This is a genomic window from Burkholderia sp. BCC1972 (assembly GCF_905339605.1).
Taxonomy (GTDB): domain Bacteria; phylum Pseudomonadota; class Gammaproteobacteria; order Burkholderiales; family Burkholderiaceae; genus Burkholderia.
Genome location: NZ_CAJPGH010000040.1, coordinates 1 through 49,273, shown reverse-complemented (window position 1 = coordinate 49,273; position 49,273 = coordinate 1). Strand labels below are relative to the sequence as shown.

The 49,273-nt window shown below is 67.3% G+C and carries 44 protein-coding genes and 1 pseudogene; 29 read left to right on the top strand and 16 right to left on the bottom strand.

Annotated elements, in window-relative coordinates:
• Nucleotides 1–265: 265 nt before the first annotated feature.
• From U5798_RS34650 to U5798_RS34635, 4 genes are all read right to left on the bottom strand, one after another.
• Nucleotides 266–2,137, bottom strand: a complete 1,872-nt coding sequence (locus tag U5798_RS34650; RefSeq protein ID WP_124455290.1) for a sigma-70 family RNA polymerase sigma factor — start codon at nucleotides 2,135–2,137, stop codon at nucleotides 266–268.
• Nucleotides 2,121–2,435: a high-potential iron-sulfur protein gene (locus U5798_RS34645; protein ID WP_124455289.1), complete on the bottom strand. Its 315-nt coding sequence runs from the start codon at nucleotides 2,433–2,435 to the stop codon at nucleotides 2,121–2,123. Before U5798_RS34645 ends, U5798_RS34650 begins: the two co-directional genes overlap by 17 nt.
• 103 nt (nucleotides 2,436–2,538) lie before the next feature.
• Complete coding sequence (locus U5798_RS34640) at nucleotides 2,539–3,744, bottom strand: c-type cytochrome (RefSeq protein ID WP_124455288.1); 1,206 nt, start codon at nucleotides 3,742–3,744, stop codon at nucleotides 2,539–2,541.
• Nucleotides 3,745–3,823: 79 nt separating this feature from the next.
• Nucleotides 3,824–5,545: a methanol/ethanol family PQQ-dependent dehydrogenase gene (locus U5798_RS34635; RefSeq protein ID WP_124455287.1), complete on the bottom strand. Its 1,722-nt coding sequence runs from the start codon at nucleotides 5,543–5,545 to the stop codon at nucleotides 3,824–3,826.
• Between the two features lie 429 nt (nucleotides 5,546–5,974).
• On the opposite strand from U5798_RS34635, the gene U5798_RS34630 reads away from it, so the two are divergent.
• Nucleotides 5,975–8,305: a TonB-dependent receptor gene (locus tag U5798_RS34630; protein WP_322084661.1), complete on the top strand. Its 2,331-nt coding sequence runs from the start codon at nucleotides 5,975–5,977 to the stop codon at nucleotides 8,303–8,305.
• A gap of 42 nt (nucleotides 8,306–8,347) precedes the next feature.
• Here U5798_RS34630 and U5798_RS34625 read toward each other — a convergent pair whose 3' ends face one another.
• The gene (locus U5798_RS34625; protein ID WP_322084660.1) at nucleotides 8,348–9,364 is read right to left on the bottom strand and encodes an alpha/beta fold hydrolase; all 1,017 of its coding nucleotides are present in this window, start codon (nucleotides 9,362–9,364) and stop codon (nucleotides 8,348–8,350) included.
• A gap of 299 nt (nucleotides 9,365–9,663) precedes the next feature.
• On the opposite strand from U5798_RS34625, the gene U5798_RS34620 reads away from it, so the two are divergent.
• The 7 genes and pseudogenes from U5798_RS34620 to U5798_RS37170 all read left to right on the top strand — a co-directional run.
• A complete protein-coding gene (locus U5798_RS34620; RefSeq protein WP_322084659.1) occupies nucleotides 9,664–11,694 on the top strand; it encodes a sigma-54-dependent Fis family transcriptional regulator in 2,031 nt (676 codons plus the stop codon).
• Between the two features lie 312 nt (nucleotides 11,695–12,006).
• Nucleotides 12,007–12,081: a pyrroloquinoline quinone precursor peptide PqqA gene (gene pqqA, locus U5798_RS34615; protein ID WP_006485436.1), complete on the top strand. Its 75-nt coding sequence runs from the start codon at nucleotides 12,007–12,009 to the stop codon at nucleotides 12,079–12,081.
• A gap of 61 nt (nucleotides 12,082–12,142) precedes the next feature.
• Entirely contained in the window at nucleotides 12,143–13,066 is a 924-nt protein-coding gene (gene pqqB / locus U5798_RS34610; protein WP_322084658.1) for a pyrroloquinoline quinone biosynthesis protein PqqB, read from the top strand.
• 2 nt (nucleotides 13,067–13,068) lie between these two features.
• Nucleotides 13,069–13,788, top strand: a complete 720-nt coding sequence (gene pqqC, locus U5798_RS34605) for a pyrroloquinoline-quinone synthase PqqC (protein WP_124455281.1) — start codon at nucleotides 13,069–13,071, stop codon at nucleotides 13,786–13,788.
• Nucleotides 13,785–14,066 carry a pyrroloquinoline quinone biosynthesis peptide chaperone PqqD gene (pqqD, locus tag U5798_RS34600; RefSeq protein ID WP_124455280.1) on the top strand — a complete coding sequence of 94 codons (282 nt, stop codon included), beginning with the start codon at nucleotides 13,785–13,787 and terminating at the stop codon, nucleotides 14,064–14,066. The genes pqqC and pqqD overlap by 4 nt, the downstream gene beginning before the upstream one ends.
• A 1-nt stretch (nucleotide 14,067) precedes the next feature.
• The gene (gene pqqE / locus U5798_RS34595) at nucleotides 14,068–15,207 is read left to right on the top strand and encodes a pyrroloquinoline quinone biosynthesis protein PqqE (protein WP_322084657.1); all 1,140 of its coding nucleotides are present in this window, start codon (nucleotides 14,068–14,070) and stop codon (nucleotides 15,205–15,207) included.
• A gap of 70 nt (nucleotides 15,208–15,277) precedes the next feature.
• Nucleotides 15,278–15,379: pseudogene (locus tag U5798_RS37170) on the top strand (energy transducer TonB); the annotation flags it as partial.
• A gap of 87 nt (nucleotides 15,380–15,466) precedes the next feature.
• Here the strand turns inward: U5798_RS37170 and U5798_RS34590 are convergent.
• Nucleotides 15,467–15,805 carry a helix-turn-helix domain-containing protein gene (locus U5798_RS34590; RefSeq protein ID WP_059239146.1) on the bottom strand — a complete coding sequence of 113 codons (339 nt, stop codon included), beginning with the start codon at nucleotides 15,803–15,805 and terminating at the stop codon, nucleotides 15,467–15,469.
• Nucleotides 15,806–15,883: 78 nt separating this feature from the next.
• Between U5798_RS34590 and U5798_RS34585 the strand changes: the two genes are divergently transcribed.
• Entirely contained in the window at nucleotides 15,884–16,783 is a 900-nt protein-coding gene (locus tag U5798_RS34585) for a hypothetical protein (RefSeq protein WP_124455278.1), read from the top strand.
• A 207-nt stretch (nucleotides 16,784–16,990) separates the two neighbouring features.
• Nucleotides 16,991–17,221, top strand: a complete 231-nt coding sequence (locus tag U5798_RS34580; protein WP_124455277.1) for a hypothetical protein — start codon at nucleotides 16,991–16,993, stop codon at nucleotides 17,219–17,221.
• A gap of 158 nt (nucleotides 17,222–17,379) precedes the next feature.
• Here the strand turns inward: U5798_RS34580 and U5798_RS34575 are convergent, their stop codons facing one another.
• The 4 genes from U5798_RS34575 to U5798_RS34560 form a co-directional block, all read right to left on the bottom strand.
• The gene (locus U5798_RS34575; RefSeq protein WP_322084656.1) at nucleotides 17,380–18,258 is read right to left on the bottom strand and encodes an alpha/beta hydrolase family protein; all 879 of its coding nucleotides are present in this window, start codon (nucleotides 18,256–18,258) and stop codon (nucleotides 17,380–17,382) included.
• Nucleotides 18,259–18,368: 110 nt separating this feature from the next.
• Entirely contained in the window at nucleotides 18,369–19,109 is a 741-nt protein-coding gene (locus U5798_RS34570; RefSeq protein ID WP_322084655.1) for an alpha/beta hydrolase, read from the bottom strand.
• Nucleotides 19,106–19,912, bottom strand: coding sequence for a DinB family protein (locus U5798_RS34565; protein WP_322084654.1), 807 nt, complete (start codon nucleotides 19,910–19,912; stop codon nucleotides 19,106–19,108). The genes U5798_RS34570 and U5798_RS34565 overlap by 4 nt, the downstream gene beginning before the upstream one ends.
• 103 nt (nucleotides 19,913–20,015) lie before the next feature.
• On the bottom strand, nucleotides 20,016–20,447 hold the full coding sequence (locus U5798_RS34560) for a YciI family protein (RefSeq protein WP_322084662.1): 432 nt from the start codon (nucleotides 20,445–20,447) through the stop codon (nucleotides 20,016–20,018).
• A gap of 208 nt (nucleotides 20,448–20,655) precedes the next feature.
• Between U5798_RS34560 and U5798_RS34555 the strand changes: the two genes are divergently transcribed.
• A complete protein-coding gene (locus U5798_RS34555; RefSeq protein WP_012339508.1) occupies nucleotides 20,656–20,886 on the top strand; it encodes a hypothetical protein in 231 nt (76 codons plus the stop codon).
• Between the two features lie 190 nt (nucleotides 20,887–21,076).
• On the opposite strand, the gene U5798_RS34550 is transcribed toward U5798_RS34555, so the two are convergent.
• The 3 genes from U5798_RS34550 to U5798_RS34540 all read right to left on the bottom strand — a co-directional run bounded on the left by U5798_RS34550 (nucleotide 21,077) and on the right by U5798_RS34540 (nucleotide 24,362).
• Nucleotides 21,077–22,501, bottom strand: a complete 1,425-nt coding sequence (locus tag U5798_RS34550) for an MFS transporter (RefSeq protein WP_322084653.1) — start codon at nucleotides 22,499–22,501, stop codon at nucleotides 21,077–21,079.
• Between the two features lie 151 nt (nucleotides 22,502–22,652).
• A complete protein-coding gene (locus tag U5798_RS34545; RefSeq protein WP_059239178.1) occupies nucleotides 22,653–23,414 on the bottom strand; it encodes an ABC transporter permease in 762 nt (253 codons plus the stop codon).
• 3 nt (nucleotides 23,415–23,417) lie between these two features.
• Nucleotides 23,418–24,362 carry an ABC transporter ATP-binding protein gene (locus tag U5798_RS34540; protein WP_124455271.1) on the bottom strand — a complete coding sequence of 315 codons (945 nt, stop codon included), beginning with the start codon at nucleotides 24,360–24,362 and terminating at the stop codon, nucleotides 23,418–23,420.
• Nucleotides 24,363–24,785: 423 nt separating this feature from the next.
• On the opposite strand from U5798_RS34540, the gene U5798_RS34535 reads away from it, so the two are divergent.
• The 10 genes from U5798_RS34535 (at nucleotide 24,786) to U5798_RS34490 (ending at nucleotide 34,717) form a co-directional block, all read left to right on the top strand.
• A complete protein-coding gene (locus U5798_RS34535; protein ID WP_322084652.1) occupies nucleotides 24,786–25,082 on the top strand; it encodes a cupin domain-containing protein in 297 nt (98 codons plus the stop codon).
• Between the two features lie 618 nt (nucleotides 25,083–25,700).
• Complete coding sequence (locus U5798_RS34530; RefSeq protein WP_322084651.1) at nucleotides 25,701–27,314, top strand: DUF2957 domain-containing protein; 1,614 nt, start codon at nucleotides 25,701–25,703, stop codon at nucleotides 27,312–27,314.
• A gap of 71 nt (nucleotides 27,315–27,385) precedes the next feature.
• Nucleotides 27,386–28,639, top strand: coding sequence for a DUF2957 domain-containing protein (locus U5798_RS34525; RefSeq protein WP_322084650.1), 1,254 nt, complete (start codon nucleotides 27,386–27,388; stop codon nucleotides 28,637–28,639).
• Nucleotides 28,640–28,712: 73 nt separating this feature from the next.
• Nucleotides 28,713–29,537 carry an OmpW/AlkL family protein gene (locus U5798_RS34520; protein WP_124455267.1) on the top strand — a complete coding sequence of 275 codons (825 nt, stop codon included), beginning with the start codon at nucleotides 28,713–28,715 and terminating at the stop codon, nucleotides 29,535–29,537.
• 121 nt (nucleotides 29,538–29,658) lie between these two features.
• Entirely contained in the window at nucleotides 29,659–30,162 is a 504-nt protein-coding gene (locus U5798_RS34515; RefSeq protein ID WP_124455266.1) for an activator protein, read from the top strand.
• Nucleotides 30,163–30,343: 181 nt separating this feature from the next.
• Nucleotides 30,344–30,847 carry an activator protein gene (locus U5798_RS34510; RefSeq protein ID WP_124455265.1) on the top strand — a complete coding sequence of 168 codons (504 nt, stop codon included), beginning with the start codon at nucleotides 30,344–30,346 and terminating at the stop codon, nucleotides 30,845–30,847.
• A 235-nt stretch (nucleotides 30,848–31,082) separates the two neighbouring features.
• Nucleotides 31,083–32,174: a hypothetical protein gene (locus U5798_RS34505; RefSeq protein WP_124455264.1), complete on the top strand. Its 1,092-nt coding sequence runs from the start codon at nucleotides 31,083–31,085 to the stop codon at nucleotides 32,172–32,174.
• Nucleotides 32,175–32,485: 311 nt separating this feature from the next.
• Nucleotides 32,486–33,628 (top strand): MGDG synthase family glycosyltransferase, encoded by a 1,143-nt coding sequence (locus U5798_RS34500; RefSeq protein ID WP_322084649.1) that lies wholly within the window; start codon nucleotides 32,486–32,488, stop codon nucleotides 33,626–33,628.
• A complete protein-coding gene (locus U5798_RS34495) occupies nucleotides 33,625–34,119 on the top strand; it encodes a hypothetical protein (protein ID WP_322084648.1) in 495 nt (164 codons plus the stop codon). Before U5798_RS34500 ends, U5798_RS34495 begins: the two co-directional genes overlap by 4 nt.
• Nucleotides 34,120–34,132: 13 nt before the next feature.
• Nucleotides 34,133–34,717: a dual specificity protein phosphatase family protein gene (locus U5798_RS34490; protein WP_322084647.1), complete on the top strand. Its 585-nt coding sequence runs from the start codon at nucleotides 34,133–34,135 to the stop codon at nucleotides 34,715–34,717.
• Between the two features lie 87 nt (nucleotides 34,718–34,804).
• Here the strand turns inward: U5798_RS34490 and betA are convergent, their stop codons facing one another.
• The 3 genes from betA to betI are packed head-to-tail and all read right to left on the bottom strand — an operon-like array spanning nucleotide 34,805 to nucleotide 38,617.
• Nucleotides 34,805–36,505, bottom strand: coding sequence for a choline dehydrogenase (betA, locus tag U5798_RS34485; protein ID WP_322084646.1), 1,701 nt, complete (start codon nucleotides 36,503–36,505; stop codon nucleotides 34,805–34,807).
• Between the two features lie 25 nt (nucleotides 36,506–36,530).
• On the bottom strand, nucleotides 36,531–38,000 hold the full coding sequence (betB, locus tag U5798_RS34480) for a betaine-aldehyde dehydrogenase (RefSeq protein WP_176048389.1): 1,470 nt from the start codon (nucleotides 37,998–38,000) through the stop codon (nucleotides 36,531–36,533).
• A gap of 32 nt (nucleotides 38,001–38,032) precedes the next feature.
• Entirely contained in the window at nucleotides 38,033–38,617 is a 585-nt protein-coding gene (gene betI, locus U5798_RS34475; RefSeq protein WP_322084645.1) for a transcriptional regulator BetI, read from the bottom strand.
• Nucleotides 38,618–39,337: 720 nt separating this feature from the next.
• On the opposite strand from betI, the gene U5798_RS34470 reads away from it, so the two are divergent.
• The 8 genes from U5798_RS34470 (at nucleotide 39,338) to fdhA (ending at nucleotide 49,229) form a co-directional block, all read left to right on the top strand.
• Complete coding sequence (locus tag U5798_RS34470) at nucleotides 39,338–40,234, top strand: alpha/beta hydrolase (RefSeq protein WP_322084644.1); 897 nt, start codon at nucleotides 39,338–39,340, stop codon at nucleotides 40,232–40,234.
• A 67-nt stretch (nucleotides 40,235–40,301) separates the two neighbouring features.
• Nucleotides 40,302–40,871, top strand: coding sequence for a methyltransferase family protein (locus U5798_RS34465; RefSeq protein WP_011547084.1), 570 nt, complete (start codon nucleotides 40,302–40,304; stop codon nucleotides 40,869–40,871).
• 17 nt (nucleotides 40,872–40,888) lie between these two features.
• Complete coding sequence (locus tag U5798_RS34460) at nucleotides 40,889–42,172, top strand: glycosyltransferase (protein WP_322084643.1); 1,284 nt, start codon at nucleotides 40,889–40,891, stop codon at nucleotides 42,170–42,172.
• On the top strand, nucleotides 42,169–43,764 hold the full coding sequence (locus U5798_RS34455) for a DHA2 family efflux MFS transporter permease subunit (protein ID WP_322084642.1): 1,596 nt from the start codon (nucleotides 42,169–42,171) through the stop codon (nucleotides 43,762–43,764). Before U5798_RS34460 ends, U5798_RS34455 begins: the two co-directional genes overlap by 4 nt.
• A gap of 10 nt (nucleotides 43,765–43,774) precedes the next feature.
• Nucleotides 43,775–44,713, top strand: a complete 939-nt coding sequence (locus U5798_RS34450; RefSeq protein WP_322084641.1) for a glycosyltransferase family 2 protein — start codon at nucleotides 43,775–43,777, stop codon at nucleotides 44,711–44,713.
• A gap of 2 nt (nucleotides 44,714–44,715) precedes the next feature.
• Nucleotides 44,716–46,593 carry an efflux transporter outer membrane subunit gene (locus U5798_RS34445; RefSeq protein WP_322084640.1) on the top strand — a complete coding sequence of 626 codons (1,878 nt, stop codon included), beginning with the start codon at nucleotides 44,716–44,718 and terminating at the stop codon, nucleotides 46,591–46,593.
• A complete protein-coding gene (locus U5798_RS34440; RefSeq protein WP_322084639.1) occupies nucleotides 46,593–47,783 on the top strand; it encodes an efflux RND transporter periplasmic adaptor subunit in 1,191 nt (396 codons plus the stop codon). The genes U5798_RS34445 and U5798_RS34440 overlap by 1 nt, the downstream gene beginning before the upstream one ends.
• Nucleotides 47,784–48,032: 249 nt before the next feature.
• Entirely contained in the window at nucleotides 48,033–49,229 is a 1,197-nt protein-coding gene (gene fdhA, locus U5798_RS34435) for a formaldehyde dehydrogenase, glutathione-independent (RefSeq protein ID WP_059239222.1), read from the top strand.
• Nucleotides 49,230–49,273 lie beyond the last annotated feature (44 nt).

Sequence of the window (49,273 nt, the reverse complement as noted above, 5' to 3'; positions counted from 1 at the left end):
ATCGATCTTGGACAAGCGTGTCTCCATGCGTTCATGTGATTCCTGCCGGCGCTCGGGAAAACGCAACATGCATGCCAGTTGTACGACCGGTGCGTGCCTGCGGCGAAAGCCGCGACGGCCGGGCATGTGGCGCCTGATCCGAGCGGCCCCGTGGCATCGAGAACGGCAGCGCGGTGCGACGCTGCGTTCAGAAATGCAGCAGGTCGTGTTGCAGTCCTGAGCAATGGGTGTGCGAGCCGCAAGGCGGTCGCCCGGTACGGCCGCGTCAGGCGAGCAGCGAGCGCAGCGCCGGTGCGTGCCTGAATTGCCGGATGCGTTCGAGCGCCGATACCTCGAGCTGACGGACGCGCTCTGCCGACAGGTTCAGTTGCCGGCCGATCTCGCGCAGCGAATACTCGTTTTCGACATCGATGCCGTATCGCAGGCGAAGAATCCAGGCTTCGCGGGCGGGAAGGCAATCGATGAGCGCCGCGACCGCCGCGCGCAACTGACCGGCGCTCGCCGCTTCTTCCGGCGTCGGCGCGTCGGGGTCGATCGTGACGTCGCACAGCGTGAGGTCGTGATCGGGCGAAACCGGCAGGTCGGCGGAGATCGGTTCGCGCACGATGCTCATCAGCTCGCGCACCTTGTCGACCGGCAGCCGCATCTGCGCGGAAAGCGCCCGCGCGTCGGCGACGTCGCCGGTTCGTTGCCGGTGGATTCGCGCGAGCCGCGACAGCTTGTTGAGCGCATCGACCGTGTGCGCGGGCACGCGTATCGTGCGCCCCAGGTCGGCGAGCGCATGCGTGATCGCCTGCCGGATCCACCACGTCGCATAGGTCGAGAATTTGAAGCCGCGCCGGTGATCGTAGCGATCGACGGCCTTCATCAGGCCGATGTTGCCTTCCTGGATCAGGTCGGAGAACGGCAGGCCGCGATCGGCATAGCGTTTGGCGACCGACACGACGAGCCGCAGGTTGCTCTGGAACAGCTTCGTTCTCGCGGGTTGCATCGCACGCTCGATACGCAAGAGCCGCGCATCGAGCGCTATTGCGATGTCGAGCGGCAACGGCGACTGGCCGGCGAGGCAAGCGAGCGCGCTGCGCGTTTCGATCAGCGTGGGCGCATGGCGGGCGAGTGCGGCGGCACATGCTGGATGCGCGGCGCTGCATGCGTGCAGCCATGCGCGTATGTCGTCGCACCGCGTGAAGAGATCGTGGCGCGCGGATTCCGTACGGATGCCCGAGGCGGCCAGCGTGTCGACGAGCCGCTTTTCGAACGTGCGCGCTTGGGTCGCGCGCTCGCGGTTTGCATGACCGATACGCTCGATCGCACGCAAGGTGAAGCGGACCCTGCCGGTCGCTGCGGCCGCCTCGCGCAACAGCGACCGGTAACCGACCGACGTGAAACCGTCGGTGTGCAATGCCTGCTGCATCGCTGGCGCCAGCGCACCGATACGCTCGAGCGCTTCGACGACCGTATCGCGCCACGCCGGGCTGTCGAGAGAAAGACCGGTGTCGTCCTGCGCAGGCGATTCCGTGGCCGGATCGTCGGGCAGAATCGTCGGCGCACTCGCGGGCGGCTCGGCGTCACAGGCGAGCCCCGTCACGTAAGCCGACGCGGCCGCCTTGCCGGCGCCGATGTCGTCCGCGATCGCCGCGACGACGGCGAGTGCCGCCGGATCGCGGCTCAATGCGTCGATGCATGCGGCGCGGCCGCTTTCCAGACGAAGCGCGAGCGCGATCTCTTCGTCGCGTTCGAGCAGCGGCGTCGCGCTCATTTCCCGCAGATAGAGCCGGATCGGGTCGTTGGTCTGGCCTGCAAGCAGGTCGTCGGCCGCGAGCGGCGTCGATGCGTCGGCGAGCGGCGGCGCGATTTCCGACGCTTGCTCAAAATGGCCGTCGAGCGTCCACGCGGTGCGTGCGCCGGCATGCTCGCGTACGTCGACGCCGAACTCGCGCAGCATCGACGCGGCGGCATCGACATCCGCACCGTCGGCCGCGTCATCGGGCAACGCATCGGCAATTTCGCCGTGCGTCACGTATCCGCGGTCGATGCCCAGCGCGACCAACGCATGCAGATGCGCCGCGCTTTCTGCGTCCGCGCCGCGCCGCGACGCGCCGTCGCGAGCGGGCCCGACGTCAGGCGAGCTTCGCATAGACGTTGCACCAGCCTTCGGCGGCAACCGTCTTGCCCGCGAACATCGGGCACGTACCGGAGGATTCGCCGGCGGCAGCCTTGTAGAAGCGGCAGTTCGAACACGTCTGGCCGGCCTGGTACTTCGGAAACTTGCCGGCGTCGACGGTCGTCGCCTTTGCGCGGTAGCCGAGCGTCTTTGCTGCCGCGTCGTTCTCGTCGACGGGCGGTGTGGCCGCGAATGCACGGGTGCCGGTTGCGAGTGCGGCACACAGGCCGGCCGCCTGCACGAAGAAGGTTCTGCGATGACGGGAGATCATGATGCGGTCCTGAATGAAATGAAATGAATGGAAAAAGTCCGGCCCGCGCGCCGGGCAAGCTTCCCGGCGCGGCGGTCGATCGGTGCGAAAGCGGGTGGAGAGGCTACTTGCGCGGTCCGGCGATGAGCGGTGCCTTCGACGCGTTGGCGATATCGGCGGTCAGCTTGCTCTGTGACGCGTCGTAGCCGTTCGAGTAGAGCAGGAACGCCATCAGGTCCTCGTATTCCTGCGCGGTCATCTTGCCGGGGCGATCGGCCGGCATGTTGCTCGACATGTACAGGAAGATGCCGCCGACCGTGATGTGCGACTTGCCTTCAGGCGCGAACGATTCGCCGCTCAACGCGGGCGCGGTATTGCCTTCGAGCTGGTCGCCATGGCATTTCGCGCACGCATCGCCGTAGAGCTTCTTGCCGTGCTGCACCTGCGCCTGGTCGAACGACGGGACGCCGCTGCCTTCGCCCGTCGACACCTTGATGAAGCCGCTCCTTGCCGGCCGCTGCGCGGACGCGACCGCGCCGTCGAGAAACCGGCCGGGCACGCGCGTGGTGGCGGCTTGCGCGATGTCGTCGGGAAGCGTCCAGCCGCGCGTGAGCGACGCGAGACGGCCGTTGCCGCTCATCTGCGACAGCGTCGCGTCGATGCGCTTTTGCAGTGCGTCCTTGCCGGGCCCGAATGCGAACGACAGTTGCCAGTCGGAGTACGGCGATGCCGTCGCCGCTACCTTGAACTGCTGTTTCGGGTGCGCACGCTCGTACGCGACGACGCTCGGATACCAGACGATCGCGCGCTGTGCGCGGCCGGCGGCGAGCGCGCCGATCGTTTTCTCACTGGTGTTTTCGAGGTCGAAGCGGGCATTCGCCTGCTGCGCCGCGATCAGTTGCGACGGGCTGCCGTACGTGGCCGCGATCGTTTCCTTGGCGCCGGACGACGCTTGCGCGTCGCGCAGCGACACGCTGACGTAGCCGGAGCGCAGATAGCCCTGCGAGAACGTCATTTTCGATCCCGACGCATCGGCGATCGCCGAGCGCGGGAAGCCGGCGATCACATCGCAGTCGCGTTCGAGCGATTTCGTCAGCTCGCTGGCGGAGATGCCGTCGTCGTCGCCGTTGTCGTCGACGCCGCGCTTGTTGAAGGTCGCGGCGATGCCCGCGGCGCGGAACACTTCGCGCGCAACGGAGCGGTCGAGCGTGGTGGTCGGGCTGCCGGGCAGCGTGCAGACGCGCACGCCGGCCGACGCGGCTGCCGGTGTCAGCGCCACGCCCACGGCGAGCAGACTGGCGACGGTAACGGAAGTGAGACGAGTATTCATGATCGTGTGTCCGGTTGAAGCGGGTGGGGCGTCGCGCCCGCATCGGGCGCATGCGGGCGCGACCAGGCGTGGCGCCGGTTCAGTCGAGCGCGAACACGTAGAGCGTGCCGCCGCGCGGAACGTCCTTCGCGATGTCGGCCATCGGGCCGCCCCAGATCGGGTTCGCGCCGCCGTAGCCGGCGAGCACGGCGACATACTCCTTGCCGTCGACCTCGTACACCGACGGCTGCGAAATGATGCCGCTCGCCAGTTGCGGGCTTTCCCAGAGCACCTTGCCGGTCGTCGTGTCGAACGCGTACAGGTGGCCGTCGAGCGAGCCGCTGAACGCGAGACCGCTCGCCGTGGTCGCGACGCCGCCGTTCCACGGCTTCTTCGACCAGTGGCTCCACAGCTTCTTGCCGGTGTTCACGTCGATGGCCGTCAGTTCGCCGTAGCCTTCGCTGCCCGGTTCGGGCTTGATCTCGAAACCTTCACCGAGATACGGCAGGCCTTCCATGTAGCTGACCGACTTGCCGGTCAGGCTCATGCACGCATGCAGCGCGGGCACGACCGCGATGTTGCGTTCCTGGTCGTACGAGATCGACCACCAGTTCTTGCCGCCGAGGAAGCTCGGGCACGTCTCGATCGTCGTGCCGGCCTTCGGGAACTTCGATGCGTCCTGGATCGGCTTGCCGTCGGCCGTGTAGCCGGTGACCGACAACGCCTTCACGAACGGCGTCGCGTAGATCAGCTTGCCGGTCGTGCGGTCGATCGCGTGGAAGAAGCCGTTGCGGTCGGCGTGGATGATCGCGTCGTAGTCCTTGCCCTTGTACTTGATGTCCGCGAGGACGGCCGCGTTCACGCCGTCGTAGTCCCACGTGTCGTTGTTCGTGTACTGGTAGTGCCACTTCAGGTTGCCGCTCTTTGCATCGAGTGCGAGCAGCGAGTCGGAATACAGGTTGTCGCCGGGACGAAGCGCCGCGAGCCATGGGCCGGGGTTGCCGACCCCCCAGTACAGCGTGCGGGACGCGGCGTCGTACGTGCCGGTGAGCCATGCGGCGCCGCCGCCATGGCTCTGCATGCCGTCGGGCCAGGTTTCCGCGCCTTTTTCGCCGGCGTCGGGGATTGTGTAGCGTTTCCAGACCTGCGAGCCGTCCTCCGGATTCAGCGCGGCGATGTAGCCGCGAATGCCGTATTCGCCACCGGACGTGCCGACGACGATCGCGCCGTCGATCGCGAGCGGCGCGAGCGAGAACGCGTAGCCGAGGCCCGGCTCGAACATCTGCTTCTTCCACACGAGATTGCCGGTCTGCGCGTCGAGCGCCGCGATTTCGCCGTTCAGCATCGCGATGTAGACGTTCTTGCCGTACAGCGCGACGCCGCGGTTGACGACGTCGCAGCACGCGGTCTTGAACGAGGCCGCGCCGAGCTTCGGCTCGTATTTCCACAGCTGCTTGCCGGTCTTCGCATCGAATGCGTAGACGTTGTCCTTCGGCGTCGTCACGAACAGGTAGTTGCCGTTGACGATCGGCGTGGCCTCGAAACCCTGCTTCAGGTCGGCGGGGAACTTGTACGCCCACACCTGCTTGAGATCCTTCGCGTTCGACGTGTCGATCTGCTTGAGCGGCGAATGCGAGCGGCCGTCGTAGGTGCGGTAGTAGGTCAGCCAGCCCGGATCGCCGTGTGCATCGGTCAGGCGCTGGTAGGTCACGGCCGGGTAGTCCGCGGCCGCTTCGACGAGGCCGGGGTTCAGCGCGACGGCGGCCGCCACCGCGATTCCGAACGCCGCCAGCCGGCTCGCTGAAGCCGAGGGTTTCTTCATGGTTGTCTCCTGGGTCATTGTGGTCGCACCGCCGCGAACGATTCGTCGCGCCGGCACGGTGGGGTTCCGGGCCGAGTGCACTGCCCGTTATGCAAGTCGCATGCCATCACGGCCGGAAGCCGGGGTGGTGCGGCACACCGGCGCATCGCCGGTGATGCGTCGAGCGACGACACGCGCCATGGCGTCGACGCAGGTGTTGCATTCAGGTACACCGTCGCGCGCGAAGTGTTGCCAAACATGACAGGTGGTGCAGTCCGCGGAACGGCGGGCCGCCGGTTTCACGCATGCCTGTCCAAAGCGATGTGCGGCGCAGCGCACACTGCTCGTCGTTGCGGCGTTGGCACGGTTCTCGCGAGCGGGCTTCGCGACAACTCGGCGCCGCGCGGTGCATCGCACGGGGCGGCGGAATACAAGTGCGGAGACAACGGAATGATCAGGAGACCAAAGGCAGCCGCGCGTGACGGCGCGACGCGGCGTGGCCGGCGTGCGCGATGCATCGGCACGACCGTCGGCGTGCTCGCGCTGTTCGGCCTGCCGCCCGGCAGCGTGCGCGCGCAGCAGCAGGCGGATGGCGCCGCGATCGCGTCGCCCGAGCCGGCCGTCGTGCTGCCCGCGGTGGTCGTCGTCGGTACGGCGCCGCTGCTCGGGATCGGCACGCCGCTGTCGAAGGTGCCGGCGAACGTGCAGACGGTGCGCGCGGCGGAACTCGACGTGCAACACCGCGCGACGCTCGCCGATTTCTTCGCCGCGAACCTGCAGAGCGTGACGATCTCGGATGCGCAGGGCAACCCGTATCAGACGGACGTCAACTATCGCGGCTTCACCGCATCGCCGCTGCTCGGCACGCCGCAGGGGTTGTCGGTGTTCGTCGACGGCGTGCGCGTGAACGAGCCGTTCGGCGACGTCGTAAACTGGGACATCCTGCCCACCCAGGCGATCGACCGCGTGCAGTTGATTCCGGGCTCCAACCCGGTGTATGGGCTCAATACGCTCGGCGGTGCGCTCGCGATCACGACGAAGAACGGCAGGTCGGACCAGGGTGGCGAAGCGGAGGTGTCGGGCGGCGCGTGGGGCCGCAAGACCGCCAGCGTCGAGCAGGGCGGGACGATCGGCTCGAACCTCGACTACTACGCGACCGCGAACGTCGCGAACGACGGCGGCTGGGCCGACCATAACGCGAGCCGCGTGCGGCAGGCGTTCGGCAAGCTGCGTTATACCGATGCGGATACGACGCTGTCGATTGCCGCAGGCGGCGCGGACAACACGCTGTCCGGCACGCAGACGATCCCGCGCTCGTTCCTCGACAACCCGAAGCAGGCGTATACGTATCCGGACCGGAACCGCAACAGCGCCGGCTACCTGACGCTGTCGGGCGACCGTTTTTTCGGCGAAAACGTCGAGCTGAGCGGCAACGCGTACTACCGGCACCTGCGCAACGCGAACACGAGCAGCAACAACAATACGGACTACGGATCGGTGAACGAGGACGGCACGGTCGACACGGTGCAGGGCAGCAACGCGCAATCGACGATCGTCACCGACGGCTATGGCGGCAGCGTGCAGCTCACGCTGCTCGGCAAGCTCGGCGGGATGGCGAACCGGCTGGTCGCGGGCGTTTCGGCCGATGTCGCGAACTCGAGCTACGTCGCGTCGTCGCAGGACGCGTCTTTCACCGATGCGCGCGCGGCGATCGGCATCGGCGATTTCGTCCGGCAGACCAGTGCGAAGACGCGCAACGCGAATTTCGGTGCATACCTGAGCGATGCGCTGTCGCTGACGCCGCACTGGACGCTGACGCTGTCGGGCCGCTACGACTGGTCGAAAGCGCAGATCGGCGACGAGAGCGGCGTGCAACCGCTGCTCGACGGCAACCATGTGTTCTCGCGCTTCAACCCGGCCGTCGGGCTCAACTGGAATCCGGTTGCGGGCTTCACCGCGTATGCGGCCTACAACGAAGGCATGCGTTCGCCGACCGCGATCGAACTCGCATGTGCGGACCCGGCCGCGCCGTGTTCGCTGCCGAACGACTTCATCGCCGACCCGGCGCTCAAACCCGTGATCTCGAAGACGTTCGAAGCCGGCGTGCGCGGCCGCTTCGGCGCCGCGACGACCTGGAGTGCCGCGGCCTACCGCACGACGTTGACCGACGACATCCAGTTCATCAGCAGCCCGGCCAGCGCGCAGGGCTACTTCCGCAATGTCGGCGATACGCGCCGGCAGGGCATCGAGCTCGCAGGCCGTACGCGCTTCGGCCCGCTCGGTGCCGGGCTGTCGTACAGCTACGTCGATGCGACCTACCGATCGTCGTGGACCGAGCACAGCCCGGCGAATTCGGCGGCCGACGCGAACGGCAACGTGGCGGTCAAGCCGGGCGACCGCATGCCCGGCATTCCCGCGCATACGGTGAAGCTGCGGCTCGACTACGCGGCGACGCCCGCGTGGGACATCGGCACGAACGTCACGTGGCGCAGCGGCGTATATGCGCGCGGCGACGAGAACAACGCGGACGTGAACGGCCGGATCGCGGGCTACGTGCTGGTCGATCTCGACATGCGTTACCGGGTCACGAAGCGGTTCGAGGTATTCGCGAGCGTGACGAACCTGTTCGACAAGCGCTACGCGAGCTTCGGCGCACTCGGCCGGAATTTCTTCATCGGACCGAATCACACGTTCGACGGCGCCAATCCGGTGAACGAACAGTTCGTCGGGCCGGGCGCGCCGCGCGGCGCTTGGGTCGGCATGCGCTATGCGTGGGACTGAGCGGTGTGCGGTCGCGTCGCGACACGAACGAGCGCGCGGCCGTCACGTGAACGGCACCGTCGCGAACATTGCGTTCACGGCGCGCGCGACGCTGCGCGCCAATGCCGGGTCGCTTGCCAGATGTCCGGCCTGCACGCGTTCGATTTCCGCTTCGGGGACGGCTCGCGCGAGGCGCTCGACATTGCCGGCCGGGCAAACGGGATCGTGCATTCCGTGCGCGGCGAACAGCGGCACGCGGGCTTGCGCGGCCCGTCGCGCGAGCGCGAGCACGCGGCGCTCGCCGAGCCAGCAATCGTGTTGCAGGTAGTGCGCCTGAATCCGGTATTTGTCGATCAGCCGGCCGACGGTCTTGTTCGAGCGGATCGCGCGCACGGGCGAGCGGCGCGTGCGCGCCGACGCGAGGATCGCGTTTTCGTACGCGTGCCACGCGAGCGCCACCGCGCGCTGCCCGGCCGCGCTCCCGCCGTGGCGCAGCCGCTGCGCGCAGCGCGGCAGCAGGCGATCCGGGCGGCCGCCGCCGGCCGCTGCATGCAGGCGCCGCCACTCGCGCGGCGCACGCGTGCGGGAAGTCGTGAAGAGCCCGCGGACTTCGCGTGGCGACGTCAGGAACAGGCCGCGCAACACGACGCCCGTCACCCGCTGCGGATGCGTGCCCGCATACGCAAGTGCGAGCGCGGCGCCCCACGAGCCGCCGACGACGCCCCAGCGTGCGATGCCGAGCTGCTCGCGCACTGCCTCCAGATCCGCGATCAGCCGTGCGGTGTCGTTGTGACGCGTGCCGCCGCGCGGTGCCGACGCACCCGCGCCGCGCTGGTCGACAAGCACGACGCGCACGCGGGTGAGGTCGAACAACCGCAGGATGCCGGCCTGGCTGCCGCTGCCTGGCCCGCCGTGCAGCACGACGACCGGATGGCCCTGCGCGGCGCCGGCCACGGCGAATGCGATCGATTGCGCGTCGCGGTGCAGGCGCCGGTGAACGGGCGTGACCGGCGACGCCGGCGCGTCGGGCAAGGCCCGCGGCGGGGGCGACGGCGTGGATCGAGTCGGGCGACGCGTCATGTCGATAGGGTTCAGGCGGAATAGGAGGGGAATCGTCGGTCGCCGGGGCTGCCTTGCGACGAAGCGAGCGAAAAGCGTGCCGGCTGCGCGGATCCGGATTCGCACGGGTAGTCATGCGGCGGGAAATCGCGGTATCAGGAAGGCCTGGCCGTCGCGCGACGCGGTACGCTCCGCCGCGCCCAGGCTATTCATTACATTGTGCTTTCAATGCATGCCGTGGCGCCGGCATGGCCCGATGCTTGCTTGTAATGACGGCAAAGAGTCCGGCAGTTGACCGGAAGGATCCCCCGGAGGAGACAATGCGCGATGACGTAGAGCAGGCGGCCGGGTCACGGGCCGCGCATCCCGCAGGCTGGCCCGCGCCGTCGATCCAGAAGGCTCACGAGCGCTCGGAGACGTTCGGCCTGCAGGTCTCGGCACGACCCGACTACGACGTGCTGTCGAACTCGGCGCTGGTGCTGAAGCGCGAGCAGAGCCGGGTGCTGTGCGTGCACGCGATGCCGGTGATGGAGACGCTGCACGAGCAGATCGTCAATACGCAGAGCATGATCGTGCTGACCGATGCGGAAGGGCTGATCCTGCATTCGATCGGTGACGACGATTTCCTGCGCCGCGCGGAGAAGGTCGCGCTGCGCCCGGGCGCGAACTGGGCGGAGAATCGGCAGGGCACCAACGCGATCGGCACGGCGCTGGCCGAGCTGTGCCCGATGGTCGTCCACGGCGACCAGCACTTCCTGGCCGCGAACCGCTTCCTGACCTGTTCGAGCGTACCGATCCTCGATCCGTACGGCGACGCGATCGGCGTGCTCGACGTGACGGGCGACCACCGCAGCTATCACCAGCACACGATGGCGCTCGCGAAGATGTCGGTGCAGATGATCGAGAATCATCTGTTTACGACGACCTTCCAGGAAACGCTGCAGGTGTCGTTCCACGGACGCCCCGAGTTCCTCGGCACGCTGATGGAGGGGATCGTCGCGTTCACCGCCGACGGGCGCTTCCTGTCGGCCAACCGCAGTGCGCAGTTCCAGCTCGGCATGCCGCTCGCCGCGCTGCGCGCGCACACGCTGTCGTCGCTGTTCGACATCACCAGTGCGCAGCTGATCGACCGCATGCGCGCGAGCACCGACCGGCACCTGATGCTGAATCTCGTCAACGGTGCGGTGGTCTGCGCGCGCGTGCACTTTCGCCGCTCGACGCTCGCCGAAGGCAGCCGGCCGACGGACGTCCACGCTGCGGCGGCGCCGGCCGCACGCGCGAACGCGGTGCCCGCACCGGCTGCAGGCACGTCGGCCGGCCTGTCGCGGCTCAACTATCTCGACACCGGCGATGCGCAGGTCGCGTGCGTGATCGCGAAGGTACGCAAGGTGATCGGCAAGGACATCCCGATCCTGATCACCGGCGAGACCGGCACCGGCAAGGAGCTGCTCGCGCAGGCGATCCACAACGACTCGCCGCGGCGCGACGCCCCGTTCGTCGCGGTCAACTGCGCGTCGATTCCGGAGACGCTGATCGAATCCGAGCTGTTCGGCTACGAGGAGGGCGCCTTCACCGGTGCGCGCCGCAAGGGGGCGATCGGCAAGCTGCTCCAGGCGAACGGCGGCACGCTGTTTCTCGACGAGATCGGCGACATGCCGTATCCGCTGCAGGTGCGACTGCTGCGCGTGCTGCAGGAGCGCCTCGTCAACCCGCTCGGGTCGACGAAGACGATCGCTGTGGACATCGCGATCATCTGCGCGACGCACCGCGATTTGCGCGACATGATCGCGCAGAACCGTTTTCGCGAGGATCTCTACTACCGGCTGAACGGCCTCGTGGTGCGCCTGCCGCCGTTGCGCGACCGCACGGATCTCGCGGTCGTCGTGCAGAAGATGCTGCAACGGGAAGCGTTCGCGGACCCGGGCCGGCCGCCGCTGTCCGTCGCACCTGACGTGATGGCGCTGTTCGTGCGCTGCACGTGGCCGGGCAATTTCCGCCAGCTCGGCAACCTGCTGCGCACGGCGGCGGCCATGGTCGACGACGATGGCGAAATCCGGCGCGAGCACCTGCCCGACGACTTCTTCGACGACCTGCGGCGCGGCGATGCGCCGGCTGCACAGGTCATGCCCGATTCGCCCGCCGCGGCGAGCGCCGGGCCCTGCGTCGCGGACGCGCTGCCGCTCGCCGACGCGCGCCTGCAGGACGTCGCCGCGTCCGCGATCGCCGCCGCGCTCGCGCGTCATGGCGGCAACGTGTCCGCCGCGGCGCGCGCGCTCGGCGTCTCGCGCAACACGATCTACCGGAAGATGCCGGCCGCCGACGCGGGGCGCCATCCGTCGGACGAGAGCTGACGCGCTCGTCGCGCCGTGCGCGACCTGTCACAGCCGGTGTGTCAAGTTGCAACACCGGTGTTCAACGATTCAACACCTGTCACCACTCGCGGACATCCTGCCGCCGGGGTGGCGAACCGCATTCGCGCGAATCTCGTAGGCTGTTCGTAAGGAATGCGTCCCGATGCCCGGATGAGGGCCGTCTACCGCCGCGGCGCGGCGAATGTACGGCTTCGGCACGCTCCTTGCTGAAGAGGAACCGACCGCTCGATTGCCGCGGTTGTTCGATTCATCCAGCAACGCATCAATCATCAACTCGACAGGAGACACACCATGCAGTGGACGACACCGTCTTACACCGACCTGCGCTTCGGCTTCGAAATCACGATGTACATCGCCAACCGCTGATCGCCGTGCGTGCCGCCCGTTTCGCCGTGGGCGGCGCGGGCGGCCTCGGGAGCTGACGCCCATGAAGATCAAGATACTCGGCTCGGGAGCCGGCGGCGGGCTGCCGCAATGGAACTGCAATTGCGCGAACTGCCGCCGTGCGCGCAGCGGAAGCGGCCACGTGCTGCCTCGCACGCAGTCGTCGATCGCGGTCAGCGACGACGGCATCGACTGGGTCCTCGTCAACGCGTCGCCCGACATTCTTTCCCAGTTGCGCGCGGATCCGGACCTGCAGCCGGCGCGCGCGATCCGCGACAGCGGCATCGCCGCCGTCGTGCTGTGCGACGCGCAGATCGATCACGTGACGGGCCTGCTCATGCTGCGCGAGCGCTCGACGCCGCTGCCGCTCTACGCGAGCGCGCCGGTGCTCGACGACCTGTCGACCGGCTTGCCGCTCGTGCCGCTGCTCGGCCATTACTGCGGCGTCGCCGCGCACGCGATCGTGCCCGGCGAGCCGTTTGCGGTGCCGGCGGCGAACGGGATCCGTTTCACCGCGATCGCCGTCGACAGCAAGCCGCCGCCGTATTCGCCGCGGCGCGCGTCGGCCGCGCCCGGCGACAACATCGCGCTGTCGATCGAAGACGTCGCGAGCGGACGGCGCGCGTTCTATGCGCCGGGGCTCGCGTCGGTTACCGACGACGTACGCGCGGCCATGGACGGCGCCGATCTCGTGCTGGTGGACGGCACGTTCTGGACCGGAACCGAGATGATCGATCTCGGCCTGTCGGGCAAGCACGCGGCCGACATGGGGCATCTCGCGCAATGCGCGGAACACGGGCGGCCCGGCATGATCGACTGGCTCGACAGGCTGCCCGCGCGGACGCGCAAGGTCCTCACGCACATCAACAACACGAACCCGATTCTCGATCCGCATTCCGTCGAGCACGCGCACCTGCGCGCGCACGGCATCGACGTCGCACACGACGGCATGCAATTCCAGGTCTGACGATGAACGCACCGATCCCCGCTACGGCGTTGCACGCGACGCCCTGGACCGCGACCGAATTCGAGGCGCGCCTGCGTGCGCTCGAATCGCGCTATCACATCCATCATCCGTTCAACCGGCGGCTCAACAGCGGCGCCTGTTCGCCCACGCAGATCCGCGGCTGGGTCGCGAACCGCTTCTACTATCAGATCTGCATCCCGCTCAAGGATGCGGCGATCCTGTCGAACTGTCCCGATCGCGATACGCGGCGCCGCTGGATCCAACGGCTGATCGACCACGACGGGCAGGGCGACAACGAAGGCGGCATCGAGGCGTGGGTGCGGCTCGGCGAGGCCTGCGGCCTCGCGCGTGCCGAACTGTGGTCGCTCGAACACGTGCTGCCCGGCGTGCGTTTCGCGGTGGATGCGTACGTGAACTTCGCGCGGCGCGCACCCTGGCAGGAAGCCGTGTGCTCGTCGCTGACCGAGATGTTCGCGCCGCAGATCCATCTCGACCGGCTCGCGGGCTGGCCGTCGCATTACCCGTGGATCGAGCCGGCCGGGCTGCATTACTTCCGCAGCCGCGTGCCGCTCGCGCAGCGCGACGTCGAGCATGGGCTCGCGGTCACGCTGGAGCATTTCACGACACCGGAGGCGCAGCAGCGCGCGCTCGGCATTCTGCAATTCAAGCTCGACATCCTGTGGTCGATGCTCGACGCCGTCGAAAAGGCCTACCCGTTATGAACGCGATCGAAGCCGCCAGCGGCGTGCCGCTGCGTCCCTGCCTCAGGGGCATGTACCGCCTGCAATGGGAGGTGGCCCAGGATGCGTACGTGCTCCTCTATCCGGAGGGCATGGTCAAGCTCAACCCGAGTGCGGGCGAGATTCTCGCGCGCTGCGACGGCACGCGCGAACTGGACGACATCATCGGCGAACTCGAGCGCCTGTTCATGCAATCCGATCTCGCGACCGACGTCTACCGTTTTCTCGATCATGCGCGACTGCGCGGCTGGCTGGACTGACATGGCGCCCGACACTTCCCGTCCGTCCGCGCCGCTGTGGCTGCTCGCGGAACTCACGTACCGCTGCCCGCTGCACTGCGCGTTCTGCTACAACCCGGTCGACTTCGCGACGCACGGTGCGGAACTCGACACCGACGCATGGCGCACGGTCATTAGCGATGCGCGCGCGCTCGGCGCCGCGCAAATCGGCTTCTCGGGCGGCGAGCCGCTGCAGCGCGGCGATCTCGAGGCGCTCGTCGCGCATGCGCGCGGGCTCGGCTTCTATACGAACCTGATCACGTCGGGCATCGGGCTGAACGTCGCGCGCATCGAGCGGCTCAAGGCCGCCGGGCTCGACCACATCCAGTTGTCGCTGCAGGATTCGACGCGCGAGCTGAACGATTTCCTGACCAGCACGCGCACGTTCGAACTGAAGCGCGACGTGGCGCGGCTGATCAAGGCACACGGCTACCCGATGGTGCTCAACTGCGTGCTGCATCGCTACAACCTGCCGCACGTCGGGCAAATCATCGAGATGGCGCTCGATCTCGGCGCCGATTATCTGGAACTCGCGAACACGCAGTACTACGGCTGGGCGATGCTCAATCGCGACCAGTTGATGCCGACCGTCGAGCAGGTGCGCGAGGCCGAGGACACGGTCAACCGCTATCGCAAGCTGATCGGCGAGCGCTGCAAGATCCTGTTCGTCGTGCCCGACTATTTCGAGCGCCGCCCGAAGGCGTGCATGAACGGCTGGGGCTCGGTGTTTCTCGGCGTCGCGCCGGACGGCACCGCGCTGCCGTGTCATGCCGCGCGGTCGCTGCCGGGGCTCGCGTTGCCGAACGTGCGTGACCGGTCGCTGCGGGACATCTGGTACGACAGCGACGCGTTCAACGCGTTTCGCGGCGACGACTGGATGCGCGAGCCGTGTCGCACATGCGACGAGCGGCATGCGGATCACGGCGGTTGCCGGTGCCAGGCATACCTGCTGGCCGGCGACCCGAACGAGGCCGATCCGGTGTGCACGAAGTCCGCCCATCACGACCAGGTTGAACAGGCCGTGCAATTCGCGCGACTTCGCGCGCCGCGCGACGAACAGCCGCTGGTCTTTCGCAGCAAGGAGAATTCGCTCGCGCAATGCGGCGCAGCGTGCGACGGCTGACGGGGTGCGGTGAACACCGCGACGGGGAAGAGCGAGGCGATCGATACGCAATCCTCTTCATGCCGTTCTCGTGGTGGGCCGGATTGTCGCCGCGCGCGTCGTGACCGGCAGCGGCTATCCGCGTCTCGATGCGGCGGCGCGCGACGCGGTGCTGGCGAGCCGCTGCGCTGCGCATGTAGAGCACGGCGCGCCGTCGCCGATGCGGGCGCGCGTGCCGATCGCGTTCAATCTCGATGAAGGACCGGGCACGTCGCCGCCATCACCCGTCGTCCGCCTTCGCCTGCAAATCCTTCAACCCCTGAATCACGACCAGCAGCGCGCGCCCGTGCTCGTCCGACCCGTCCCACGCGTCGACGATCGCGTCGCGCAGCAGGTCGTTATAGCGGCGGCGCGACGGCTCCGTATCGACACCATAAAAACTGCATAGCTTAGTGAATGGCGCGCTGCGGCGCAGCCGCCGCCCGTTCGACAGTCTCAGGCGCGATACGGTCGGCTGGCTGACCCCGGAAAGTCGCGCTATTTCACTGGACGAGCGTGTATCTGCCATCAAGCGGCGCAACAGGTCTTGAACGGGAAAATCTTGGTCCGGGGCTTCCATGCGATGCATTATACCTATACAGTTACGGCTGTTGAATGGGCTTGCTGTCACCGGCGAGGCTGTATCCCGAGAAAGTTGATGACACTGAAACACCTCCCACCCACGTTCTGCTGGACCAAGATCGGTACCGAGTCCGGCGAGGAACTGCCGACCGTCGTGCTCCGCAAGGAATGGGAACGCAGGCTCGGGGGCGGGCGTTTTCTGTGGGGCATCAACCAGCCGCTCGGCAGCAGCGCGCAAGTCGCCGCGCATCGCACGGGCTCGCTGCTCGCGTTGTTTTCGCCGGTCGCATCGCGCCCGCGCGCAGGCGAGCGCAAGGACGCGCTGTTGTGGAACGCGTGGGTCGACGCGAGCGGGCAGGTGCGGCCGTTGCCGCCGCATACGTTCATCGCCAGCCGTGCGACGTTGCCGTCGGGCCGGCGTCGCGAACAGCACTACGCACTCGTGTGTGCGTCATCCACCGCGCTGACGGTCGGCACGCAGTTGCGCGTGTTTCCCGATCATCTGCGCAGCGTGAGCACCGGCAAGCCGCTCGGCGCCGCACAAGGTGCGGCCGTGGTCGATTGCGTCGGGCGCGCGAAGGAGCAGACGGGCAAGAGCTATCCGCTCGCGCTGTCGGTCGAGCTCGAAGCACCGTATTTCGTGCGGCTCGCGCAGCCGTGTGTACTGAAGGCGCGCGATCTCGCGGAAGTGAACAAGGCCACGCGTGCAGGCGATTTCGATCGCTTCGTCGAACTCGTCGCGCGCCTGCGCGGCCGGTCGCCGACCGACGCCGTGCGCGGCGTCACGCGCGATCTGTTCGACATGCCGCCGATCGAAACGGCGGCCGCGTATGTTGCGCCCACGCATGTCGCGCGCTTGCGCAACCGGCCGGCGGCCGAGCATCCGCGCGATCGCACCGGCGACCTGTTCGACCTGTCGCCGGGCGAGGCGGCTGCATTCGCGGGGCTTGCGCATCCACGCATCGGGCGCGCGTGATGAACCGCGCGACGCAGGTCGCGCAAGAATTTGTTGCAATCTCGCCGTAGCGGATCGGCGAGCGCGGAGGGACAATCGGCACGAAGCGCGCCGCGCGGCGGCCGATGCGTCGACACTCGATGGGTCGTGGTTCACGCCGCCGACATGCGCGCCACGCACACTGAGCGTCGGCGTGCTTCACACTGCAATCCTGAGGGAGGAGTGTCGATGTCGACCCACATCTGTTCGCGGGAAGCGCAGGCCGCACAGCGCTTCGTCGAAGCCACGCGCAACGTCGATCAGGCGTTTCGCGCGGTCCGCGGCGAAAGCGACGACGACGGTTCGTCGGCCGAATACGCACGCGCGATGTCGCGGCTCGATCGCGCACTCGACGAGCTGGCGCGTGCGCAGGAATTCTTCGATCGCGTCGTCGGCGCAGGCGCTACGCACGGCAACTGACCGATTCGTCGTTCCGCTTTTTCGCGCGCCTGGCGGCGCGCGTTCATCTTCTTGCCGGGTACGCATGCCCGGCATGCCGGTTCATTATCCTGTTTCGATTTTCGACGTCAGACTTTGCCGCCTTCGGCCCGATGCCCGATAGCCGCCTTGGGCGCGCATCAGCCTGCGCGCGTCATGTCCGGTGCGGAAGGTGCGGCACGGTATGCGTAGCCGCGATGCTGGAACGACGTCGCGAAGAACTGCATCTGGTAGCGGATCGCGTTCGCCCAGTAATCCCACGTATGCCCGCCGGGGCGTTCCGTGTAGTCGTGCGGCACGCCGAGCGCGAGAAGCCGTTCGTGAAGCGTGCGGTTCGAGCCGACGAACGAATCGTCGCGGCCGCAATCGATCGTCAGGTCGAGATGCGCACGCACGAACGCGCGCGCGCTTTCGACGATCACGTTGCGGTTCCAGAACGACGGATGACGGTCGGGATCGCCGAACACGTGGGCGATGCCCGGCTCGTCCGTGCAGCAGCGCGGATCGACCGCGCCGCTGATGCTGCCGACCGCGCCGAACGTGTCGGGCCGGTCGAGCGCGATGCGCAGTGCGCCGAAGCCGCCCATGCTGAGCCCGGTGATCGCGCGCGCGTGCTGCGTCGCGATCGTGCGGAAGTGCAGATCGACGTAGGACACGACTTCATCGCCGATGAAGGTTTCGTAGCGGCTGCCCGAATCGAACGGGCTGTCGATGTACCAGCTTTCGTGCCCGCCGTCAGGCATCACGAGGATCACGTGATAGCGGTCGGCGAGCGCGGCGATGCGCGTGTTCGACGTCCAGTCGGTATGGTCGCCGCCCGAGCCGTGCAGCAGATAGACGACCGGATAGCGTTCGTCGCCGCGGTTGCCGCGCGCGTAATCGTCGGGCAGCACGACCGTCGCCTTCAGCGTCTCGCTCATTGCGGCGCTCGGGATCGCGACGACCCGCGCATGAAACGCGAAGGCAGGGCTCGCGACGGCCAGCAGCAGAAGCAGCCAGAAAGTACGTGCCAGGTGCATCGATCCGTGCATGTGTCGACCCAGTCCGGCGCCGGACGCCGGGAAAACCCTGTTCCGACGACTCTAGCAACCGCGCCTTTCAACCATATTTCGGCGAATCCTACGGGTTGTCAGGCAGGCGGCTTGCATACGATGCGCTCGATGGCGGCGCGAAACGCATCGGGCCGTTCGGTCGCGATCAGGTGCCCGCAGCCTGCGATCGTCTCGAAGCCGGCGCAGCGCGCGAGTGCCCGGTCGGGCACGTGCCAGCCGGCACGCGAGCGTTCGCCGGCGATCAGCCAGACAGGGTGGCGCTCGAAGACTTGCGCGAGTGCCTGCAGGTAGCCCGGTTCGCCGGTCGTCGCGACGACCGAGCGGCCCATCGCGCGCAGCGTCGATGCCGGCTGATGCGCGAGCCAGCGGCGTGCGTCGTCGAGCTGGCCCGGCGACGGCGCGTCGATCGAGCCGCGCAGCCAGTCGAGCGGGGCGGCGCGCAGGCCGTCGAGCATCGCGTCGGCTTCGCCGGGTGTCATGCGGCCGACCGAGGCCGACCAGAACGCATCGTCGAGCGTGAAGTTGCCTTCGACGTTGACGACGTGCCGCACGCGCTCAGGGTGGGCATGCGCGAACAGCATCGCGACCGCGCCGCCGACCGAGTGGCCGACGATATCGACCGGCTGTGCGCCGAAGTGCGCGTCGACGGTTTGCCGCACATGTTCGACCTGCGCGGCGAGCGTGATCGTGTCGAACGGCGCCGCGCGATGCGCGCCGTAGCCGAGCAGGTCGGGCGCGAGATGCGGGCCGCTCCATCCGCGCACGTCGAACGTGCCGATGAAACCGTGGATGAAGATGACGGGCGTGGGCTGGGTCATTCGGCGTGGGCTGAAGGAAGCGGCGGCAATTCGAGTTCGGCGAGCAGTTCGTCGAGTTCGAGCACGTGCGTGCGGTCGTGGTCGAGCAGTTCGCGTACGAGTTCGTCGAGCGACATGCGGCGGATGCCGTCGCGCAGCCCGCAACGTGCGAGCTGCGACGGGTCCAGTGCGGCGGCGGTGGCGCATAGCGCGGCGCGGCACGCGCGGAATGCGTCGACGGCAGGCGCGAGCGGCTGCGCAAGGTAGTCGCGCTGCGCGGCGAGCGCGGTGCCGTCGATCGAGTCGATCACGGGCAGCTCGGCCGTGCGCACGGTGTCGATGCGTTCGGCGAATACCGCATCGAGGTCGCGCAAATGGCACGCATGCTCGACGAGCGAGAAGCCGGTGCCGGCCGGGCGGCGCGTGGCCAGCGCGGCCGGTACGTGCGCGGCGTAGGCGGCGAGCCTCTCGGGCATGCGCGCCAGCGCGGCGACGACATCGGTGAACGGCAGCCGATGCGGAAATGCACTGAACACCGCGCCATAGCTGAACAGCGCACCGCCGAGCCGCCCGCGCGCCTGCACGACCTCGTGGCCGCGGCTGCGCATGACTTCCGCGACCATCGCGCCGCAGAACTGGCGGGCCGTCGTGTCGGCTTCGATTTCGGGGAACGTGCGCGCGATCTCGTCCTGGATCGCGCCGATCGCAGCGACGCCGACGCGCGACAGCGCCGCGAACTCGAGATAGCGCTCGGGCTGTTCGATCAGTGCTTCGAGCTGGACGCCGAGCGCGGTCGTGCGGAAACGGTCGAAACGGGAGTGCATGACGAATGGGTGTTGTTTAGTAACGTATCAAAACGATACGTTACTAAACTGGCGCTCGTCAACCGGTTCGTCCGGGCGCGCGCGGCTTGCTCTTGCCCGCCGCTCAAGGCTTCTGCCGCGTGTCGGCTTGCGCGCTCAGCCGCGCTTTCTGCGCCTGCAGTTCGGCCGTGAATGCCGGGCTGAAATCCTCGGCCTCGAACAGCGGGCGGATTTCGATGTCGGAGTCGCCCGGCATCGGGTTCGGGCAGCGCTTCACCCATTCGACGGCTTCTTCCATCGATTTCACCTGCCACAGCCAGTAGCCGGCGATGAGTTCCTTCGTTTCGGCGAACGGACCGTCGATGACGGAGCGGTTCTTGCCGGAAAAATGGACGCGCTTGCCGCGCATGCTCGGGTGCAAGCCATCAGCCGCGAGCAGGATGCCGGCTTCCGCCAGCGCTTCGTTGAAACGGCCCATTTCGGCCATGCATTGGGTGTCCGGCATCCGGCCGGATTCGGACTCGGCGGTGGCTTTGACGATGACCATGACGCGCATTGTCGTATCTCCTGAATAATGAATCGGGGGAACCGCCGCCCGTAGCGACGGCAAAACGATCGGTTACGACAACACGACGCGCGGGAATGGCGCGAATCGACAGCACGCGCGAAGAATTTTCGGTGACGGGCGAGCCGGCGGGCGCCGCCGCGGAGCGCGCCGCCAAAACTGGTATGCTGGTCCTCACCACGTTGACGCGGAGGGTGCCATGGCTGCTAAGGAAGTCTCGAAGAAGAAGTACCTGAAAATCCTGAACAAACGCCTGCGTGCGGAACCGGCAGCGCCGGCCGGCGCGTCGTTTGTGTTTTTCCCGCTGGGCGCGAAGGCGAAGCATGCGACGGGTGTCGTGTCCGGCGACGCGCGCAGCAAGCGCGAACTGGCCGTGATGGCCGCGGTCCAGCGCAAGGCGGCCGAAGAGTTCGTCGTCGCCGGCGCCTGACCGGCACCGGCTGAGCCACCATTGGATAGCCGCCGCCGCGGCTTGCGCGACGGCGGCTTCGCGGCGTGCGATCGCACCGTCGAGCACGCGCGGGATGTCGTGCATGATCGGCCGGCCGCGCATCGGCAGGATGCGCAGCGGCCTGGAACGGCGCTGAACGCCGTCCCAGCCTGCAAGTGACTTCCGCCGGTCAGGACAGCTTGTCCGCTGCCGCCGCCGGATACCGGCCGTTGCCGCCCGTCTCGTCGCCTGCCGCCAATTCTTCCAGCGCGAGCCCCTTCGTCTCGATCCCGAGCGTCCACACGGCGATCGCCGCCGCGATGAACGACAGCGCGCCGAGCGTGAACACGCCGCCCTGGCCGAACACCGGCAGCACGACACCGACCACGTAAGGCCCGATCAGCGAGCCGATGCGCCCGATCGCCGACGCGAAGCCCGACCCCGTCGCGCGCGCGCCGGTGCCGTACAGCTCGGGCGTGTACGTGTACAGCGCGGCCCACATCCCGAACAGGAAGAACTGCATCGCGAGGCCCGTGACGATCAGCAGCGTCGTGCTGCCGCCGTACAGCGCGCTCTGGCCGTACGCATACGCCATCGCGCCGCCGCCGATCAGCGACGCGATGCAGGTCGGCTTGCGCCCCCAGCGTTCGACGAGCCACGCGGCGCACAGGAAGCCCGGCACGCCGCCGAGCGAGATCAGCACCGTGTAGAACACCGATTTCGTGACCTCGAAGCCCGCTTGCTGCAGCAGCGCGCCGAGCCACGACGTGAGGCCGTAGAAGCCGAGCAGTGCGAAGAACCACAGCAGCCAAACCATCACCGTGCGGCGGCGGTACACGCCGCTCCAGATCTCGCGCAGCGCGCCGTGGCCGCGTGCCGCGACCGGTTCCGCGAGCCGCGACGGCGGCGGCAGCGTCGTGACGCCGGCCGAGCGCATCACCTTCGCCTCGATCGTGTGCATCACCGTATCGGCTTCCGCGTGCCGGCCCGCATGTTCCAGCCAGCGCGGCGATTCGGGCACGATGCGGCGCACGACGAGCACGAACACTGCGGGAATCGCGAGCAGCGCGAATACGGTGCGCCAGCCGAACTGCGGCAGCACGAAGTAGGCGACGATGCCGGCCGTGATGAAGCCGAGCGGCCAGAAACCGTCCATCAGCGCGATCAGGCGGCCACGCTTCTCGGTCGGCACGAACTCGGACAGCAGCGTCTGCGCGACCGGGAACTCCATCCCCATCCCGATGCCGAGCAGCACGCGGTAGACGATCAGCGCGTCGACGCTCTGCGCGGTCGAGCACAGGTACGACGCGGCGCCCCACAGCACCATGCTCCACTGGAACACGGGCCGGCGGCCGAAGCGGTCGGCGAGCAGGCCGGCCACGGCCGCGCCGAGCACCATCCCGAAGAAACTCGCGCTCGCGACGAGGCCGGCGGCCGCGGTCGACAGTCCGAACTCCTTGCGGATCGAGCCGAGCACGAACGTCATCGTGCCGAGGTCGACCGAGTCGAAGAAGAACGCGATCGCGATGATGAAGAAGATGCGCTTGTGATAGCCGGAGAACGGCAGGCGTTCGAGCCGGGCAGCGGCGGAGGCGGGAGCGGTGGCGGCGGGCATGGCGTCCTCTGAAATGAAAAAGGGGCCGCGCAGCGCATGCTCCAGGGCCCCGATGCTTCACATTCAGTAGACGCGACCACAAACTGCCGCATCAGAGGAAAAACGCCGCCTGCTTGCCCAAATGCGTCATCGGCGGGCGGCGCGTGCCACGTCAGTTCTTCAGCTTGTAGCCGGTGCGGAACATCCACGCGACGATCGCGAGCAGGATCACGAGGAACAGCCCGGTTGCGGCGAGGCTGATCCACACGTGCACGTCGGCGAGCCCGTAGAACGACCAGCGGAAGCCGCTGATCAGGTAGACGATCGGGTTGAACAGCGTGATGACGCGCCACGCGGGCGGCAGCATGTCGACCGAATAGAAGCTGCCGCCGAGGAATGTGAGCGGCGTGATGATCAGGAGCGGCACGAGCTGCAGCTTCTCGAAGCTGTCGGCCCAGATGCCGATCACGAAGCCGAACAGGCTGAACGTGATCGCCGTCAACACCAGGAACAGCACCATCCAGAACGGATGCAGGATGTGCAGCGGCACGAACAGGCCGGCCGTGGCGAGGATGATCACGCCGAGCAGCATCGACTTCGACGCGGCCGCGCCGACGTAGGCGATCACGATCTCCCAGTACGACACGGGCGCGGACAGGATCTCGTAGATCGTGCCCGTGAAGCGCGGGAAGTAGATGCCGAACGACGCGTTCGAGATGCTCTGCGACAGCAGCGACAGCATCACGAGGCCCGGCACGATGAACGATCCGTAGCCGATGCCGTTCACGTCGCTGATGCGCGAGCCGATCGCGGAGCCGAACACGACGAAATACAGCGACGTCGAAATCACCGGCGCAATGATGCTCTGCATCAGCGTGCGGCGCGTGCGGGCCATTTCTGCGCGGTAGATCGCGCGGATTCCATGCCAGTTCATGGGTCAGGCTCCTTGCACGCCGTTGCGGCGGTTGTCGATCAGGCTGACGAAGATGTCTTCGAGCGAGCTCTGCGTCGTGTGCAGGTCGCGGAAGCCGATGCCGGCCGAGCCGAGCGCGTTGATCAGCTTCGCGATGCTCGCGTCGTCGCGCTGCGAGTCGTACGTGTAGACGAGCGCGGCGCCGTCGTCCGCGCGTTCGAGCCCGAACGGCACGAGCGCGGGCGGCACGTCCGCGAGCGGGTGCTCGAGCTGCACGGTCAGCTGCTTCTTGCCGAGCTTGCGCATCAGCTCGCGCTTCTCCTCGACGAGCACGAGCTCGCCGCCGAGGATGATGCCGATCCGGTCGGCCATCTCCTCGGCTTCCTCGATGTAGTGCGTGGTCAGCAGGATCGTCACGCCGCTTTCGCGCAGCGAATCGACGAGCTTCCACATGTCGCGGCGCAACTCGACGTCGACGCCGGCCGTCGGCTCGTCGAGGAACAGGATGCGCGGCTCGTGCGACAGCGCCTTCGCGATCATCACGCGGCGCTTCATGCCGCCCGACAGCGTCATCAGCTTGTTGTCGCGCTTGTCCCACAGCGACAGCGCCTTCAGCGTCTTCTCGATGTACGCGGGATCGGGCGCCTTGCCGAACAGCCCGCGGCTGAACGACACGGTCGCCCAGACGGTCTCGAACGCGTCGGTGGTCAGCTCCTGCGGCACGAGGCCGATCATTTCGCGGGCCGCGCGGTATTGATCGCGGATGTCGTGGCCGCCGACCGTCACGCGGCCTTCGGTCGGCGTGACGATGCCGCAGATCGAGCCGATCAGCGTGGTCTTGCCGGCGCCGTTCGGCCCGAGCAGCGCGAAGATCTCGCCGGGGCGGATGTCGAGGGTCACGTGCTTCAGCGCCTGGAAGCCGGACGCGTAAGTCTTGGAGAGATCGGAGACGGAAAGGATCGGTTGCATGCTCACGGATGGCACGGCCGGCCGGCGCGACGCGGTGCGCTGCGCGTGCCCGGTGCCGCCGCCGCTGGGAAGCGGCCGGGACCGGGGACGGCATGGCGAACGGGCGTCGTATCGAACGGCGTGGTGGTGCGGGATCGCGGGACCGCCATATTAGCAATCGGCAGATCGAAATGCATTCTGATGGAAAAGCCGGATGTTGCCGGTGCCGGATTTGCGTGAGTCAAGCGCAAATTTGGCAATAAAAGATGATTTTATTTGAATCAAACGAACAATTCGGGGTATTTCCCGCGAATCGGGCCGTGACAGCGTTTCCGCGCGTGCGGCGTGCCGACTGTGCTGCCCGAACGCCGTTGCGCCGTACCGGGACGGCGCGCATCGCGCTCGCGATAATGCGTTCCTTTCATCGTTCACGGAGCGGGGCGCATGTCTTTGATCGATTTCAAGTCCGTGGCGGACGCGCAGGCCGCCGCCTGGAAATCCACGATCGTCGGCGAGGTCGGGCCGGCCCGGATCAAGGTGCTGCGCATGGATGCGCAGCCGTACGAAGCGGAAGTGCACGACTACAACGAGGGGCTGCTGGTGCTCGACGGCGTGCTGATGCTCGAAGTCGAAGCGGAAACGGTCGTGGTCGGCGCCGGGCAGATGTATCTCGCGCATGCCGGCACGCGCCACGCGGTGCTGCCCGGCAGCCACGGCACGCTCGCGATCATCGACGTTTGAGGTTGCGCCGCAACATGCGCGCGGGCCGCTGAAGGCCGGCAGGCCTGACTCGGCGCGGATTGGCCTGCGCTGTTCAAACGCGTGTTCCACGGGTCCGGTATTTGTCTGAGCAAATAAAATGAAGGCTGTTTGAAAATCTGTTAAATACCGTACAAACGCTAGGATCGCGCGGTTTCATTCGTTTGGAACTCTGCATCCATTTACTTGTTTGAATGGTCCGATCATAGTCTCGACAAACGACGCATCACGATAACGAATCAAGCGTACGGATGGAGACCACACCATGAGACGCGTATCCGCGGGGCCAGCCGGACTGCCGTTTCCCGATTTTTCGCTGAATGCAGGCGCGACGCAGGTCGCATGCCTGCCTCGTCACTTCGCCGTGTAGCGGCGAACCACTTTCCGTTTCGATCGTTCCGACGGCGCCGTGCCGCATGACGGCGCTGCGGGAGCACGCTTGCCTGCCGCAGCGGCATGTGCCGCATCTGCCTGACCGGCATCGCGGCCGTCTTGCGTGCACCGTCATGCGCTGCGCATTCGTGCGGCGGCGCGATACCAACCGGCGGGCCATGCAGCCCGGCCGGACGAGACTTTGTCGTACCTGAAAAGGAGGGGTTGATGATTTGCATTCCTGAATGGCGGAAAGCGATCCTGTCGTGCGCGGTACTGGCGCTGCCGTTCGTCGCCGGTTGCGGCGGCGGGGATGATCCGGGGCCGATCAATGTGCCGCAGTGCTCGGGCAGCGCATGCGGGCCGAGCGGCGCCGAAACGACGCCGCCCGTCGTGACGAAGCTGTGTCCTGACGTGCTCGATTACACGACGACGTATACGGGCGGCGCCGGCAGCGGCGAGTACGTGAAGGTGAAATTCGACACGACGAAGCTCACCTATCAGATGCAGTTCCTCGAATCGTCGGTGCCGACGTCGGCGGGGCAAGTCAACAATACCCGCGCGGGCCTGACGATCAGCGGCGCATTCCATCATCCGACCACGCTCCCGACCGCCGAGCAGAACCGCTGCGCGTTCGTGCTCGACAGCGGCGCAACGAGCGATGGTACGTATGCGGTGACGATCAATCGTGCGGATCCGCCGATGCTGTTCGTCGGCAATGGCGTGGTGGGCGGCGGGATTCCTGGGGCGACGATCGCGTTCGCCGGGATCGAACCGTTCCCGGGCTTCGTGCTTGGCGTCGTGCCGTCGCGCACATTCGATTTCTACCCGTTCATCGGCTTCACGCAAACGGAAACCGATTTCACGCAGGTCGCGGGCAACTACAACGAAGTGGGGATTCACCTGTCGCCTGTCGGCGGCAGCGCCCAGAGCAGTGCCGGGGCGGCGGGCTGGGAGCCCGACGTCGTCAACTGGAACCAGACCTTCAATGCGGACGGTTCGTGCACGATCACGCCGAATAGCGATTACTCGTGCCAGACTACCGGATCGCCGTGGACATTGCGCAAGAACGCGGACGGTTCGGCCGACAACGTGTTCGTGAGCAACGCGGTGCCGAACCAGTTCGGTACGGTCGTGTATCCGGTGGCCGGGCAGGCGCCGGGCATCGTGATCGCGACGCCGAGCCAGGCGAAGGGGATCATGATCGTCGGCAAGCTGAACGGTGTGCGGGTGCCGATCGTGATTCGGGTCGGTTACACGCATGTCGATTCGAGCAATGCGCTCGCATCGGTCGCCGATGCCGAAGTCGGGATCTCGATGCTCTCGTCGACGACCGCCATCGCGGCCAACTCGTTGAAGGGCGGCTTCATCGGCGCAACGAGCGCATCCGCCTGCGGTATCGTGGCGCCCAGCACCGCGACTTTCGCGATCGCCAACTCGGGCCCGAGCTTCAACAACAACGTGCCGCACCCGGATCTGCCCGGTAGCTTCAACGGCACGTTCTTCCTGGCGCAGGCGGGTAGTTGCAACGACGGCACCGCGGTATCGACGATGTCCGCGAACTACACGTCCACGCTGTTCCAGGGCAGCACCGCGGCCTTCATCGATCCGCAGACGTCGTCGGTGACCTCGCAGTTCGGGCTCGACTACACCCAGGCGACGCCCGGCAAGATCAAGGTCACGGCCACGCAGGACTTCAACGCGAAGGGCTCGAACGGCAATGTGGCGATCTTCAAGAAGGGCGATACGGGCTGGGTCGTGACGGCCGGCAATGTCTACGCGATGGTCGTCAACAACAGCCAGGTCAACCCGTTCTTCACGGTCGGCGCGTTCGTCCAGTAACCCTGCATTGAACACGTAACACCGGCGGCGCATGCGTCGCTGCCGGCGAATCGAATTTCAAGAGGATTCCTATGAATTTGAAGAAATGGATGGTCGCGGCGTCGCTCGCGCCCTTGCTGGCAGCATGCGGCGGAGATGGCGACCCGCCGCCCGCGCCGGTGGTCCGGCTGTGCCCGCAGACGATCGACTACAACACGGTGTTCGTCGGCGGGTCGGGGTCGGGCGAGCTCGTGAAGGTGCAGCTCGACACGACGAAGATGACGTACCGGATGACCTACCTCGCTTCGCCGGTACCGACCACCACGGGCACCGTGCAGCCGACGCGCGATACGGCGCCCGCGAATGTGGTCGACGGCACGCTGGCCGACGAAACGGGGCTGCCGACGGTCAAGCTGAACCAGTGCACGTTCCGGATGCAGAACGCGAGTCTCGACCCGACCCGGCCCGCGCGGCTGTTTCTCGGCGAAGGCGTGCTGGGCGGCGCGATTCCGGGCGCGACGATCCAGTTCAACGGTGTGATCGGCGTCGGCAAGATTCCGCAGACGACGTTCCCGTACTACCCGTTCATCAGCTTCTCGTCGCTCGAAACCGACCTGACGAAGATCGCCGGCACGTACAACCAGCTCGGCTATCACCAGGTGCCGTCGCAGAGCTTCCAGCCGGTGGCGCTCGACCAGCAGGTAACGATCAACGCGGACGGCAGCTATGTCGAGACCGACAACTTCGGCAAGAAGAACGGCGGGCAGCCGCTTGCATCGAGCGCGACCGTGAACCAGCCGTTCACGCTGCGTCCCGACGCGCCGGCATTCCAGTCGCTCAACTACCAGCCGCAGATTCCGCCGACGCTCGCGGCGCTCGATCCGGCGAAGGCCGGCAAGGGGATCCTGATCGTCGGCAAGCTGCGCAACCAGCTCGTGCCGATCTTCATCCGCACCGGCGCTGCGAACGCGGACCTCACGCAAGGCCCGCCGAGCGCGGACGACGAATCGGGCATCTCGTTCCTGAGCCCGCAGACGGCGATCACGCAAGGCTCGCAGGACGGCGAGTACACGGGCGTCGACAGCGCGTTCAACTACCGCGCGACCGCGCTCGTCGGCGCACAGGCCACGCTGCTCGATCCATTCAACGCGTCGCAGGCCGCGCTCACGCGCGCGCTGAACCTCGACTACACGCAGAAGGTGCCGGGCATCGTGACGACCGTGCATGCGGATGCGGCGTCGGGGCCGGCAACCGGCAAGTTCGCGTTCACCGGCGGCGTATTCGGGTTCCTCGACATGAACGATACGAGCAACCCGTACTTCACGGTCGGCGCATTCGTGCAGTGACGCACGCCTGGATGGAGACACGGCGGCGCCGCGCGCAGATGCACGGCGCCCCGACAGAATGAGGGGAGACTTCATGAAGAAGCTGATTGTCGCGGGTATCGTCACAGGCGTGTCGACGCTCGCATCGGCCCAGCAGGCGGGCGACAACGTCGCGACGCTGGGCTGGCTGCACATCATGCCGCAGGATTCGACCAACGGGCTGACGACGAATCTCGCGGGCATGCCGATCAACGGGCCGCTGCGCCTGCCCGGTTCGTTCACGTCGCCGGGCACGAGCCTGACGGTCAACAACGCCGACACGGTCGGCCTCACGCTCACGCACTTCTTCACCGACCACATCGCGGTGACGTCGGTGCTCGGCGTGCCGCCCGAATTCACGCTGACCGGCCATGGCGTGATCAAGCCGCCTGGCCCGGCCGGCTCCCTGGGCAACGTCGACATGGACAAGTCGGCGAACCAGCCGGCCGTGAAGAACGCGCGGCAGTGGAGCCCGACGATCATCCTGCAGTACTACTTCAATGCCCCGACGGCGAAGTTCCGCCCGTTCGTCGGGATCGGCGTGGCCTACAGCTGGTTCAGCAACATCGAACTGAACGGCAACTTCGCGAAGGACATCAACGAGAACCTCGGCAGCGTGCTCGCGGCCGGCGCCGGCAAGCCGGGCGCGACGTCGGTGGAAGGCAAGGCGTCGTCGTCGTTCACGCCGGTCTACAACGTCGGTGCGAGTTACGCGATCGACAAGCACTGGGGGCTGACGGCGACGCTGACGTACATGCCGCTGAAGACCTACTCGTCGCTCGTGATCAAGGCGGCCGACGGCTCAACGCTCGCGACCACGCGCACGAAGCTGAAGGCCGACCCGCTGATCACGTTCGTCGGGATTTCCTACAAGTTCTGAGCCGACCGGCGCGCATGACGCGTGCCGGCGGCTTCCTGCGACCGGTTGGCCGGATCGTTCCGACCGGACGGTCGCGTTCCTGGCGGCGTGCCGCCATTTGTGAAGAGAGGGGGCAGTTCAAATGAGCATTCGCAAAATCGTATCGCTTGTTGCTGCAGTGGCTTTCACCGCGGTTTCGGCCGCGCCTGCTTTCGCTGTCACCGTTTCACGTGCCGACGGCCAGCCGATGAACCCGAACGGCGAGCCGTTCTCCGTATCGGGGCTGACCAACCTCAGCAAGGGAGCGATCAGTGCAACCTGTAACGCGACGTTCAACGGCACGATCACGTCGACCGGCATCGTCAACATCACCTCGACGCAGTTTGCCGGCGGTACCACGTGCGGTCTGATCAGCGGCACGGCAAGCAGCACGTCGCCGTGGACGGGCCAGGCCGACAGCACGACGCAGTTGTCGATCAACAACGTGCAGGTGAACGTCACGCTGCTCGGCGCATGCGGCCCGAGCAAGGTGGTGACGGCATGGAACGATGCGAACTCGTCGCTGACGTTCAATAACTCGGTCCTGACGCCTAACTGCACGGTGTCAGGCACGGTCACGACGTCGCCGAAGTTCCACGTGCAGTAAGCATCGTGGATCGAAGCGGGTGCCCGTCGCGCGCGAGGGCAGTGTGGTATGCGCGGCGGGCATTCGCGGTTTCGATGGGTTCGTGCCGTCGCGTGTATCGGCGCGGCGGCCGGATTCATTCCGCGGAGCGGTCGCGTTTCTCGGGTAAGGCCGCCAACTATCAAGAGAGAGGGCCGTACAGATGAAAATTCGTCGAATTGCATCGCTTGCTGCCGCAGTGGCATTTACCGCGGTTTCGGCTGCGCCGGCATTTGCGGTAACCGTTTCGCGCGTGGACGGCCAGCCGATGAATCCGAACGGTGAGCCGTTTTCGGCGACGGGGCTGACAGCGCTTACCATCAAGCAGATCATCGCGAACTGTACCGCGACGTTCAATGGAACGATTACGCCGGCGGGTATCGTCAATATCGCGTCGGTGCAGTTCAGCGGGGGCAGCGTGTGTCAGCTGGTCAGCGGCAGCGCCAGCGGCTCTTCGCCGTGGACAGGGCAGGTGGACAGCGCGACACAGCTTTCGGTCAACAACGCTCAGGTGGACTTCAAGGTGCTTGGAGCGTGCGGGCCGAGCAAGATCGTGGCGAAATGGAACGATTCGAATTCCTCAATGACTTTCAGCAGCGCTGAACTGACACCGGATTGCAAGTTTTCCGGCACGCTCATGGCGACGCCGAAGCTCCACGTGCAGTAAGAGCCTCGCGAATCGAAACAGGTGCCCGTTGCGCACGAGGGCCGTGCGATATGCATGGCGGACTCTTCATTTTTAGTTGCATTCGTGTCGTCGCGCGTATCGGCGCGACGGCCGGCTGGCCGCCCGCGTCGCGATCCGATCCGGGTGGACATGCAGGGATGGCGCGGCGTGCCGCGCCATTCGATTCGATTGATACAAAACTATTCCAATTGGCCAGAACTATCCCGGAAGACCCATGCTTACCGATCCAGCAAAGTATGGAGATGCCCGCGGCGCGACGCCTGACCGGCTGCGCACGGCCGCGTGGCTGCAGTACCTGATCGAACGACTCGACGCCGCCGCTTGCGCGGCGCAGGCGGGTGACGCCGGCGGCACGACCGTCATCGCGTCGCACGCGATACGCATGCGGGCCGGCGCGACCCTGTCCCGGGAAGCGACAGCGATGCTTTCACGGCTCGCGCCGTGGATCGCATCGGACGGCGGCATCTGCGCATGCGACCTGAGCAACCCGCTCGGTGCGTGCTCGCATGCGCCTTCGATGCAGCAACTCGCCGAAGCCGAACGCAGCTGTCCCGGTTCGCGTGCCGTGTTCGACACCGCGTACGGCGTGATCGATGCATGCGCATTCGACGACCCCGATGTCGGCTGGGCCGCGCTCGAGAGGATTGCCGGCGGCATCAAATGCAACGGGGGCGATGACGGCGAAGGTACCGAACATGAAACGGGCGCGCAGGGCGAGGCGCCGCCTACGAAGAACCCGGGAGACAGGCTGGCCGTCGTCGCGGCGGCGAGTGGAGAAACGTCGGGCATGCCGGGTGCCGTCATCGACGCGCTCGTGCTGCGCGTGTGCGGGCCGCGCGACGATGCATCGCGCATCGACGAGATGGCGGCGCTCGCGACGTTCTCGGCCGTGCTCGCCGCCGGCGACGGGACCTCTGTTGCCGCGTATGGCGATCAGCACAACCTCGTTGCGCGGGCGATTCGCACGAATCGTGCCGATCTCTCGACGGTGGACGGGCTGCTCGCGGCGTTGTCCGTGTGCCGGCTCGATCAGCTCGTCGGCGCGGGCAGCTTCTGGGCCTACTACCTGCTTGCGGGCATCGTGATCGCGGCACCCGACGCCGTGCGGGAAGTCGGTCGCCGCTTTCATGGCGACGAGTGGCAGGGCTGGCTCGATCACGTGCTCGCGTGGCCGGCGGTCAGCCGCTTCGGGCAGCGGGAGGACGTCGCGTTCGAACGGCTGCGCGGCGCAATGAGCCTGACGTCGCGATGGAATCCGATCGTTCGCGGGAAGCGGACGCGAAAGCGGGGTGTGGCAACGCCCTGATTCGGGGAACACGTGGGGCACGGCCGGCTGGTGCGTCGCCCTGGCCGCGCAGCACGCCGTCCACGCCATCTATCCTTCCTGATCGCCTGATCGCCTGATCGCCTGATCGCCTGATCGACGACCGATCCGGGCACCGCCGACCGAACGCAGTATGATTCCGCAGACGATGCCGGCGGTCGCGTCGATATAGCCGCCCGCCCGCACCGTCGAAGATCTGCCAAGCTTGTTGTAAGCCGGACGCAAACAGCCGCCGCGTGAGAGCGCCGCCGCGAACCCGCATCCGGACCACCTTCATCGAAACGGTCAGTCAGATGTCAAAGCAAAACAAGAAAATCCTGCTCCTGAGCGTCAGCGCCGGCGCCGGGCATACCCGCGCGGCCGAAGCGATTCGCGCATTTGCCGATCACCATCCGGCCGGCGTCGAAGCCACGCACCTGGACGTGATGGACTTCGTGTCCACCGGCTTCCGCAAGCTGTACACCGATCTCTACATCAAGCTCGTCAGCAGCCAGCCGGCACTGTGGGGCTATCTGTACCAGAAGACCGACGAAGCCGATCCGGCCGCGGCATCGCAGAAGATCCGCCGCGCGATCGAGCGGCTCAACTGCCGCCAGCTGCTCGCGGAGATCGAGCGGCAGCGCCCGGACGCGATCATCTGCACGCACTTCCTGCCGGCCGAGCTGTTGTCGCGCGAGATCCGCAAGGCGCGCATCGACACGCCTGTGTGGGTGCAGGTCACCGATTTCGACCTGCACAGCATGTGGGTCGTGCCGCACATGCGCGGCTACTTCGCGGCCAACGACGAGATCGCGTGGCGCATGCATGCACGCGGCATGGCGCCGGAAACGGTGCACGTGAGCGGCATCCCGATCATGCCGGCGTTCGGCCAGCCGCTCGATCGTGCGGCCTGCGCGGCGGAGTTCGGCCTCGATCCCGCGCGCCGGACGTTCCTGATGATGTCCGGCGGCGCGGGCCTCGGCGGGCTCGACGTGCTGGCCGCGCGGCTGCTCGAGATGGATGCCGACTTCCAGCTGATCGCGCTGGCCGGCAAGAACCAGGCGATGCTCGCGTCGCTGCAGGCGCTCGCCGCGCGGCATCCGGGCCGGCTCTTTCCGCAGGGTTTCACGCAGCAGGTCGAACGCCTGATGGCCTGTGCCGACCTCGTGATCACGAAGCCGGGCGGCCTGACGACGTCCGAATGCCTCGCGATGCAGTTGCCGATGATCGTCAATTCGCCGATTCCGGGCCAGGAAGAGCGCAACGCGGATTTCCTGCTCGAGCAGGGTGTCGCGCTGAAGGCCATCGACGACGATGCGCTCGTCTACCGGATCCGCGCGCTGCTGCAGGCGCCGGAGCGCCTCGACGACATGCGCCGCCGTCTCGCGCCGCTCGGGCGGCCGCTGGCCGGCCGATTCGTGCTCGACCGCGTGCTGGGCCTGGAGCCTGCCGCATGAGCGTCGGGCGTTTCATCCCGACGCGCCATACGCTGTTCGTCGTCGCGTGGGTCATGCTGCTCGCGTACTTCTTCGCGAACGTCGAGATCCAGATCGAGGGCAGCGCAGGCTGGGCCGCGAACCTGCCGACCTGGCGCATCGAGCATCACTGGCTGCTCGACATCTTCTGGGGCGGGCGGCCGATGACCGGCTACCACGCATGGGTGTTCCCGTTCGTCGCGCTGTTCTTCCATCTGCCGCCGATCTTCAACGGGCGGTGGTCGTGGCGCATCGAGGCGCGGATCATCGCGTGCATCATGGTGTTCTGGCTGACCGAGGATTTCCTGTGGTTCGTGCTGAATCCGGCCTACGGCCTGGCCCGCTTCAACCCGGCCAGCGTGCCGTGGCATGTCCACTGGCTGGGCGTGGCGCCGACCGACTACTGGACCATGAGCGCGGCCGCGATCGTGCTGTTCATCGTTTCCCGCGAGCGCAAGCGCGCATTTTACTGAACCCCGACCCGACATGAAAATCGCCGTCATTGCCGCACTCGCCGTCGCGCTCGCCGGGCTCGTGCAGCCAGCCCACGCGGACCCGGCCTCCGAGGTGTCCGCCCGGCCGATCAAGTGGGCGCAGAGCGTGGTCGATGTGCACGTGAACAACCTGCATCGCATCACGCCGACGCTGTACCGCAGCGCGCAGCTGTCGCGCGCGGACGTGCCCGAACTGCAGAAGCTCGGTATCCGCAAGGTCATCAGCTTCCGTTCGTTTCATGCGGACGACACCATCCTGGCCGGCACGCAGATCAGGATGCAGCGCATCAGGATCAACACGTGGGACATCCGCGACCAAGACATGGTCACCGCGCTGAAGGCGCTCCGCACGGCCGACCAGGACGGCCCGGTGCTGATCCACTGCCAGCACGGCGCCGATCGCACGGGCCTCGTGTCGGCGCTGTACCGGATGGTGTACCAGGGCTGGACGCGCGAGCAGGCGCTCGACGAGCTGCAGCACGGCGGCTACGGGTTCCATCCGATCTGGCGGAACATCACGAACTACCTGGAAAACGTCGACGTCGAGCGTTTGAAGCGGGAAGTGAACAGCGGCTGACGCATGAAAGCGAAACGCCGCCGACCCTCACGGTCGGCGGCGTTTCGTCAGGACACCATCGAAGAGCGGGCCGTGCGCCCGCCGTCGTCAGACCGTCTCGGGCTGCCGCACGGCCTTCGCGACGTTCCGCGCCATCGCGCCGTTCGCAACGAAGTAAGGCACATCCACACGCGCAAGCGGCTTGCGCCCGCGGATCTTGTCGGCGATCTTCTCGGCGATCATGATCGTCGGCGCGTTCAGGTTGCCGGTCGTGATGATCGGCATGATCGACGCATCGACCACCCGCAGCCCCTCGAGCCCGTGCACGCGGCCTTCTTCATCGACCACCGCCATGTCGTCGTAACCCATCTTGCACGAGCACGACGGATGGAACGCGGTTTCCGCGCGGGCGCGCACGAACGCGTCGAGTTCCTTGTCGCTCTTGCAGTCGGCACCCGGGTTCAGCTCGCGGCCGCGATAGCGGTCGAGCGCGGGCTGGCGCATGATCTCGCGCGTCGCGCGGATCGCATCGCGGAACTCGCGCCAGTCGAGCGCTTCGGCCATGTAGTTGAACAGGATGCTCGGATGGTCGTTCGGGTCGCGCGAGCGCAGCTTCACGCGGCCGCGGCTCGGCGAGCGCATCGAGCCGACGTGCGCCTGGAAGCCGTGCATCTCGATCGCGTTCGAGCCGTTGTAGTTGATCGCCACCGGCAGGAAGTGATACTGGATGTTCGGCCAGGGATCGTCGTCACGCGTGCGGATGAAGCCGCCCGCTTCGAAGTGGTTGCTCGCGCCGAGGCCCGTGCCGTTCAGCATCCATTCGAGGCCGATCTTCGGCTGGTTCCACCACTTGAGCGCCGGGTACAGCGAGACGGGCTCCTTGCATTCGTACTGGATGTACATCTCCAGATGGTCCTGCAGGTTCTGGCCGACGCCGGGCAGGTCGAGCACGACGGGAATGTCGAGTGCCTTGAGCCATGCGCCGGGGCCGACGCCCGAGCGTTGCAGCAGCTGCGGCGACGCGATTGCGCCGCTGCACACGAGCACTTCGCGGCGCGCATGCGCGGTCGCGCGCTCGCTGCCGCGCAGGTACGTGACGCCCGACGCGCGCTTGCCGTCGAACAGGATGCGGTCGGCGAGCGCGTGCGTGACGATCTCGAGGTTCGGCCGCGCCCTTGCCTGGTCGAGGTAGCCGCGCGCGGTGCTCGCGCGGCGGCCCTTCGGCGTGACGGTGCGGTCCATCGGGCCGAAGCCTTCCTGCTGGTAACCGTTCAGGTCGTCGGTGCGCGGATAGCCGGCCTGCACGCCCGCGTCGACCATTGCCTCGAACAGCGGATTCACGCCCGGCTTGCTGGTCGTGACGGACACGGGGCCGTTGCCGCCGTGATAGTCGTTCGGGCCGACGTCGCGCGTCTCGGCTTTCTTGAAGTACGGCAGGCAGTCGAGGTACGTCCAGTTCTCGAGGCCCTTGTGCGTCGACCAGTTGTCGTAGTCGAGCGCGTTGCCGCGGATGTAGCACATTCCGTTGATCAGCGACGACCCGCCGAGCCCCTTGCCGCGGCCGCATTCCATCCGGCGGTTGTCCATGTGCGGCTCGGGGTCGGTTTCGTACGCCCAGTTGTAGCGGCGGCCCTGCAGCGGGTAGGCCAGCGCCGCCGGCATCTGCGTGCGGAAGTCGAAGCGGTAGTCGGGACCACCGGCTTCGAGCAGCAGCACCGTGACGTCCGGATCTTCCGTCAGGCGCGTTGCGAGCACGTTGCCCGCGGAGCCTGCGCCGCAGATGATGTAGTCGTATTCGCGTGTCGTCATGACGGTGAATCTCCTTTCGTGATCCTCAAAATACCGGGTTGTAGCGGCCGAGCTCGACCTGCACCGACTTGATTCGAGTGTAGTGCTCGAGCGTCGTGATGCCGTTCTCGCGTCCGACACCGGATTGCTTGTATCCGCCAACCGGCATCTCGGCGGGCGATTCGCCCCACGTGTTGATCCAGCAGATGCCGGCTTCGAGGCGGTGGATCGTGCGGTGCGCGCGCGACAGGTTCTCGGTCACGACGCCGGCCGCAAGGCCGTAGTGCGTGTCGTTCGCGCGGGCGATCACTTCGTCTTCCGATTCGAAATCGAGGATGCTCATCACCGGCCCGAAGATTTCCTCGCGGACGATCTTCATGTCGTCGCGGCAATCGCCGAACACGGTCGGCGCGACGTACTGGCCGCTGCCGAAGTGGCCGTCGGTCAGGCGCGTGCCGCCCGCGAGCAGCTTCGCGCCTTCGGCCTTGCCGCTTTCGATGAAGCCGAGCACCTTGTCGAGCTGCGCGGCCGACACGAGCGGGCCGAAGTTGGTGTCGGCATCAGTCGGCTTGCCGACGCGGATGCGCTTCACGCGTTCGAGCACCTTTTGCGTGAACGCGTCCTTGACGGAGCGGTGCACGAACACGCGCGTGCCGTTCGTGCAGACCTGGCCCGAGCTGAAGAAGTTGGCGGTGACCGCGATGTCGGCCGCGCGGTCGAGGTCGGCGTCGTCGAACACGATCAGCGGCGACTTGCCGCCGAGTTCCATCGTCACTTCCTTCAGCGACGACGCGCCGGCCAGCGACATCACCTTCTTGCCGGTCTCGACGCCGCCCGTGAACGACACCTTCGCGATGTCCGGGTGGCCCGTCAGCAGCGCGCCGACCGAGCCGTCGCCCTGCACGACGTTGAACACGCCGGCCGGCACGCCGGCTTCCGTATAGATTTCCGCGAGCTTCAGCGCGGTCAATGGCGTGACTTCGCTCGGCTTGAACACCATCGCGTTGCCGGCCGCGAGCGCGGGCGCCGTCTTCCAGCAGGCGATCTGGATCGGGTAGTTCCACGCGCCGATGCCCGCGCACACGCCGAGCGGCTCGCGGCGCGTATAGACGAACGACTCGGCGCGCAGCGGCACCTGCAGCCCTTCGATCGCGGTCGCGAGGCCCGCGTAGTACTCGATCACGTCCGCGCCGGTGACGATGTCGACCGCGAGCGTCTCGCCGATCGGCTTGCCGGTGTCGCGCGTTTCGAGTGCGGCGAGCTCGTCGTTGCGCTCGCGCAGCAGGTCGACCGCGCGGCGCAGGATGCGCGAGCGCTGCATCGCGGTCATCGCGGCCCATTCGCGCTGGCCTTCCTGGGCGGACGCGACCGCGCGGTCGACGTCGGCCGCGCTAGCCTGCTGCACCTGCGCGAGCAGTTCGCCGGTGGCGGGATCGAAGGTGTCGAAAGTCTTGCCGCTCGTGGCGTCGACGTAACCGCCGCCGATGTAGAGGCGCTGCAAACCGAATACGGACATGAGGATCTCCTTGAGGGCGACTGCGTGACGCGTCAGGCGGACGCGAGCAGCAGGTCGATGTAATCGTGGGCGAGCTTCAATGCAGCCCGGGTGTCGATCGGGCCGCCGGCGAGTGCGCCGCGCAGCCACAGGCCGTCGATCAGCGCGGCGAGTCCGCTGGCGGCTTCGCGTGCTTTCGTGCGCGGCAACGCCTTCGCGAATTCGGCGCACAGGTTCGAGTGGAGGCGCCGCGTGTTGACGTGCTGCAGGCGCTTGAGCATCGGGTCGTGCATGCTCTGCGACCAGAACGCGAGCCACGTCTTCATCACGGGTGCGCTGACCTGCGTGTCGTCGAAGTTCGCGGCGACGACCGCGCGCAGCCGCGAACGCGGATCCTTGCGCGCGGCCGTGCGGCGGCGCGTGGTGGCCGACCACAGGTCGCGCAGCACGTGCCGCATCGTGGCTTCGAGCAGGCCGTCCTTGTCGCCGAAGTAGTGGCTGACGATGCCCGTCGAGATGTTCGCGCGCTGCGCGACCGATGCGAGCGTCGTGCCGGGCAGGCCTGCTTCGTCGATCGAGCGCAGCGTGGCATCGATCAATTGTGCGCGGCGAATCTCCCGCATTCCGACTTTCGGCATCGCGACTCCCTTCGCCCGGACGGGCCGTCCATGGAAGTCGAGAGCTTAGCGGTTTTTTATTGATCGTTCAATCAATAAAAAAGCGGGTCGAACAGGATGCCGCGTTCTAAACGGGGGAGGATTCCTCCCGTCCGGAGCCATGTGCAGGTGCGGAAAAACGATTGAAAGAAGGTTAATTAAGTTTGAATCTGTTTAAAACGATTCGTGAAGATGTGACGCAATGCGGAGGACCATTTCCGCGCTCGGTTTCATTACAAACAGAAAGACTGTCGAGTTCTGCAAAATTATTCACGATATGAAATCGTAAAATCGGATTGTGAAGGTGTTCAATTTTCTAGAAACCGTTTCAATCAGGCGATTTAAACTAGGTAACATATTGAATATTAATGATAATTCGTGTTTTATGAACGCTGGAGCGGATTGCTCGCAAACGATTGCGATCCTCTCTTTTGAGATTCCTCCTACCATAGAAATCGATAAATAAATTTGAATTCGACGTATTTCCGGACCGAGTAGAAGGATTTTTGGAATGACTTGAGTAAGTAATATCGACCGTATTAGTATGGCGCCGCACCATGAGGAATGAATGGGCACCGCCGGCATTTTCCGCGGTGCGTCGGCAATGGGCGCGATGACGAACCGCGCACGAGGCCGTCACCTGCCATTGCGCACCTGCAGCATGCCGCGACGTCGAGACGCCGCATTCACCGGAGAACGACGATGCCGACCGAAAAACACGTGGTCCCGCTACCGAATGGTCTGAAGGTCTACGTCGAACGGAACGTGTTCGACCCGGCGTTCGACACCGCGATGCTCGTCAACGGCGCGCTCGCGACGACGGCGTCGTTCGGGCAGACCGTCCAGTACCTCGGCGAGCGGATGAACACGATCTGCTTCGACCTGCCGTATGCGGGCCAGTCACGCCAGCACAACCCGGGCTGCTACATCCTGACCAAGGACGACGAGGCCGCGATCCTGCAGTACCTGGTCGAGCATTTCGCGCCGGCGTTTCTCGTGTCGGTGTCGTGGGGCGGCGTCGCATCGCTGTTCGCGCTCGCGCGCGGCTGCCCGAGCGTGCGGCGCGCGGCGATCTGCTCGTTCTCGCCGTTCCTGAACGACGCGATGGTCGACTACGTGACGCGTGCCCGCGACCACATCGTGGCCGGCGAGAACCTGAAGGCCGCGCAGCTGCTGAACGACACCGTCGGCCGCTACCTGCCGCGCATCATGAAGCTGTACAACTACCGCTATCTCACGCGCCTGCCGCGCGACGAGCAGGACCAGGTCGCGTTCCACGTCGACCAGATCCTGTCGCTTCAGCCGGAGCGCTACTTCAGCGAGTTCTCGAACATCGGCTGCGAGCTGCTGTTCCTGAACGGCGAGCGCGACGAATACACGACGCCGGCCGACGTGCGCCAGCTCGGCGCACACGTGCCGCGCGCGCGGTTCGCGACGGTGCCGGATGCCGGCCATTTCCTCGACATCGAAGGCCGCGCGCAGCGCGAATACACGCGCGCCGCGCTGCTCGACTTCTTCTGCGGCGAGGCGCCCGTCGCGGCCGGCATGGCGCGTGCAGCCGCGCATGCGTGCGTGCCGATGCACGCGCTGTCGTCGTGACGCCCACCGTCGTGCCGCGGGTCCATCCCGCGCATCCCGATTCCTATCCCAACGAGGCAGGCCAGCCGTGAATATCGTTCAGACCATCGCCATCGTCGTTCCGTGGGCCGCATGGCTCGCCTACTGGATCGCCACGTCGCAGGGCGTGAAGACGACCGTGCGCAAGGAAGCATCGCGCTCGCGCACGCTGCAGTCGATTCCGCTGATCGTCGGCGGCGCACTGATCATCCTGCCCGATCCGTCGTGGCAGGCGCTCGTGCCCGACTGGCAGCGCTTCGGGCTGCAGGCGCAGTGCGGGCTCGCGGTGCTGGTGGCCGGACTGTTGTTCTCGGTCTGGGCGCGGCTGCATCTCGGCACGAACTGGAGCGTGTCGGTCACGCTGAAGGAAGACCACGAACTTGTCCGCACGGGGCCGTATGCACTCGTGCGTCACCCGATCTACACGGGCTGCCTGATCGCGCTCGTCGGCGCCGCGCTGATCGGCGGCGAATGGCGCGGCGCGATCGGCGTGCTGCTCGTGTTCGCGTCGCTCGCGTACAAGGTGCGCGTCGAGGAAAGCTGGCTGACCGGGTATTTCGGGCCGGCATACGCGCAGTACCGCCGCGAAGTGGCGGCGCTGATTCCCGGCTTCTACTGATTCCCGCGAGGCGCGCGATGGCGAAGATGATCGTGACCGCGATCGGCTCGGCGGGCGACGTGCATCCGTTGCTCGGCGTTGCGCGCACGCTCGCGGCGCGCGGTCACGACGTCGTGTTCTGCACGCACGCGCCGTTCGAGGCGGCCGTGCGCCGCTGCGGGTTCGCGTTCGTGCCGGTCGGTACCGCGGCCGAATACGACGCCGCGATGGAGAACCCGGCGCTGTGGGATCCGCGCACGTCGTTCCGCACGCTGTGGCAGGTGATCGCCCCGACGCTGCGCGCCCACTACGACACGCTGGACGCGCTGAGCGATGCCGACACAGTGCTCGTCGGCACGCTGTGGGCGTTCTCTGCGCGCTTCATGCAGGAGCGGCACGGCACGCCGTACGTGTCGGTGCAGGTGTCGCCGTCGACGCTGCTGTCCGCGCATGCGCCGCCCACGCACCCGCGCCTGACGATTCCCGCGCGCTGGCCGCTGCCGGTGAAATCGGCGCTGATGACGCTGATCGAGCGGCAGGTGCTCGATCGCGTGTGCGGCCCGGCGCTCAACGCGGTGCGCCGCGATCTCGGGCTCGCGCCCGCGCGGCGCGTGCTCGGCCGCTGGCTGCATTCGACCGATGGCGTGCTGTGCCTGTTTCCCGGCTGGTTCGCGCCGCCTCAGCCCGACTGGCCGTCGAACCATCTGCAAAGCGGCTTTCCGCTGTTCAACGATATTGAGACACCTGACGATGATGTGGCACTCGATGCGTTTCTCGCGGCCGGTGAACCCCCGGTCGTGTTCACGGCCGGTTCGACACGCGTCGATCACGCGGCATACGCGCGCGCGGTGGCGCACGCGCTGCGCGCGACCGGCGCGCGCGGGATCCTGCTGACGCCGCACGCTGCGACGCCGGACGATGACCGGCTGCTCGTGCGCCGCTTCGTGCCGATGCGCACCTTGCTGCCGCGTTGCCGCGCGCTCGTGCATCACGGCGGGATCGGCACCGCGGCGCTCGCGTGCGAAGCCGGGATCGTGCAGGTCGTCACGCCGTTCGCGCACGACCAGTTCGACAACGCGCAACGCGTCGTCGCGAACGGCTGCGGCGTGCGCGTCGATGGCCCGGTCGACGGCGCACGGCTCGGCGCGGCGCTCGCACACGTGCTCGACGAACCGGCGTTCGCGGTGCATGCGGAGCGCACGCGCGCGCTGCTCGCGGCCGCGCCGGACGGCTGCGAGGCGGCCGCCGATTTCATCGAACGGTTCGTGCCGGTGCGCGGGCGCGTGGCAGCACGGGCCGATTTCGCGGCGGCCGGCGCATGAGCACCGCATCGCCGCTTCACGACGGGCCCGTCGCGCCGTCCGCATTCGACGTGCCGGCGCCCGCGCCTGCCGCGCAGCCGGTGCGCGGCATCCGGCTCGCGCTGCTGACATTCGCGCTGTCGCTCGCGACCTTCATCGAGGTGCTCGACTCGACCGTGACGAACGTCGCGGTGCCGGCGATCTCCGGCAGCCTCGGCGTATCGAACAGCCAGGGCACGTGGGTGATCAGCTCGTACTCGGTCGCGGCCGCGATCGCGGTGCCGCTGACGGGCTGGCTCGCGCGCCGCGTCGGCGAGCTGCGGCTGTTCGTCGGCGCGGTGCTGCTGTTCACGCTGACGTCGCTGCTCTGCGGGCTCGCGCGCGACCTGCACGTGCTGGTGATCTGCCGCGCGCTGCAGGGGCTGTGCTCGGGGCCGATGGTGCCGCTGTCGCAGACGATCCTGCTGCGCACCTTTCCGCCGGACAAGCGCACGATCGCGCTCGCGCTGTGGGCGATGACGGTGCTGCTTGCGCCGATCTTCGGGCCGGTGGTCGGCGGCTGGATCGTCGACAACTTCTCGTGGCCGTGGATTTTCCTGATCAACTTGCCGATCGGGCTGTTCTCGTTCGCGGTGTGCACCGCGATGCTGCGCCCCGACGCGCAGCGCGGCGCGGCCGGCCCGGTCGACGTGCCGGGCATCGTGCTGCTCGTGATCGGCGTCGGCTCGCTGCAGGCGATGCTCGACCTCGGCCACGATCGCGGCTGGTTCGGCTCGCCGCTGATCGTCACGCTCGCGGTGGTCGCGACGCTCGCGATCGTGTCGCTGCTGATCTGGGAGGCGGGCGAGGCGCATCCCGTCGTCGATCTCAGCCTGTTTCGCGACCGCACGTTCTCGTTCTGCGTGCTGATCATCTCGCTCGGAATGATGAGCTTCTCGGTGGTCGGCGTCGTGTTCCCGCTGTGGATGCAGGCCGTGATGGGCTACAACGCGTTTCATGCGGGGCTCGCGACTGCGTCGCTCGGCGTGCTCGCGCTCGTGTTCTCGATTCTCGTCGGGATTCATGCGCACCGTTTCGACGCGCGCGTGCTCGCGACGTTCGGCTTTCTCGTGTTCGCGGCCGTGCTCGCCTGGGATGCGCATTTCACGCTGAAGATGACGTTCGCGCAGATCGCCGCACCCGGGCTGATCCAGGGGATCGGGCTGCCGTGCTTCTTCATTCCGCTGACCGCCGCGACGCTGTCGCGGATTCCCGACGACCGGCTCGCCGCCGCATCGAGCCTGTCGAACTTTCTGCGCACGCTGTCCGCCGCGTTCGGCACCGCGATGAGCGTGACGCTGTGGGAAAACCGCGCGACCTATCACTACGACGTCGTGTCGCAATCGGTCACGCACGCATCGGCCAATACGCAGCGTTTCGTGCATGCGCTGAACGCGATGGGTGTGGACGGCGTGCGCGAGCTGTCGACGCTGCACCAGGTCGTGATGCAGCAGGCGTACATGATGGCGACCAACGACATGTTCTGGATGGCGAGCATGACGTGTCTCGCGCTCGCCGCGATGATGTGGCTGACGCGGCCGAAGCGCGGTGCGGCCGCGTCGTTCGGACATTGAGGAGAAGACCATGACGACACTCGGCGCACTCGTGATCCTGTATCACCCGAGCGAAGCGCAGCTCGACGCGCTCCGCGCGTGGCGGCATGCGTGCGACGCGCTGCTCGTGGTCGACAACACGCCGCAACCCGATGCGCGGGCGCGCGAGCTGTGCGACAGGGAAGGCATCGCGCTGCTGCATCACGGCAATTGCGGCGGCATCGCGGGTGCGTACAACGCGGGGCTCGCGGCACTGTTTCGCGACCGTGTCGACGCGGTCGCGCTGTTCGACCAGGATTCGTCGGTGCCGGCCGCGTATTTCCCGGTGATGCGCGACGTCTGCGCGGGGCTCGCGGGGCGCGCGTTCCTGGCCGGCCCGCGCATCTTCGACGAGAACGCGCGCAGCTTCCTGCCCGAACTCGCCACCAACGGCATCGGGCTGCGCCGCTTGCGCATCGAGCCGGGCGCGCCGCTGCAGCGCTGCGCATTCCTGATCTCGTCGGGCTGCGTCGTGTCGCGCGACGCGTTCGACCTGCTCGGCCGTTTCGACGAGACGCTGTTCATCGATCACGTCGACACCGAGTACAGCTTCCGCGCACTGTCGCGCAACGTGCCGCTCTATGTCGTGCCGTCGCTGGTGCTGCAGCACCGGATCGGCGCGAAGCAGCGGCACGCGATCGGCCCTTTCGAAATGACGTCGATGAATCATTCGTGGCAACGGCGCTACTACAGCGCGCGCAACGCCGTGCAGCTCGGGATGCAGTACGGGCTGCGCTTTCCGGTGGCGATCGTGCCGAACCTGTTGACCGTGTGGCAGGTCGTGCAGATCGCGCTCGTCGAGCGCGACAAGCGCGCGAAGCTCGCCGGCATCCTGTTCGGCGTCGCGGATGGCCTGTTCGGCCGGCTCGGCCCGCTCGAGCGCACGCGGCCGCGTCTGGCCGCGCGTGCGCAGCGCGTTCAGCAGGGGTGACGATGCGGCGATCGAGGAAAGCGGCGGGGTCGGCGCGTGGCGTGAAGGGCGGCTCGACGATCGCGGCGGTGGCCGTGCTGTTCGCATTGGGCGGCTGCGTGCCGTCGGGCTTCCTGCCGTCGCTGTCGCTGCGCGCGCCGGCCGACGACGCGCTCGCCCATACGGCCGGCCCCGGCGCGAGCGGCGCGTGGCCGGCACCGGACTGGGTGAAGCAGCTGCAGGATCCGCAGCTCGACGACCTGGTAGCCGAGGCGTCGCGGAACAGTCCCGATGTGCAGGTCGCACAGGCGCGGTTGCGGATCGCGCAGGCCCAGCTTCAGCAGTTCGATTCGCTGACCGGGCTGACGGGCACGGCCGGCGCGACGGTCAGCCGCGCGCGGATGCCGAAGCCCGGCGACATCGCCGACGTGACGGCCGGCGGCTATCGCGTGCCGGTGCAGATCTTCGGCGATCCGAACGTTTCGCCGTCGTCGATCTTCGTCGGGCTGAACTACCAGCTGGACCTGTGGGGCAAGAACCGCGCAGCGACGAAGAGCCTGATGTCGCTGCGCGACGCGGCGGGCGTCGAGGCCGAACAGGTGCGGCTGACGCTCGCCGTCGCGATCGTCACCGTGTACTGCCAGCTCGACCAGGCGTATGCGACGCGCGAGCTGTTGCAGCAGAAGCTGAAGATCAGCCAGCGTGTGACGGCCGTGCTGCGCGAGCGCACCGCGCGCGGCCTCGACAACGCGTACGACGCGAGCGACGCATCGATCAAGCGCAGCCGCCTGCTCGAACAGATCGCGCTGAACGACGAGCAGATCAAGCTCGCGCAACTGCAGCTCGGCGTGCTGTCGGGCCGCGGCCCCGAGCGCGGGCTCGCGCTGCAGCGGCCGCGCGTCGGCGCGTTCGCGGGCGGCGCCGTGCCCGCGCGGCTGCCGGCCGACCTGCTCGGCCGCCGGCCCGATATCGTCGCCGCGCGGTTGCGTGTCGAAGCCGCGTTCGCGAATGCCGATTCGACGCGCGCGCAGTTCTATCCGGACGTGAACCTCGTCGCGCTCGGCGGCGTGTTCGCGCTCACGCCCGCGTCGCTGTTCTCGCGCGATTCGCTTGCCGGCTCCGTCGGCCCGGCGATCTCGTTGCCGATCTTCGATCGCGGCCGGCTGAAGGCGAAGCTCGGCGCGGATGTCGCGCAGGCCGACGTCGCGATCGGGCTGTACAACAAGACCGTCGACGACGCGCTCGGGCAGGTCGCGCAGCTCGTCACGTCGCTGCAGACGTCGCAGACGCTCGTGACGCAGCAGCAGGACGCGGTCGCGGCCGCGCAGAAGATCGTGCAGATCGCGGCCGACCGTCACCGGCGCGGCGTGCTGATGCAGAAGGATGTCGATGTCGCGGATCTCACGCTGATCGACGAGCGCACGCAGATGATCGTGTTGCTCGGCCGGCAGCGGACGCTGCGCGTGGGACTGATCGGCGCGCTCGGCGGCGGGTTCGATGCGGGCGCAACGGTAGCGCAGGCCCAGACGCCGGCCGTGCATCGCGCGCGCAGCGGGGCGGCGAGGCGCGGGGCGTCGGCTTCGGAGGCTTCCGTGTCGGCGAACCGCGCAGTTGCGGCTGGGCAGTCGACCGATGCGCGTGCGGGGAATGCCGCCATGTCACAGGTCGCAGCCACGGCGAGTGTCGCACCCGCACCCGTACCAGCGCCCGTACCTGCGCTTGCGCGGCGTGACGATGCGGCGCGCCCGTCGACGGCCGGTGCGATCGCCTCCGGCGCGGCATCCCGCGACACGCCCGTTCTCGCACGTACGGCAGCGGCGATTGCGGCGCCGGCCGCGGTGGTCATCCAGCCGATCCCCCTGTTCCAGCACGATCGACTGATCGTTACGCAAAGCGACTGATGCACCACGACAACCTTCATGCCGCCGCGCCGCCGGCCGCCCAGACCGACCCGGCACTCGACGCGCGCCGCGCGACGCGCCGCAGGCGCTTCACCGTGTTCTTCGCGATCGTGCTGCTGGCCGCGATCGCGTGGATCGCATACTGGCTGCTGAGCGACCGCTACTACGAAGATACCGACGACGCGTACGTCGCGGGCAGCATCGTGCAGGTCGCCGCGCAGATCCCCGGTGCGGTGACCGACGTGCTGGTGGCCGATACGCAGGCCGTGCGCGCCGGGCAGACGCTCGTGAAGCTCGACGATACCGAGGCGTCCGTCGCGTTCGCGCAGGCGAAGGCACAGCTCGCGCAGGCCGTGCGGCAGGTCGCGAACGCCAGGATCTCGAACACGATGTATGTCGAGGCCGTGAATGCGCGGCGTGCCGACCTGTCGCTCGCGCAGCGCGCACTCGTCGCGCGCTCCGGCGCGTCGGTCGAGATCGTCGCGCCGGAGGAACTGGCGCGAGCGCGTGCGGCGGTGGCCGGCGCGCAGGCGAACCTCGCGGCCGCGCAGGCCCAGCTCGACGCAGCGCGCGCACTCGGCAGCAAGCTGCCCGTCGACGAGAGCCCGGCTGTCGTGCAGGCAGCCGCGCAGTTCAAGCTCGCATACCGGAACCTGAAGCGCACCACGATCGTCGCGCCCGTCGACGGTACGATCGGGCAGCGTTCGGTGCAGGTCGGCCAGCAGGTCGGGCCCGGTGTCCCGCTGATGTCGGTCGTGCAGCTCAACCAGCTGTGGATCGAGGCGAATTTCAAGGAAGGGCAGATTCGTCACATGCGTATCGGGCAGCCGGTCGAGGTCGTGTCGGATCTCTATGGTTCGCGCGTGGCTTATCGCGGCCGCGTGCAGGGCTTCTCGGCCGGCACGGGCAGCGCTTTCTCGATGCTGCCGTCGCAGAACGCGGCCGGCAACTGGATCAAGGTCGTGCAGCGCGTGCCGGTCGTGATCGCGCTCGATTCGCGCGATCTCGCCGCGCATCCGCTGCGCGTCGGGCTGTCGATGCGCGCGACGGTCGACACGCACGACCGCAACGGCCACGCGCTCGACAGCGAGCCGCCGACGCCGGCCGTCAGCACGCGCATGCACGACGGCGTCGCGAGCGACGCGGAAGCGGCCGCTGCCGCGATCGTTCGCGAGAATCAGGGCGGGTAACGCCCGTCGGAGAAGGCGAGGGCCGGCCGCGAGGGGCAGTCCGCCCCAAGCGCGTCCTGTTCGGACTTCCCCGTCGCTTCCCGCCCGACTTTCGTATTTCCGCCATCGATGTCGGCGCCGATCAAACGCATGTCGCGTTTGAGACATCGGCGCCCCTGCCTCCGGGACTACTCTCGAACAGCGCGTTGCGCGTGCGCCGCATGGGCCGGCGCGCCGCGGCGCCATCCAACGAGACATGGAGACAATACGATGAGCAGCAATCGAGGTGTCGTCTATCTTGGGCCGGGCCAGGTCGAAGTCCAGAAAATCGATTATCCGAAGATGGTCGACCCGAGCGGCCGCGCGATCGGCCACGGCGTGATCCTGAAAGTAGTCAGCACGAACATCTGCGGCTCCGACCAGCACATGGTGCGCGGCCGCACGACCGCACCGGTCGGGCTCGTGCTCGGTCACGAGATTACCGGCGAAGTGGTCGAGGTGGGCCGCGACGTCGAGACGCTGAAGATCGGCGATCTCGTGTCGGTGCCGTTCAACGTCGCCTGCGGCCGCTGCGCGATGTGCAAGGACACCCATACGGGCGTGTGCCTGAACGTGAACCCGTCGCGTGCCGGCGGCGCATACGGCTACGTCGACATGGGCGGCTGGATCGGCGGCCAGGCCGAATACGTGCTCGTGCCGTACGCCGATTTCAACCTGCTGAAATTCCCCGATCGCGACCAGGCGATGTCGAAGATCCGCGACCTGACCTGCCTGTCCGACATTCTGCCGACCGGTTATCACGGCGCGGTGAGCGCGGGCGTGAAGCCGGGCTCGACGGTCTACATCGCGGGCGCGGGCCCGGTCGGCATGGCGGCCGCCGCATCGGCGCGCCTGCTCGGCGCGGCGGTCACGATCGTCGGTGACATGAACGCGGAACGCCTCGCGCATGCGCGGGCGATGGGCTTCGAGACGGTCGACCTGTCGAAGGACGCATCGCTCGGCGAGCAGATCGAGCAGATTCTCGGCGTGCCCGAGATCGACTGCGCGGTCGACTGCGTCGGCTTCGAGGCGCACGGCCACGGCTCGTCGGGCCATTCGGAGGAAGCGCCCGCGACGGTGCTGAACTCGCTGATGGAAATCACGCGCCCGGCCGGCGCGATCGGCATCCCGGGCCTGTACGTGACGGACGATCCGGGCGCGAAGGACAAGGCCGCGCAGCACGGCAGCCTGAGCATCCGCTTCGGCCTCGGCTGGGCGAAGTCGCACTCGTTCTTCACGGGCCAGACGCCGGTGCTGAAGTACAACCGCAACCTGATGCAGGCGATCCTGTTCGACCGGTTGCCGATCGCGAAGATCGTCAATGTCGAGGTGATCTCGCTCGACCAGGCGCCGGAAGGCTACAAGAAGTTCGACGGCGGCGCGCCGCGCAAATTCGTCATCGACCCGCACGGGTTGCTGGCGGCATGATGCGCCGGCGTTCGTTCGCTACGCGCTGAAAGAAACGGGCGGCT

Bases quoted from the DNA above. Each gene is read 5' to 3' on its own strand.
- U5798_RS34650 (WP_124455290.1), bottom strand. From the start codon at position 2,137: ATGCGAAGCTCGCCTGACGTCGGGCCCGCTCGCGACGGCGCGTCGCGG.
- U5798_RS34645 (WP_124455289.1), bottom strand. From the start codon at position 2,435: ATGATCTCCCGTCATCGCAGAACCTTCTTCGTGCAGGCGGCCGGCCTG.
- U5798_RS34640 (WP_124455288.1), bottom strand. From the start codon at position 3,744: ATGAATACTCGTCTCACTTCCGTTACCGTCGCCAGTCTGCTCGCCGTG.
- U5798_RS34635 (WP_124455287.1), bottom strand. From the start codon at position 5,545: ATGAAGAAACCCTCGGCTTCAGCGAGCCGGCTGGCGGCGTTCGGAATC.
- U5798_RS34630 (WP_322084661.1), top strand. From the start codon at position 5,975: ATGATCAGGAGACCAAAGGCAGCCGCGCGTGACGGCGCGACGCGGCGT.
- U5798_RS34625 (WP_322084660.1), bottom strand. From the start codon at position 9,364: ATGACGCGTCGCCCGACTCGATCCACGCCGTCGCCCCCGCCGCGGGCC.
- U5798_RS34620 (WP_322084659.1), top strand. From the start codon at position 9,664: ATGCGCGATGACGTAGAGCAGGCGGCCGGGTCACGGGCCGCGCATCCC.
- pqqB (WP_322084658.1), top strand. From the start codon at position 12,143: ATGAAGATCAAGATACTCGGCTCGGGAGCCGGCGGCGGGCTGCCGCAA.
- pqqC (WP_124455281.1), top strand. From the start codon at position 13,069: ATGAACGCACCGATCCCCGCTACGGCGTTGCACGCGACGCCCTGGACC.
- pqqD (WP_124455280.1), top strand. From the start codon at position 13,785: ATGAACGCGATCGAAGCCGCCAGCGGCGTGCCGCTGCGTCCCTGCCTC.
- pqqE (WP_322084657.1), top strand. From the start codon at position 14,068: ATGGCGCCCGACACTTCCCGTCCGTCCGCGCCGCTGTGGCTGCTCGCG.
- U5798_RS34590 (WP_059239146.1), bottom strand. From the start codon at position 15,805: ATGGAAGCCCCGGACCAAGATTTTCCCGTTCAAGACCTGTTGCGCCGC.
- U5798_RS34585 (WP_124455278.1), top strand. From the start codon at position 15,884: ATGACACTGAAACACCTCCCACCCACGTTCTGCTGGACCAAGATCGGT.
- U5798_RS34580 (WP_124455277.1), top strand. From the start codon at position 16,991: ATGTCGACCCACATCTGTTCGCGGGAAGCGCAGGCCGCACAGCGCTTC.
- U5798_RS34575 (WP_322084656.1), bottom strand. From the start codon at position 18,258: ATGCACCTGGCACGTACTTTCTGGCTGCTTCTGCTGCTGGCCGTCGCG.
- U5798_RS34570 (WP_322084655.1), bottom strand. From the start codon at position 19,109: ATGACCCAGCCCACGCCCGTCATCTTCATCCACGGTTTCATCGGCACG.
- U5798_RS34565 (WP_322084654.1), bottom strand. From the start codon at position 19,912: ATGCACTCCCGTTTCGACCGTTTCCGCACGACCGCGCTCGGCGTCCAG.
- U5798_RS34560 (WP_322084662.1), bottom strand. From the start codon at position 20,447: ATGCGCGTCATGGTCATCGTCAAAGCCACCGCCGAGTCCGAATCCGGC.
- U5798_RS34555 (WP_012339508.1), top strand. From the start codon at position 20,656: ATGGCTGCTAAGGAAGTCTCGAAGAAGAAGTACCTGAAAATCCTGAAC.
- U5798_RS34550 (WP_322084653.1), bottom strand. From the start codon at position 22,501: ATGCCCGCCGCCACCGCTCCCGCCTCCGCCGCTGCCCGGCTCGAACGC.
- U5798_RS34545 (WP_059239178.1), bottom strand. From the start codon at position 23,414: ATGAACTGGCATGGAATCCGCGCGATCTACCGCGCAGAAATGGCCCGC.
- U5798_RS34540 (WP_124455271.1), bottom strand. From the start codon at position 24,362: ATGCAACCGATCCTTTCCGTCTCCGATCTCTCCAAGACTTACGCGTCC.
- U5798_RS34535 (WP_322084652.1), top strand. From the start codon at position 24,786: ATGTCTTTGATCGATTTCAAGTCCGTGGCGGACGCGCAGGCCGCCGCC.
- U5798_RS34530 (WP_322084651.1), top strand. From the start codon at position 25,701: ATGATTTGCATTCCTGAATGGCGGAAAGCGATCCTGTCGTGCGCGGTA.
- U5798_RS34525 (WP_322084650.1), top strand. From the start codon at position 27,386: ATGAATTTGAAGAAATGGATGGTCGCGGCGTCGCTCGCGCCCTTGCTG.
- U5798_RS34520 (WP_124455267.1), top strand. From the start codon at position 28,713: ATGAAGAAGCTGATTGTCGCGGGTATCGTCACAGGCGTGTCGACGCTC.
- U5798_RS34515 (WP_124455266.1), top strand. From the start codon at position 29,659: ATGAGCATTCGCAAAATCGTATCGCTTGTTGCTGCAGTGGCTTTCACC.
- U5798_RS34510 (WP_124455265.1), top strand. From the start codon at position 30,344: ATGAAAATTCGTCGAATTGCATCGCTTGCTGCCGCAGTGGCATTTACC.
- U5798_RS34505 (WP_124455264.1), top strand. From the start codon at position 31,083: ATGCTTACCGATCCAGCAAAGTATGGAGATGCCCGCGGCGCGACGCCT.
- U5798_RS34500 (WP_322084649.1), top strand. From the start codon at position 32,486: ATGTCAAAGCAAAACAAGAAAATCCTGCTCCTGAGCGTCAGCGCCGGC.
- U5798_RS34495 (WP_322084648.1), top strand. From the start codon at position 33,625: ATGAGCGTCGGGCGTTTCATCCCGACGCGCCATACGCTGTTCGTCGTC.
- U5798_RS34490 (WP_322084647.1), top strand. From the start codon at position 34,133: ATGAAAATCGCCGTCATTGCCGCACTCGCCGTCGCGCTCGCCGGGCTC.
- betA (WP_322084646.1), bottom strand. From the start codon at position 36,505: ATGACGACACGCGAATACGACTACATCATCTGCGGCGCAGGCTCCGCG.
- betB (WP_176048389.1), bottom strand. From the start codon at position 38,000: ATGTCCGTATTCGGTTTGCAGCGCCTCTACATCGGCGGCGGTTACGTC.
- betI (WP_322084645.1), bottom strand. From the start codon at position 38,617: ATGCCGAAAGTCGGAATGCGGGAGATTCGCCGCGCACAATTGATCGAT.
- U5798_RS34470 (WP_322084644.1), top strand. From the start codon at position 39,338: ATGCCGACCGAAAAACACGTGGTCCCGCTACCGAATGGTCTGAAGGTC.
- U5798_RS34460 (WP_322084643.1), top strand. From the start codon at position 40,889: ATGGCGAAGATGATCGTGACCGCGATCGGCTCGGCGGGCGACGTGCAT.
- U5798_RS34455 (WP_322084642.1), top strand. From the start codon at position 42,169: ATGAGCACCGCATCGCCGCTTCACGACGGGCCCGTCGCGCCGTCCGCA.
- U5798_RS34450 (WP_322084641.1), top strand. From the start codon at position 43,775: ATGACGACACTCGGCGCACTCGTGATCCTGTATCACCCGAGCGAAGCG.
- U5798_RS34445 (WP_322084640.1), top strand. From the start codon at position 44,716: ATGCGGCGATCGAGGAAAGCGGCGGGGTCGGCGCGTGGCGTGAAGGGC.
- U5798_RS34440 (WP_322084639.1), top strand. From the start codon at position 46,593: ATGCACCACGACAACCTTCATGCCGCCGCGCCGCCGGCCGCCCAGACC.
- fdhA (WP_059239222.1), top strand. From the start codon at position 48,033: ATGAGCAGCAATCGAGGTGTCGTCTATCTTGGGCCGGGCCAGGTCGAA.